At 64.7% G+C, this 56,915-nt stretch carries 55 protein-coding genes (1 of these 55 cut by a window edge); 22 read left to right on the forward strand and 33 right to left on the reverse strand.

Annotation, left to right across the window (positions count from 1 at the left end; all coding sequences use genetic code 11):
- From D9R08_RS17300 to D9R08_RS17310, 3 genes are all read right to left on the reverse strand, one after another.
- On the reverse strand, window positions 1-381 hold the beginning of the coding sequence (locus D9R08_RS17300; protein ID WP_121899323.1) for an aminotransferase class V-fold PLP-dependent enzyme. It extends 750 nt beyond the left edge of the window; only the first 381 of its 1,131 coding nucleotides appear in the window; the start codon lies at window positions 379-381; the stop codon falls past the left edge of the window.
- Between the two features lie 65 nt (window positions 382-446).
- Complete coding sequence (locus tag D9R08_RS17305; protein WP_121899324.1) at window positions 447-905, reverse strand: Lrp/AsnC family transcriptional regulator; 459 nt, start codon at window positions 903-905, stop codon at window positions 447-449.
- Window positions 902-1,357, reverse strand: coding sequence for an Lrp/AsnC family transcriptional regulator (locus D9R08_RS17310; RefSeq protein ID WP_121899325.1), 456 nt, complete (start codon window positions 1,355-1,357; stop codon window positions 902-904). The genes D9R08_RS17305 and D9R08_RS17310 overlap by 4 nt, the downstream gene beginning before the upstream one ends.
- Window positions 1,358-1,502: 145 nt before the next feature.
- On the opposite strand from D9R08_RS17310, the gene ilvC reads away from it, so the two are divergent.
- Window positions 1,503-2,525, forward strand: coding sequence for a ketol-acid reductoisomerase (gene ilvC / locus D9R08_RS17315; protein WP_121899326.1), 1,023 nt, complete (start codon window positions 1,503-1,505; stop codon window positions 2,523-2,525).
- Window positions 2,526-2,661: 136 nt separating this feature from the next.
- Here ilvC and D9R08_RS19310 read toward each other — a convergent pair whose 3' ends face one another.
- On the reverse strand, window positions 2,662-2,832 hold the full coding sequence (locus D9R08_RS19310) for a hypothetical protein (protein ID WP_199709424.1): 171 nt from the start codon (window positions 2,830-2,832) through the stop codon (window positions 2,662-2,664).
- A gap of 66 nt (window positions 2,833-2,898) precedes the next feature.
- Between D9R08_RS19310 and D9R08_RS17320 the strand changes: the two genes are divergently transcribed.
- Complete coding sequence (locus D9R08_RS17320) at window positions 2,899-3,816, forward strand: DMT family transporter (RefSeq protein ID WP_233557550.1); 918 nt, start codon at window positions 2,899-2,901, stop codon at window positions 3,814-3,816.
- Here the strand turns inward: D9R08_RS17320 and D9R08_RS17325 are convergent.
- The 3 genes from D9R08_RS17325 to D9R08_RS17335 all read right to left on the reverse strand — a co-directional run bounded on the left by D9R08_RS17325 (window position 3,813) and on the right by D9R08_RS17335 (window position 5,919).
- Window positions 3,813-4,280, reverse strand: coding sequence for a CAP domain-containing protein (locus tag D9R08_RS17325; RefSeq protein ID WP_121899327.1), 468 nt, complete (start codon window positions 4,278-4,280; stop codon window positions 3,813-3,815). The two genes, D9R08_RS17320 and D9R08_RS17325, sit on opposite strands and share 4 nt — an antisense overlap.
- A gap of 359 nt (window positions 4,281-4,639) precedes the next feature.
- Entirely contained in the window at window positions 4,640-5,452 is an 813-nt protein-coding gene (gene hisN, locus D9R08_RS17330; protein WP_121899328.1) for a histidinol-phosphatase, read from the reverse strand.
- A 95-nt stretch (window positions 5,453-5,547) separates the two neighbouring features.
- Window positions 5,548-5,919: a helix-turn-helix domain-containing protein gene (locus D9R08_RS17335; RefSeq protein WP_121899330.1), complete on the reverse strand. Its 372-nt coding sequence runs from the start codon at window positions 5,917-5,919 to the stop codon at window positions 5,548-5,550.
- A gap of 302 nt (window positions 5,920-6,221) precedes the next feature.
- Here D9R08_RS17335 and D9R08_RS17340 point away from each other — a divergent pair, with 302 nt between their 5' ends.
- Window positions 6,222-7,181, forward strand: coding sequence for an NADPH:quinone oxidoreductase family protein (locus D9R08_RS17340; protein WP_121899331.1), 960 nt, complete (start codon window positions 6,222-6,224; stop codon window positions 7,179-7,181).
- Between the two features lie 294 nt (window positions 7,182-7,475).
- Here the strand turns inward: D9R08_RS17340 and D9R08_RS17345 are convergent, their stop codons facing one another.
- From D9R08_RS17345 to D9R08_RS17375, 7 genes are all read right to left on the reverse strand, one after another.
- On the reverse strand, window positions 7,476-8,915 hold the full coding sequence (locus D9R08_RS17345; RefSeq protein ID WP_407690617.1) for a Do family serine endopeptidase: 1,440 nt from the start codon (window positions 8,913-8,915) through the stop codon (window positions 7,476-7,478).
- A gap of 279 nt (window positions 8,916-9,194) precedes the next feature.
- A complete protein-coding gene (locus D9R08_RS17350; protein WP_121899333.1) occupies window positions 9,195-9,392 on the reverse strand; it encodes a DUF2065 domain-containing protein in 198 nt (65 codons plus the stop codon).
- Between the two features lie 9 nt (window positions 9,393-9,401).
- On the reverse strand, window positions 9,402-10,298 hold the full coding sequence (hflC, locus tag D9R08_RS17355) for a protease modulator HflC (protein ID WP_121899335.1): 897 nt from the start codon (window positions 10,296-10,298) through the stop codon (window positions 9,402-9,404).
- Window positions 10,298-11,479 (reverse strand): FtsH protease activity modulator HflK, encoded by a 1,182-nt coding sequence (hflK, locus tag D9R08_RS17360; RefSeq protein ID WP_121899336.1) that lies wholly within the window; start codon window positions 11,477-11,479, stop codon window positions 10,298-10,300. The genes hflC and hflK overlap by 1 nt, the downstream gene beginning before the upstream one ends.
- A 96-nt stretch (window positions 11,480-11,575) precedes the next feature.
- Window positions 11,576-13,027 (reverse strand): FAD-dependent oxidoreductase, encoded by a 1,452-nt coding sequence (locus D9R08_RS17365; RefSeq protein ID WP_199709425.1) that lies wholly within the window; start codon window positions 13,025-13,027, stop codon window positions 11,576-11,578.
- A gap of 21 nt (window positions 13,028-13,048) precedes the next feature.
- Window positions 13,049-13,837 carry a ribose-5-phosphate isomerase RpiA gene (gene rpiA, locus D9R08_RS17370; RefSeq protein ID WP_121899339.1) on the reverse strand — a complete coding sequence of 263 codons (789 nt, stop codon included), beginning with the start codon at window positions 13,835-13,837 and terminating at the stop codon, window positions 13,049-13,051.
- Between the two features lie 69 nt (window positions 13,838-13,906).
- Entirely contained in the window at window positions 13,907-14,536 is a 630-nt protein-coding gene (locus tag D9R08_RS17375) for a thiamine diphosphokinase (protein ID WP_233557551.1), read from the reverse strand.
- 171 nt (window positions 14,537-14,707) lie between these two features.
- Here D9R08_RS17375 and D9R08_RS17380 point away from each other — a divergent pair, with 171 nt between their 5' ends.
- The gene (locus D9R08_RS17380) at window positions 14,708-17,479 is read left to right on the forward strand and encodes a midas domain-containing protein (RefSeq protein WP_121899340.1); all 2,772 of its coding nucleotides are present in this window, start codon (window positions 14,708-14,710) and stop codon (window positions 17,477-17,479) included.
- 102 nt (window positions 17,480-17,581) lie between these two features.
- Here the strand turns inward: D9R08_RS17380 and D9R08_RS17385 are convergent, their stop codons facing one another.
- Together D9R08_RS17385 and D9R08_RS17390 are read right to left on the reverse strand one after the other, a co-directional pair.
- On the reverse strand, window positions 17,582-17,815 hold the full coding sequence (locus D9R08_RS17385) for a DUF2842 domain-containing protein (protein WP_121899341.1): 234 nt from the start codon (window positions 17,813-17,815) through the stop codon (window positions 17,582-17,584).
- A gap of 16 nt (window positions 17,816-17,831) precedes the next feature.
- Window positions 17,832-19,124, reverse strand: coding sequence for an adenylosuccinate synthase (locus tag D9R08_RS17390; RefSeq protein WP_121899343.1), 1,293 nt, complete (start codon window positions 19,122-19,124; stop codon window positions 17,832-17,834).
- 227 nt (window positions 19,125-19,351) lie between these two features.
- Here D9R08_RS17390 and secG point away from each other — a divergent pair, with 227 nt between their 5' ends.
- From secG to D9R08_RS17470, 16 genes are all read left to right on the forward strand, one after another.
- Window positions 19,352-19,717: a preprotein translocase subunit SecG gene (gene secG, locus D9R08_RS17395; protein WP_121899344.1), complete on the forward strand. Its 366-nt coding sequence runs from the start codon at window positions 19,352-19,354 to the stop codon at window positions 19,715-19,717.
- A gap of 154 nt (window positions 19,718-19,871) precedes the next feature.
- Entirely contained in the window at window positions 19,872-21,515 is a 1,644-nt protein-coding gene (locus D9R08_RS17400) for a CTP synthase (RefSeq protein ID WP_121899428.1), read from the forward strand.
- Between the two features lie 325 nt (window positions 21,516-21,840).
- On the forward strand, window positions 21,841-22,419 hold the full coding sequence (locus tag D9R08_RS17405; RefSeq protein WP_158599040.1) for a porin family protein: 579 nt from the start codon (window positions 21,841-21,843) through the stop codon (window positions 22,417-22,419).
- Window positions 22,420-22,569: 150 nt separating this feature from the next.
- The gene (locus D9R08_RS17410) at window positions 22,570-23,457 is read left to right on the forward strand and encodes a PhzF family phenazine biosynthesis protein (protein ID WP_121899348.1); all 888 of its coding nucleotides are present in this window, start codon (window positions 22,570-22,572) and stop codon (window positions 23,455-23,457) included.
- Window positions 23,458-23,550: 93 nt separating this feature from the next.
- Complete coding sequence (locus D9R08_RS17415; protein WP_121899349.1) at window positions 23,551-23,994, forward strand: tellurite resistance TerB family protein; 444 nt, start codon at window positions 23,551-23,553, stop codon at window positions 23,992-23,994.
- Window positions 23,991-24,713, forward strand: a complete 723-nt coding sequence (locus D9R08_RS17420) for a phosphate/phosphite/phosphonate ABC transporter substrate-binding protein (protein WP_121899351.1) — start codon at window positions 23,991-23,993, stop codon at window positions 24,711-24,713. Before D9R08_RS17415 ends, D9R08_RS17420 begins: the two co-directional genes overlap by 4 nt.
- Before the next feature lie 120 nt (window positions 24,714-24,833).
- Window positions 24,834-25,613 carry an ABC transporter ATP-binding protein gene (locus tag D9R08_RS17425; protein ID WP_121899352.1) on the forward strand — a complete coding sequence of 260 codons (780 nt, stop codon included), beginning with the start codon at window positions 24,834-24,836 and terminating at the stop codon, window positions 25,611-25,613.
- 26 nt (window positions 25,614-25,639) lie between these two features.
- Window positions 25,640-26,368, forward strand: coding sequence for a transporter substrate-binding domain-containing protein (locus D9R08_RS17430; RefSeq protein WP_121899353.1), 729 nt, complete (start codon window positions 25,640-25,642; stop codon window positions 26,366-26,368).
- Window positions 26,369-26,491: 123 nt separating this feature from the next.
- A complete protein-coding gene (locus D9R08_RS17435; protein ID WP_121899355.1) occupies window positions 26,492-27,373 on the forward strand; it encodes an ABC transporter permease in 882 nt (293 codons plus the stop codon).
- 94 nt (window positions 27,374-27,467) lie between these two features.
- Window positions 27,468-28,307 (forward strand): ABC transporter permease, encoded by an 840-nt coding sequence (locus D9R08_RS17440; protein ID WP_121899357.1) that lies wholly within the window; start codon window positions 27,468-27,470, stop codon window positions 28,305-28,307.
- A complete protein-coding gene (locus D9R08_RS17445; protein ID WP_121899359.1) occupies window positions 28,304-29,638 on the forward strand; it encodes a glutamine synthetase family protein in 1,335 nt (444 codons plus the stop codon). The genes D9R08_RS17440 and D9R08_RS17445 overlap by 4 nt, the downstream gene beginning before the upstream one ends.
- 64 nt (window positions 29,639-29,702) lie before the next feature.
- Entirely contained in the window at window positions 29,703-30,389 is a 687-nt protein-coding gene (locus tag D9R08_RS17450) for a type 1 glutamine amidotransferase (RefSeq protein WP_121899360.1), read from the forward strand.
- Window positions 30,382-31,737: a glutamine synthetase family protein gene (locus D9R08_RS17455; RefSeq protein WP_121899362.1), complete on the forward strand. Its 1,356-nt coding sequence runs from the start codon at window positions 30,382-30,384 to the stop codon at window positions 31,735-31,737. Before D9R08_RS17450 ends, D9R08_RS17455 begins: the two co-directional genes overlap by 8 nt.
- A 5-nt stretch (window positions 31,738-31,742) precedes the next feature.
- Complete coding sequence (locus D9R08_RS17460; RefSeq protein WP_121899363.1) at window positions 31,743-33,032, forward strand: NAD(P)/FAD-dependent oxidoreductase; 1,290 nt, start codon at window positions 31,743-31,745, stop codon at window positions 33,030-33,032.
- Window positions 33,033-33,128: 96 nt separating this feature from the next.
- The gene (locus D9R08_RS17465; protein WP_121899430.1) at window positions 33,129-34,325 is read left to right on the forward strand and encodes a DegT/DnrJ/EryC1/StrS family aminotransferase; all 1,197 of its coding nucleotides are present in this window, start codon (window positions 33,129-33,131) and stop codon (window positions 34,323-34,325) included.
- Window positions 34,326-34,431: 106 nt separating this feature from the next.
- On the forward strand, window positions 34,432-35,799 hold the full coding sequence (locus D9R08_RS17470) for an aminotransferase (RefSeq protein WP_121899364.1): 1,368 nt from the start codon (window positions 34,432-34,434) through the stop codon (window positions 35,797-35,799).
- A 72-nt stretch (window positions 35,800-35,871) separates the two neighbouring features.
- Here D9R08_RS17470 and phaR read toward each other — a convergent pair whose 3' ends face one another.
- The 3 genes from phaR to phaC form a co-directional block, all read right to left on the reverse strand.
- Window positions 35,872-36,429, reverse strand: coding sequence for a polyhydroxyalkanoate synthesis repressor PhaR (gene phaR, locus D9R08_RS17475; protein ID WP_121899366.1), 558 nt, complete (start codon window positions 36,427-36,429; stop codon window positions 35,872-35,874).
- A gap of 171 nt (window positions 36,430-36,600) precedes the next feature.
- A complete protein-coding gene (locus D9R08_RS17480) occupies window positions 36,601-37,044 on the reverse strand; it encodes a phasin family protein (RefSeq protein WP_121899368.1) in 444 nt (147 codons plus the stop codon).
- Between the two features lie 138 nt (window positions 37,045-37,182).
- Entirely contained in the window at window positions 37,183-38,976 is a 1,794-nt protein-coding gene (gene phaC / locus D9R08_RS17485) for a class I poly(R)-hydroxyalkanoic acid synthase (RefSeq protein ID WP_407690618.1), read from the reverse strand.
- Between the two features lie 129 nt (window positions 38,977-39,105).
- Here phaC and phaZ point away from each other — a divergent pair, with 129 nt between their 5' ends.
- Window positions 39,106-40,374: a polyhydroxyalkanoate depolymerase gene (phaZ, locus tag D9R08_RS17490; RefSeq protein ID WP_121899371.1), complete on the forward strand. Its 1,269-nt coding sequence runs from the start codon at window positions 39,106-39,108 to the stop codon at window positions 40,372-40,374.
- A 12-nt stretch (window positions 40,375-40,386) separates the two neighbouring features.
- Window positions 40,387-40,953, forward strand: coding sequence for a DUF6151 family protein (locus D9R08_RS17495; RefSeq protein ID WP_121899372.1), 567 nt, complete (start codon window positions 40,387-40,389; stop codon window positions 40,951-40,953).
- 11 nt (window positions 40,954-40,964) lie between these two features.
- Here D9R08_RS17495 and D9R08_RS17500 read toward each other — a convergent pair whose 3' ends face one another.
- From D9R08_RS17500 to D9R08_RS17565, 14 genes are all read right to left on the reverse strand, one after another.
- Entirely contained in the window at window positions 40,965-41,672 is a 708-nt protein-coding gene (locus D9R08_RS17500) for an alpha/beta fold hydrolase (RefSeq protein WP_199709427.1), read from the reverse strand.
- Window positions 41,673-41,726: 54 nt separating this feature from the next.
- Window positions 41,727-42,863, reverse strand: coding sequence for a cobalamin-independent methionine synthase II family protein (locus D9R08_RS17505; RefSeq protein ID WP_121899374.1), 1,137 nt, complete (start codon window positions 42,861-42,863; stop codon window positions 41,727-41,729).
- A gap of 158 nt (window positions 42,864-43,021) precedes the next feature.
- The gene (locus D9R08_RS17510; RefSeq protein WP_121899375.1) at window positions 43,022-43,987 is read right to left on the reverse strand and encodes a cupin domain-containing protein; all 966 of its coding nucleotides are present in this window, start codon (window positions 43,985-43,987) and stop codon (window positions 43,022-43,024) included.
- A 106-nt stretch (window positions 43,988-44,093) separates the two neighbouring features.
- Window positions 44,094-45,065 (reverse strand): nuclear transport factor 2 family protein, encoded by a 972-nt coding sequence (locus D9R08_RS17515; RefSeq protein ID WP_121899377.1) that lies wholly within the window; start codon window positions 45,063-45,065, stop codon window positions 44,094-44,096.
- A complete protein-coding gene (locus tag D9R08_RS17520) occupies window positions 45,052-46,083 on the reverse strand; it encodes a LacI family DNA-binding transcriptional regulator (protein ID WP_121899378.1) in 1,032 nt (343 codons plus the stop codon). The genes D9R08_RS17515 and D9R08_RS17520 overlap by 14 nt, the downstream gene beginning before the upstream one ends.
- Window positions 46,084-46,092: 9 nt before the next feature.
- A complete protein-coding gene (locus tag D9R08_RS17525) occupies window positions 46,093-46,854 on the reverse strand; it encodes an SDR family NAD(P)-dependent oxidoreductase (protein WP_121899380.1) in 762 nt (253 codons plus the stop codon).
- A gap of 187 nt (window positions 46,855-47,041) precedes the next feature.
- Window positions 47,042-47,995 (reverse strand): ester cyclase, encoded by a 954-nt coding sequence (locus D9R08_RS17530; RefSeq protein WP_121899381.1) that lies wholly within the window; start codon window positions 47,993-47,995, stop codon window positions 47,042-47,044.
- A 15-nt stretch (window positions 47,996-48,010) separates the two neighbouring features.
- Entirely contained in the window at window positions 48,011-49,336 is a 1,326-nt protein-coding gene (hisD, locus tag D9R08_RS17535; RefSeq protein WP_121899383.1) for a histidinol dehydrogenase, read from the reverse strand.
- Window positions 49,337-49,448: 112 nt separating this feature from the next.
- Window positions 49,449-50,498: an ABC transporter ATP-binding protein gene (locus D9R08_RS17540; RefSeq protein WP_121899384.1), complete on the reverse strand. Its 1,050-nt coding sequence runs from the start codon at window positions 50,496-50,498 to the stop codon at window positions 49,449-49,451.
- A 3-nt stretch (window positions 50,499-50,501) separates the two neighbouring features.
- Complete coding sequence (locus tag D9R08_RS17545) at window positions 50,502-51,791, reverse strand: MGH1-like glycoside hydrolase domain-containing protein (protein ID WP_325048904.1); 1,290 nt, start codon at window positions 51,789-51,791, stop codon at window positions 50,502-50,504.
- Complete coding sequence (locus D9R08_RS17550) at window positions 51,788-53,002, reverse strand: carbohydrate ABC transporter permease (protein WP_121899386.1); 1,215 nt, start codon at window positions 53,000-53,002, stop codon at window positions 51,788-51,790. Before D9R08_RS17550 ends, D9R08_RS17545 begins: the two co-directional genes overlap by 4 nt.
- A 100-nt stretch (window positions 53,003-53,102) precedes the next feature.
- On the reverse strand, window positions 53,103-54,338 hold the full coding sequence (locus tag D9R08_RS17555; protein ID WP_121899387.1) for a carbohydrate ABC transporter permease: 1,236 nt from the start codon (window positions 54,336-54,338) through the stop codon (window positions 53,103-53,105).
- 84 nt (window positions 54,339-54,422) lie between these two features.
- Window positions 54,423-55,769 carry an ABC transporter substrate-binding protein gene (locus D9R08_RS17560; RefSeq protein WP_121899436.1) on the reverse strand — a complete coding sequence of 449 codons (1,347 nt, stop codon included), beginning with the start codon at window positions 55,767-55,769 and terminating at the stop codon, window positions 54,423-54,425.
- A gap of 34 nt (window positions 55,770-55,803) precedes the next feature.
- Window positions 55,804-56,892, reverse strand: a complete 1,089-nt coding sequence (locus D9R08_RS17565; RefSeq protein ID WP_233557553.1) for a LacI family DNA-binding transcriptional regulator — start codon at window positions 56,890-56,892, stop codon at window positions 55,804-55,806.
- Window positions 56,893-56,915: the final 23 nt, after the last annotated feature.

The following is a 56,915-nucleotide window of genomic DNA, read 5'->3' on the forward strand; positions in this document are numbered from 1 at the left end:
TGCGGTGACCTCTTCGATCGGGGCGGGCGCGAACGGCGCGAGCGGGGCGTTGCCCGAAGCCCGCGCCTTCATCACGGTCACCTCACCCGCAAAGCCGCCGGCATCGAGAATCTGCGACCAGCGGTAGGAGAACCAGCCGTTGCGGACGACCAGCACGCTGGCATCCCGCGCGAACTGGCGCGCGACCGCCTCCATCGCGTAGGTGCCGCCACCGGGGACAAGCGCCACCGCGTCGGCGTTGTAGACCTCCTTCAGCAGGGCGCTGATATCGGTCATCACCGTGCGAAAGGTCTGGCTCATGTGATTGAGCGAGCGGTCGGTGAAGACGACGGAGTATTCCAGAAGCCCCTCCGGGTCTACGTGATCGAGAAGTGCGGCCATGTCAGGTGCTCCCATTGCATGGGGCATGGGTAGCGGCAGGCCGCCGGCGACGCAATGTCGGGACGTCATCCCAAGGGCCCCGGTCGCCGCTCCTCGGACAGAAGGACATTGGCCTCCACATTTCCGACGCCGGGCAGCGTCATGATGCGGCGGCGCAGGACCCGTTCGAAATCGGGCAGGTCACGGGCGACAACCCGCAACCGGTAATCGTAAAGGCCAAGCACATGTTCGACGGTCTGCACCTCGGGGATCGCCGCGACAGCGCGCTCGAAATCCTCCAGGCTCACGCGTCCCTTGGTGGCCAGTTTCACGCCCAGAAAGACCGTGACGCCGAAGCCGATTTTCTCGGGATCGATCCGCAACCGTTGCGGATGCAGGATACCGGCCTTCCGCAGATCGACGATCCGCCGCCATGTGGCCGGTTGCGACAGGCCGATCCGGCGCCCGATCTCGCTGGCGGTGAGGGTGCCATCCCGCTGCAACTCGCGCAGGATCTGCCAGTCGGTGGCGTCGGGATCGCTCATAGCGGATAGACCTCCTCCGCCTTGATCCGGGCGACATGCATCAACGCCTCGATATCGGCGATATGCGGCAGCGTGAGGATGCGGTCGCGGTAGACCTCCTGATAATGCGGCATGTTGCGCGCGATCAGGTTCAGCCGCGCGTCCACGCGGCCCAGAAAGGTCTGGATCTCGATCACCTCCGGCACCTCGCGGGCGGCGGCCAGAAATTCATCGAAGGCCCGCGGCACGGTCTTGTCGAGCGTGATCCGCAATGAGACCTCCACCGCGTAGCCAAGCGCAGGCCAGTTGATCTGCGCCTCGATGGACTTCACCACGCCGCGTTGCCGCAGCGTCTTCATGCGCCTTGCCACCTGCGCTGCCGACAGCCCGACCTTTTCCCCGATTTCACCCGGGGTCAGGCTCGGCTCGTCCTGCCAGTAACGGAGTATGCGGCGCTCGTGATCGGTCAGCATGATTTTTCCGCAAAATCTTAAAATGGAGAATGACTACATCAGTATAATGGTCATTTTTTGTATGTATCATAGGTGTCAGCGCCATGAAAACGCCATAAGGTCGCGCCGAACCGTATATGCAGACGACCCCTGAAAGGAAAATGACATGCGCGTTTACTATGATCGCGATTGCGATGTGAACCTGATCAAGGACAAGAAAGTGGCCATTCTGGGCTATGGCTCCCAAGGCCATGCCCATGCGCTGAACCTGCGGGATTCGGGCGCGAAGAATGTCGTCGTCGCGCTCCGCGAAGGCTCCGCATCCGCGGCCAAGGCGCAAGGCGAGGGCCTTGAGGTGATGGGTATCGCGGAAGCCGCGGCCTGGTGCGATCTGATCATGTTCACCATGCCCGACGAACTTCAGGCCGAAACCTACAAGAAATACGTTCATGACAATTTGCGCGAGGGAGCGGCGATTGCCTTCGCCCACGGGCTCAACGTGCATTTCGGTCTGATCGAACCGAAAGCCGGCGTCGATGTCATCATGATGGCGCCCAAGGGGCCCGGCCACACCGTGCGCGGTGAATACACCAAGGGCGGCGGCGTGCCGTGCCTTGTCGCGGTGCATAACGACGCCTCCGGCAAGGCGCTGGAACTGGGGCTCAGCTATTGCTCGGCCATCGGCGGCGGCCGGTCGGGCATCATCGAGACCAACTTCCGCGAGGAATGCGAAACCGACCTGTTCGGCGAACAGGCCGTTCTGTGCGGCGGCCTGGTGGAGCTGATCCGGATGGGCTTCGAGACGCTGGTGGAGGCGGGCTATGAGCCCGAGATGGCCTATTTCGAATGCCTGCACGAGGTGAAGCTGATCGTCGACCTGATCTATGAGGGCGGCATCGCCAACATGAACTACTCGATCTCCAACACGGCCGAGTATGGCGAATACGTCTCCGGCCCGCGCATTCTGCCCTATGACGAGACCAAGGCGCGGATGAAAGCGGTTCTGACCGACATCCAGACCGGGAAATTCGTGCGCGATTTCATGCAGGAAAACGCCGTCGGCCAGCCTTCCTTCAAGGCGACCCGCCGGCTGAATGACGAACATCAGATCGAAAAGGTGGGCGAAACCCTGCGTGGCATGATGCCGTGGATTTCCGCCGGCAAGATGGTGGACAGAGCCAAGAACTGATGGCGCAGCGGGCGGTATGCATGCGCCCGTGGCCCAAGACACAGCCGCCCCGATGGCAGATCGGGGCGGTCATCGCATCGCCAAACCCCGCCTCGCGGGCGCCTGGAGCGTGTATCTAATGCGCCGGGACCGGGACTCAGGGCTTTGTATTCGGGTTCGGCCCGGGGCCATCCTTGGCCAATGTCGATTTCGGGGCGTCGTCATCCTTCATCCGCTCTTCGGTTTTCACCTTCGAGCGCAGCGCAAGGACGATAACGGCACCAAAGGTGATAACGATAAGGGTAATCACAAGGGTTGAGGTATCCATGGTCAATCTCCAGACTGATTGCGGGGGGTCTCGCGGAAAGAACGCAAAGCCCCCTGTCAGAGTTCCTTGATACAGACCGCCACGCCTGAGAGGCCGGGCGCGCTCAACTGGGCGCTTGTCCTTGGGCTGGGCGTCATCTGGGGCACCGCGTTCATGGGCGTTTCCGCCGCGCTGGAAGGGTTCGGCGTCTGGACGGTGACCGCGGGGCGCACGGTGATGGGCGCGGTGGCGTTGATCCTTGCCGGGCCGCTGATCGGTCAGAGCCTGGCGCAGGTCAAGGGCGCGCGGGCCTGGGCATACAGCGCCGTGATCGGCGTCGTTTCGGTTGCGATACCCTTTTCGCTCCTGAGCTGGGGCTTGAGCCATGTCCCTTCGGCCTTCGCGGGCGTGGCAATGGGGGCGGTGCCGTTGCTGGTTCTGCCGCTGGTCGCGGTCTTTTCACCCGAGGAAGGGATCGGCCCGCGCCGGATCGCGGGCGTGACACTCGGCTTTGTCGGGCTGGTTCTGCTTGTCGGCGACGGGGCCTTCGACCGAACCGGCCGCGATGCGGAATGGCTGGGCCGGCTGGCCTGTATCGGTGCCGCGGCCTGTTATGCGGCGGGTTCGGTCATGACACGGCGCGCGCCACCGATGCCGCCCCTGGCCTTCGCGACCGCCACATTGGTGGTGGCCGCAGCCGTGATCGTGCCCGTCGCCTTGCTGGTGGAGGGCGTTCCGCGCGACTTTCCGCTCTGGCCGACGACTGCGCTGATCTATGTCGCCCTGCTGCCGACGGGACTCGCCGCGATCATCCGCGTTCGGGTGATCACCACCGCGGGCTCCATATTCATGAGCCTTGTCAGCTATATGGTGCCGGTCTGGGCGGTCATTTTCGGGATCACACTGATGGGCGAGGCCCTGCCCCCCACGCTTTTCTGGGCGCTCGGGCTGATCCTCGCCGGTATCCTGCTCAGCCAGTGGCGCAGCCTTTTCGGCCCCCGCTAGCAGGGACGCGCCAGCACCAGCACCCAGACATCGCCTGCATTCGCGAAACCGAACTGCGTGGCGTTGGGGTTGACCATATTCGCCTGATGCCCGGCCGAGCCCGACCAGCTGGCGATCGCGCTGCGGGTATCGGGCTGGCCACGGGCAACGTTTTCGGCGGCAAAACAGGCGGTATAGCCGCTACGGCGGATCCTGTCGGACAGGGTGGAGCCATCGCTGCCGACATGGCCCAGACCGCCGGTGATTTGCAGATCATCGGCATGGGCCTGCGCCGCGCCCTGCAACGCCGCGCTGTGGACCAGGGGGCGCAGGATGCCCGCGCTCGCGCGCTGGACCGAGATCAGCGTGTTGGCCTGCGCGATCATCCCGGTGGAGGCAAGCGGCACCCGCTCGGTTCCGGGCGCGGGCGCGCAAGCGGCAAGGGAAAGGGACAGAAGGAGAAACAGGGCGGAACTGCGGATCATCAGGGGCCTCGTCGGTTCTTGGATGCTTCTTTGGGCAGCGTTGAGGCGAAGGATGCGGGATCGGCGGGATTTAGGCAAGAAAACGATATTCCGGCGCCGCACGGGGGCGAAGCTCCGCCTCTTTTGCACAAGGGGATGGATCAATCTGTGGATGGCATGTGGATCGCTCGGGCCTTGGCAAGCACGGGCCGCAATGGGAGCCGGACGGGCGGCTTCAAGGTGGCACAAATCCAAGGGCAAAACGGGCGCGGATGTGTGTAACCCTGTGGAAAATGCCTTGGGCCAGGGTTCCCGGATTGCCCGCCTCCGCCGCCCGGACCACCGCAAGGTCGGACCTCGAATGACGCCAGTTCCGCGCCTTACGGAGCCGTTTTCAGCAACTCCAGCGCGGCGGCATGCAGCGTGGCATTGCCCGCGGCCAGTATCCGGCCGCCTGTATGGGCCGGGCCGCCCTGCCAGTTTGTGACCACGCCACCCGCCGCCTCGATCACCGCGATCGGGGCCGCGATGTCGTAGCAATGCAGCCCCGCCTCGATCACCAGATCGACCTGACCGGCGGCAAGAAGCGCATAGGCGTAGCAATCCATGCCATACCGGGTCAGCCGCACACGGTCGCGAACAGCCTCGAACCCGGTACGCTCCGCCGCGGTTCCGACCTCCGGGAATGTGGTGAAGAGGATAGCGTCGGCCAAGAGGGTCGTGCCCCGGGTTCGCAGCGGCGCGATGCCCTGCGGCCCGACAACCCGCGCCCGGCCGAATCCGCCTTCGAACCGCTCGCCGATATAGGGCTGGTCGATGATCCCGAAAACCGGACCCGCGCCCGCCTGCAGCCCGATCAGCACGCCCCAGGTGGGTGTGCCCGCGATGAAGCCCCGGGTGCCGTCGATCGGGTCCAGCACCCATGTCAGGCCCGAACGGGACGGGATGTCGGCCTCCTCCTCGCCCATGATACCGTCATCGGGGCGCAGATCCGCCAGAACCCGGCGCATCGCGGCCTCGGCGTCGCGGTCGGCGCGGGTGACCGGATCAAAACCACCCGCCTGCTTGTTTTCGGTCGGCAGATCGGGCGCGCGGAAATAAGGCAGTGTGGCCGCCCGCGCCGCATCGGCAAGCTTGTGGGCCACCGCCCGCAATTCATCAATCGGCAGCTCGGATCGGTCTGTGGTCGGCATCGGGTTCGGGCACCTCGGGCACTGGCAGGTCATTGCGCACGCGCGCCGAGGTCGCACGGGGCGGGCCCCGTGGTCAACCCGATCTAAACCCGATCTCAGGCAGCGGTATCCGACAGGACGCGCGCCAGCTCGAACAGACGCCGGCGTTGGTTTTCCGGGATCGCGTAATAGGAGCGCACAAGCTCCAACGCTTCCTTGTCCGCCAGAATGTCGCCCGGCACAACGCCCTGGGCCATCAGGCCCTCCTGGCCGCCAAGCCCTTCGAAGAAATAGTTGATCGGCACACTCAATGCCTCGGCGATATCCCAAAGCCGGGAGGCGCTGACACGGTTCATGCCGGTCTCGTATTTCTGGATCTGCTGGAATTTGATACCCACTTTCTCAGCCAGCTGCTGCTGTGTCATGCCCAGCATCCAACGGCGGTGCCGAACACGTTTGCCGACATGGACATCAACGGGGTGTTTCACGAAATTATCCTTCCTTTGTCTAACCTGATCTGGCTCACCGCCGGGCGTGTCCCGACCGGCACGTGCCACGTTTCCGGCCGGCGCAGACGCAAGCTGATGGCGCGACAGGCGCGGCCTTTCAGATAACCGCCGATTTCGTCACGATTTGAGCGGCACATGAAAAGGCTACTCTACTTATGCGTGTCCGGCAATGATCTGGATCAACTGTGCTGTCTGCTTCCTGTGCGGTCGGGTTTGGCACTGGTACAGGCGCTTCAGGCGCAGTAGCTTTGGCGCCGATCCCGGCCAGAAGGAGCCACAAGATGCGCGCTTTTCGCGTCACCGCCCATGACACCCCGCCCTCCCTGACACGGATGGATCCGCCGCAACCCGGACCAGGGGAGGTGCTGGTGGAAATCGCGGCCTGCGGGCTGAATTTCGCGGATTTGCTCATGATCCGGGGGCAGTATCAGGACACGCCCGCCCTGCCCTTCACACTGGGCATGGAAATCGCCGGAACCGTGCGCGGCCATGGCAACGGGGTGACGGGCCCCGCCATCGGCACCCGGGTCGCGGTGTTTGCCGGTCAGGGCGGGCTTGCCGAGTTCGGGGTCTTCCCCGCATCCCGCGCCATCGCCATTCCCGAGGAGATGCCGTTCGAGGATGCGGCGGGGTTCCTGATCGCCTATGGCACGTCCCATCTGGCGCTGGCGCATCGGGCGCATCTGCAGGCGGGGGAGCGGCTGCTGGTGCTGGGTGCCGCGGGCGGTGTCGGGCTGACAGCGGTCGAAATCGGGGCCCGCATGGGTGCCGAAGTGATCGCCTGCGCGCGCGGGGCCGACAAGCTGGCCGTGGCCCGCGCCGCCGGGGCGGCCCATGCGATCGACAGTGAAACCGGCGACATCCGCGCCGAGGTCAAGGCGTTGGGCGGGGCCGATGTGGTCTATGACGCCGTGGGCGGCGCGCAATTCACCGCCGCGATGCGGTGTACCAACCCCGAAGGCCGCATTCTGGTCATCGGTTTCGCCAGCGGAGAGATCCCCGACATTCCGGCCAACCACCTGCTGGTCAAGAACATCTCCGTGATCGGCCATTACTGGGGCGGCTACATGCAATTCGCGCCCCAAACCCTGACGGACAGTCTCGCGACCCTGTTCGGCTGGTACCGCGAGGGCGGGCTCAGACCGCATATCGGGGCCACCTACTCACTGGATCAGGCCGCCGATGCGCTGGCGCTGCTGAAGGGGCGGAAATCGACGGGCAAGGTTGTCGTGACACCGTAAGCGCGCCGGAGCGGGCGGCCGGGTCGCCGCGACAGCGCGCGCGGCGATGGCCGGGACGACCGGTCGGTTATATGAGACGGGGCAGGTTTCAGCACTGAACCGGAACCCGACGTTTTCTAGAAGGGGAGCAAGGGCAGGATCTGTTTCATCCCCGATCTGGGGGCAGCCCACATACTGAGCGAAGCCGGCTTTGCGACGCCCGCCCACCGGTCCGGCCCCGTAGCCACGCCAGAAAAAAGCCCCTCGCGCATAGAGGCACGAGAGGCTTTTACTGTGTTCGCGTGGCCCTGGAGGTTACGCGTCCTCAAGGCTCAGCGCGACGAAACGCGGGTTCCCCGCGCGGCGGATCAGCAACAGAATACTCTTCTGTCCGGCATCCCGGGCCTCGGTCACGCGGGTCTCGAACTCCGCAACGTCGCTGACCGGGCGCTGGCCCACCTCGGTAATGATGTCGCCGGGCATGAGGCCCTTGGCGGCAGCGTCGCTTTCGACGTCCACCGCTTCGATCACCAGCCCGCCCTGAACGCCCTGGGCGCCCAGTTCCTCACGGCGCGCATCCGTCAGCGGCGTCAGCGTCATGCCCATCACATCGGCGCTGGAGGGTGTCTGCGGCGTGGCACCCGGCCCTGCGGCCCCTTCGGCGGTTTCCCGTCGACCAAGCGTCACCCGCAGGGTCTGCGTGGCGCCGTCGCGGAACACGACCATGCGCACGGTCTCCCCCACCGGTGCGTTGCCCACGTTGCGGACCAGTTCGCGGGTGTCGTCCACATCCGTTCCGTCGAAGGACAGGATCACATCCCCCACCTCGACACCGGCCTCCATCGCCGGGCCTTCCGGCACGTCCGTCACAAGTGCGCCCCGCGCCTCCTCAAGGCCCAGACCTTCGGCGATATCGTCGGTCACGTCCTGAATGCGCACGCCCAGCCAGCCGCGGCGGGTCTCGCCGAACTCCTGCAACTGGTCGACCACACGGGTCACCACGGCCGACGACATGGCAAACCCGATCCCGATCGAGCCGCCATTGGGCGACAGGATCGCGGTGTTCACGCCAACCACCTCGCCGTCGAGGTTGAAAAGCGGGCCGCCGGAATTGCCCCGGTTGATCGCGGCGTCGGTCTGGATGAAGTCGTCATAGCTGCCGGACAACGCGCGCTCCCGCGCCGACACGATGCCGACCGAGACCGAAAAGCCCTGACCCAGCGGGTTGCCCATGGCCATGACCCAATCGCCCACGCGCATCACGTCGCTGTCGCCGAAGGGAACGAAGGGCAGCGGTTCATCGGGCTCCACCTTCAAAAGCGCGATATCGGTGCTGGGGTCGGTCCCGATCACCTCGGCATCAAGCACGAACCCGCCGCGAAACTCGATCAGGATCTCGTCAGCCCCTTCGATCACATGGTTGTTCGTCACGATATAGCCGTCCTCGGAGATCACGAAGCCCGAACCCAGCGCCTGGCTGCGTCGCGGCGCTTCCTGCCCGCGATTGTTGCGGTTCATGAAGTCGTTGAAGAAATCCTCCAGCGGGGAGCCTTCGGGCACGATCGGCTGCGGGCCCGTGCGGGCGGCCACCACCGATGAAGTCGTGATGTTGACCACGGCATCGCCCACCTGATCGACCAGATCGGCAAATGTCGCGGGTCGCGCCGTCTGGGCGCTTGCCGGCGAAAAGCTGGCCAGAACGGCCAGAATCGCCATCGCCAGGATCATTGCCATAATCGACACGCGATAGACCATGCTGCGCTCCTGACTGGCGCTCAGGGCATAGGCACGCGCCCCTTGTCGCTGATGGGTCCTTTGGATGTTCACGGATCGTCCTCCTGTCACGCCGTAGGCGGATGTCACCCGCCCTTCGATCCATAATATTTGACCGAAGGCGGATATAATCAACCGCAGCAGGGTGGCTCAGGGATCAGATAACCGCCAGTTCGGTGTCACATAGACGTGAAGCAGTCTCGCATCCGGGCGGCCAGCCGGCAATGAGTCTCTTGCCCCGGCCCCGGTCCGCACCGTTTTTCAGCCCAGGAGACTTGTCGCCCAGGATACGAGGACGGCCCCCATCACGACTGCGAAAAAGCCGATGAGCCGGCGGGTCTCCACCGGGATCTGGGTCAGCAGGCGCATCAGGTCTTCCATCCGCGATGGGGCCAGTGCGAACACCAGCCCCTCGATCACCAGAACCATGCCGATCCCCAGAAGGATCGTCGCAAGCATCGGACAGACCTATTCCTGCGCGGGCGGCAGAAGTGTGCCCCGGGATCCGCCCAGATACTCGAAGAACTCGCCGTCCGGGCTGATCACCATGGTGGAGTTCTGCTGCCGCAGGGCGCGCTCATAGGCCGTCATCGACCGGTAGAACTCGAAGAATTCCGGGTCCTGACCGAAGGCCTCAGCGAAAATCCGGTTGCGTTCGGCATCTGCCTCACCTCGGATGATCTCCGCCTCGCGATTGGCTTCCGACACAAGCTCGACCACCGTCCGGTCCGCCTGCGCGCGCACCCTGAGCGCGGCCTCTTCACCCCGGGCGCGTTCGTCCGTCGCCTCCCGTTCGCGTTCCGCCCGCATCCGCGAGAAGGTCGCATCTAGGTTCTGGGTCGGCAGGTTGGTCTGTTTCAGACGCACATCAAGCACTTCCAGCCCAAGCGACAGCGCACGCGCGCGGGCCTGCGTGGTGATCCGCGCCATGAGCTGGGCCCGATCGGCCGAGAGGATCGTGTTGGATGTCACCCCTTCGGAACCGAGCACCGCCCGGATCTGCGGGTTCAGAATACCCTCCAGCCGCTCCTCGGCCAGGCGCATCCCGCCGACGCCCACGGCACGGCGGAACTGCTCCACATCGTTGATCCGGTAGCGTGCGAAAGCATCCACGACCAGACGCCGGTCATCGGACGGGGTCACCTCGATCGCGGCGGTGTCGAGCGACAGGATCCGGTCATCGTAGTAGACCACTTGCTGAACGATCGGGATCTTGAAGTTCAGTCCTGGCTCTTCGATGACCTGACGGATCTGACCGAACTGCAGAACCAGCGCGCGCTGCCGCTCGTCCACGATGAAGATCGAACTGAGCAGTCCGATCACCGCGACGATCAACACGGGAATGATATAAACCATACGTTTCATCAGTTGCTGCTCCCCGTGGTGGTGGTTGCTCCGGCGCCGCTGTTACGGCGCAGTTCGTTCAGCGGCAGATAAGGCACGACACCGTTCGTGCCGCCCTCGCCATTGCTGTCGAGGATGACCAGATCGACATCGCTGAAAACCCGCTCCATGGTTTCGAGATAAAGGCGTCGCCGTGTCACTTCCGGCGCTTGCTCATACTCGCCCAGCACCGCAAGGAACCGGCTCGCTTCACCCTCGGCCTCGTTCACCACCTGGGCGCGATACCCTTCGGCCTGTTCGAGAAGCTGGGCCGCCTCACCCCGCGCGCCTGCCAGAACCTGGTTGGCATAGGCATCCGCACGGCGTTCAAGCTGGTCGCGCTCCTGTTCGGCGGCCTGCACGTCGCGGAACGCGTCGATCACTTCCGATGGCGGATCGGCGCGGTCGAGGTTCAGACGAACGATATTGATACCGCTTTCATAGCTGTCGAGCGTGGACTGGATCAGTTCGCGCACCGTATCGGCGATGGCTTCCCGGTCCCGGTTCAGGATCGGCGCCAGTTGGGAGGCCGCGATGATCTCACGCATGGCCGATTCCGACACCGCGCGGACGGTCGCTTCCGGGTCGCGCAGATTGAACAGGAACTTGCTCGGATCGTTGATGTTCCAGATCACCTCGAAATCGATGTCCACGATGTTCTCGTCAGTAGTCAGCATCAGGCCTGTATCGGAGGCGCCGGACCGGTTGGTCCCGATGCTTTCCGTCCGTTCCGAGGTCACCGCGATGACTTCTGCGGTGACCACCGGCCATGGCGCAAAGTTCAGGCCCGGCTCGCCCACCTGGGAAAACGATCCCAGCAGCAATTCCACCGACTGTTCTTCGGGCCGTACCGTGTAGACCGATGTGAAGAGCCAAAGACCCAGAAGTGCGAGACCGCCGAAGATCCAGCCACGGCGCCCGATCTCAGGGAACTGACCGCCCCCGTCGCCGGAACCTCGGTTGCCGCCGCCGCGCCCGCCCATGAGCACGCGCAGCTGCTCCTGACCCTTGCGGACGATTTCGTCAATCTCGGGGATCTGCTGGCCGCCATCGCCGCCGCCGGGCCTGCGCCCGCCGCCTCGGTTATCATCACCGCCGCGATTGCCACCGCCGCTTCCGGAGCCGCCTCCGCCGCCCCATGGACCGCCGTTATTGCCAGCCATTGATGTCTATTCCCCTCATCATCACGTCTGTTGTGTGTCTATATGGGGCCTAATGGCCCCAGTTGCACGGGCAACCTGTGCGTTTTCTGCGTGAAATCAAGCCACCCGCATGGGTGCCTTCATGGTCACCAGTTCTTCGGACATCGTCGGGTGCACCGCGACCGTCCTGTCGAACTCTTCCTTGGTTGCGCCCATTTTGACCGCAATCCCAGCAAGTTGGATCATCTCGCCGGCCCCTGGCGCGACGATATGACAGCCCAGAACGGTGCGGTTTTCCTTCGAAACGACCAGTTTCATCAGCACCCGGTCGGGCCGCCCCGCAAAGGCCGATTGCATGGGGCGAAACGAGGTACAGTATATTTCCACCGGCTCCCGTTCGCGGGCCTCTTCCTCGGTCAGACCGACCGTGCCCAGTTCGGGCTGCGTGAACACCGCCGAGGGGATCAGGTCGTGATCGACCGGCGTCGGATTGCCGTTGAACACCGTCTCGACAAAGGCCATGCCCTCGCGGATTGCAACAGGGGTCAGCTGCACCCTGTTGGTCACATCGCCGATCGCATAGATCGACGGGACGGCCGTCTGACTGTAGTCATCCACCACGATCTCCCCGCGGCGGCCGATTTCCACGCCAATCTCCTCCAGCCCCATGTCCTCGGTATTGGGGTCCCGCCCGGTCGCGAACAACACCGCGTCATAGACCGCTTCGGTGCCGTTGGTCGCCTTAACCCAAACCGGCCCCGAGCCCCGAGCCGCATCCTCGCCCACCCGTTCGCCCGCGGGCGCGCCCATCGCCGCATCGCTCTCCGTGCCGGTCCAGCTCGCCGTGTGGTCTTCGCTGGCGCGGGCCATTTCCACGATATTGGTGCCCAGATGCAGGTTAACCCCTTTTTCGCGCATCATTTCGGCCACCAGCCCGCGCGCCTCGTCGTCAAAGCCGCGCAGGATCTGCGCGCCGCGATAGAATTGCGTCACCTCCACGCCCAGCCCGTTCATGATGCCCGCGAACTCGCAGGCGATGTAGCCGCCGCCGATGATCAGCAGACGTTTCGGCAGTTCGGGCAGATGGAAGATGTCGTCCGACACGATCCCCAGATGCGCATTCGCCATGTCCGGGCGTACCGGCCGCCCGCCGGTCGCCACCAGAATATGCTTCGCCGTTTTCTTCGCCCCGTCGGCCAGTTCCACCGTATGGGCATCGGCCAGACGCGCCCGGGTATCGTAGATCTCCACATCCGAGCCCTTAAGGAGGTTGCGATACACCCCTTCCAGCCGGTCGAGCTCCGAGTTCAGATGTTGGGAGAATCGCGGCCAGTCGAAGGCACCGTCCTCCAGATCCCAGCCATAGCTGCGCGCGTCGTCGAACATCTCGCGATAACCCGACGCGAAGACCATCAGCTTTTTCGGCACGCAGCCGCGGATCACGCAGGTGCCGCCCATCCGGCTGCTTTCCGCAATCGCCACCCGCGCCCCGCCCGCAGCCGCAACCCGCGCCGCGCGCACACCGCCGGACCCGCCGCCGATGACGAAAAGGTCGTAATCAAATGCCATCAGCCGGTCCTTCCCGCGCCCTTAGTCGGCGACATCGACGAACAGGTTGTCGGTGTCGACGATCTCGATCCGTTCATGTTCCACGGTGCCGTTGTTGATGTCGCGCACCTCGACCGTGCCATCGGAGTTGCCGATCACGACGATGTCGCAGATATCCAGGAACAGCCCGTTTTCCACCACACCGGGGATCTGGTTCAGAACCAGGCTCAACTGCTGCGGATTGCCGATACGGCGCAGGTGAAGGTCCAGAATATAGTTGCCTTCGTCGGTGCGAAACGGCTCGTCCATATTCAGCCGAAGCGACGCATTCCGACCCAGAACATCGATATTCGACAGCATTTCCTCGATCAGCGCCTTGGTCGTCTGCCAGCCGAACGGGATCACCTCCACCGGCAGTGGGAACGCACCCAGCGTGTCCACCTGCTTGGACGGATCGGCGATCACGATCATCTGGTCCGACGCGGTGGCGACGATCTTTTCCTGCAACAGCGCCCCGCCGCCACCCTTGATGAGGTTCAGGTTGCTGTCATATTCATCCGCCCCGTCGATCGTCAGATCCAGCCATTTGACCTCGTCCAGCGTTCTGATCGGCACACCGACCTGCCGGGCCAGATCGGCCGTCCGCGAAGAGGTGGCCACGCCCGTGACCCGGATGCCCTCCTCCCGGACGATCTCTCCCAGACAGCGCACCATCCACGCGGCGGTGGAGCCGGTGCCAAGGCCCACGCGCATCCCGTCCTCAACATAATCGACTGCCCGCTTGGCAGCCACGAATTTCGCTCGGTCGATGGGCGAAAGCTCCGCCGTCATGTTGGTATCCGTCCGTTGTTTCGGGGCCTGTTTACAGAAGCCGGTGCGGGCATGCGAGAGGAAATGACCTCAGATCAGCGCCTCCAGCGCGGCATCGAGCATCTCGCGCGGCAGGATGATCAGCATGCCGGGCCCGTCAAAGGCCATTTCGACCCGCGGCGCCACCGCCTCGTTCGAGGTGCCGATCTGCCCCCAGGGCCGGAAGTCGACCGGGCCGATCGGCCAGCGCAAACCGGTGGACCGGCCCCGGACCGGCGCCAGCGGAAACAGCGACACCCGCGTGCCCGGCGGCAGCGTCAGGGCGATCTCGGGCGGGGCATGAAAGGCGATGTCAACGCTTCCCAGCACCACGCAGGTCTTCTCGGGCCGCATCACCAGTGTGTTGTAGACCGACAGTTCATGATCGATCCGCCGGCCGGTAAAGCCAACGGCAATCACCCCCGGCGCCGCGATGTTCCGCAGGGCCTTGTCGAAATCGGTGCTGATTTGTTCATCAATATGGTGAATACTGCGCGGGTCCAGGGCGGCCCGTGCCGCCGATCCAAGCGAGTCCATGTCGCCGATCACGGCCCTGGGTCGATGACCGCTGGCCAGCGCCCGATCGGCCCCGCCATCGGCGGCCACAAGAACCGGTGCGCGGCGCAGGGCATCGGCAAGATCGGCGGGTTCATGCTGCCCCCCGCCCAATAATGTCACCAATGTGTCAGCGCGAACAATCACAGAAGGATTTGGCAAATTGTCGCCTTTTTTGAGGTTAAAGATCACCGAATGGCCCAAATACCGTCCCGTTTCCTAGGAATCAGTTTGTTACACCAAATGGCGAGATGGTAAATTCCGGCCTCGTCCGGACGAGCAGAGTGAAGTTGAGCGATGTCTGACGCAAACAAGATCTTGACCGTATCCTACGGCACATTTTCCTGCACTCTGGAGGGCTTCGAAGACCCGTTCAGTGCGATGAAAGGCATTGCCGAGTATTTCCGCGACCTTGCCGCGGAGGACCGGTATTTCGGCGCCGAGCCTCCCACGCCCGATACCGAGATGCTGCAACGCATCACCGAAGAGGCGATCAACCGCCGGGTCGAGGCGCGGATGTCCGAAACCGGGCTGATCATGCGCCCGCAGATCGAAGATGCGGTCGAAACGCCGGCCGCCGATGAGGTTGCCGTAGCAGATCGAGCGCCCATCGCGCCCGCGCCGGAGACAGCTACGGAAGACAATATAGTCGCCGAACCCGATGCGGAGGCAGACGCGCCCGAGGCCGAACCGGAAGCCTCCGACACGGAGCCTCTCGCCACCGCCACGCCGCAGCCGGACGAGCCCGAAGATGCCGCCCCTGAGGATGCCGTCCGGGGCGGCGCCGATGACGAAGATACGGAACAGCCGGCCGCGGAAGACGCGCGTCCGGTCGAAATCGTCGCAGAGACCGAGGACACGCCGGACACGGGCGACGAAACGGTCGCAGTCACACAGGAGCCGGAAGCCGAGGCCGAAGAACCCGGCGAGGCATCCGATGACATCGCCGCCATCGCCCATGATGAGACTGCGGAGGAGGAGGCGTCCGGGACGGACGCTGCCGACATAGAGACCGTCGAGAGCGAGGCCCCGGTTGAAGCCGCCGAGATTGACCAAGAGCCCGAGGATGACGGGACAGAGGATGATGGGGCCGAAGCCGAAGATGCGATGCTGGCCAGTATCGCTGCCGCCGCCGCTTCCGACGATCGGGTGGATGATCAGGCGCCGGATGCAGATATCTCCGCCGGCGGGAGCGGTAACGAGGAGGCCTTCGCCGAAACCTCCGAAGCCGGTTCATCCGAGGATATCGACTTCGCCGCCTTCTTTGCCGAGGGCGAGGGGGATGAACCCGAACTGGCCGAAGATGACGGGTTCTTCGCCGCCCAGCCCGCTGATGGTGCCGAAAGCGTCGCCGCCAAGCTGGCGCGGCTCCGTCAGGTCGTCGCCGAGGAAGACGACGGAGAGGCGCCGACCGACTGGTTCATCGAGGATCAGGACAGCGATACCGCCGATGACGCCCCCGAGGCCGAGGCCTTTGCCGAAGCGTCACAGGACATGGCCGACGACCTGCCCGAAGCGGAAACCGCAGAGGATGCAGAGGACGAGGCGCAGGCAGCGGCCGCATCTGACGAGGGCGCGTCGGAGACCGGTGCCGAAAGCACCGACACCGAGGCGCAGGCCGACACCGCGCCCGAAGATGCGATCCGGGCGGAGATCACCGTCCTGCGCGCCAACCGGGACGATACCGCCGCCGCAGCGGACGCCACCGAAGACATACCGGTCGAAGGCATGCCCGCCGAAGATCATGCGGAGGCCGCGCTCAGCGCCGAGGCGGAAGCGGAGTTGCAGGCCGAACTGGCCGCGATCGAACGCGAACGTCAGGCGCAGGAAGAACAGCGCGCCTCCCGGCGGCGCCAGTTTGCCGATCCCGACGAGCGCGAAGAGGCGGATGCCGAGGTCAGCCGTCTGTTCGAGGCCACCGCCAGCCGTCTGGAAACCGAGGAAACCAACCGCCGCCGCGCCAATATCGAACATCTCAAGGCCGCCGTCGCCGCGCGGAGCGCGGAGGACAAACTCGGCGGCAGTGACAGCACCCATTCCGATCATACCGCGGACTACCGCGACGATCTGGCCCGCGTCATGCGCCCGCGCAGGGTGCGCGTGGATGGTACCCGCCGCCCCCGGGCCGAAAATCGGCCCGCGCCGCTCGTGCTTGTCTCCGAACAGCGGATCGATAGCGCGCGCGACACCGGCGGCGACGCGCCTGCCGCTCCCGCGCGGCCGCGCCGCGTGACCTCCGGCAGCCTTGCGCTGGCCGATCACGACGACGAGGCACGGATGCAGGGCCCGCTCCGCCTGAACGAGGAGAACCGGGCCGAGACCCAGACGCTCGCGGAACCGACCCCGGAGTTTGCCGAGACCGACCGCGCCGACACCGCACCGCGGCACCGCGACGACCGGCACGCACCGCGCAAGATCGCGTCAAGTCTTGCCGATCTGGCGGCCCGCGCCGGCCAGATCATCGGCGCGGCCAGTTCCCGCAGGCGCGCGGAGTTCATCGAAGAGGACGCGACAGCCGCGGAGACAGGGTATCTCGCGGAGCCGGAGCGGGAGCGGGACATGGCCCCGCATCAGACCCACCGCGCCGATGCCGCAACCGACGAGATCGCGCCGGTCGACAGACCCCGGCAGGACACGCCCCTCCCGGCGGAGCCCGAGAGCGATTACGACGATCTGGCAGATGATCTGTCCGACACCGGCGCATGGGCCGAGGATCAGACGGATGCGTCTGCCCGGCCCGCGGCGGACACCACCAACACGCCGGACACCGAGGAGACGGACCCAGCCGCGCAGCCAGCGACCGGTTTCCCCGCCTATCTGGCCAAACACGATGCCAGCACCGTGCAGGACAAGATGGAACTGGCCGCCGCCTATATCACTCATGAAGAGGGGCGTACCGTTTTCGGCCGCCCCGATCTCGTGCGGCATCTGTCAGCCACGGGCGACGACCCGGCCGACCGGGAAGAGGGGCTGCGCGCCTTCGGCATCCTGCTGCGCGACCGTCTGATCAAGAAGGTCGGCCGTGGCGAATACAGGCTGACCCGCCGGTCCCGCTACTTCCGTCCCTGAGCAAACCTGCCAGGCACCGGAACGACCCCATGCCTCTCCCTCGGGGCATGGGGTTGCTTGTCTCTTTGCTTTGAATTCTGAAGCGTATCCGCGCCGCGAGGCCTACCGGTCTTCGGGCGATGCGGCATCCGGGTCCGCCTGACCGACGCCCCTGAACACCGCCTTGAAGGGCAGCGCCCAGAGAATTCCCAGGACCACATAGATCGCGAGTTCGACCAGCACCGGGGGCCGCTCGATCAGGCTGACCACGAACCATGCCGCCGCGATATAAAGCGGCAGCCCAAGCAGCAGGATCAGCAGCGACAGCCGCCGTCTGGTCTTGTAGCTCAAGGCCATGGGTCGCCCTCCTTCTTCAATCGGCAAACGGATCGGTCACAAGGATCGTGTCCTCGCGCTCCGGCGAGGTTGACAGTAGGGCGACCGGGCACTGGATCAACTCCTCGATCCGGCGGACATATTTCACCGCCTCGCCCGGAAGATCGGCCCAGGAGCGGGCGCCCGCGGTGCTGTCGGACCAGCCTTTCATCGTCTCATAGATCGGGGTCACGCGTGCCTGCTGCTCGGATGCGATCGGCAGATAATCCAGTCGTTCCCCGTCCAGCTCGTAGCCGACACAGATTTTCAGCTCCTCGAACCCGTCCAGAACATCCAGCTTCGTCAGTGAGATACCGTTCACGCCCGAGGTTGCGCAGGTCTGGCGCACCAGCACCGCGTCGAACCAGCCGCAGCGACGCTTGCGCCCGGTGGTGGTGCCGAACTCGTGGCCCTGTTCGCCAAGGCGCTGGCCATCCCCGTCGAACAGTTCGGTCGGGAACGGGCCCTCGCCCACACGGGTCGTGTAGGCCTTGACGATGCCCAGCACGAAATCGATCGAACCCGGGCCGACGCCCACGCCGGTGGCGGCCTGCCCGGCGATGACGTTGGAGGAGGTCACGAACGGGTAGGTTCCGAAATCGATATCCAGAAGCGCGCCCTGCGCCCCCTCGAAGAGAATGCGCTTGCCCGCGCGGCGCGCCTCGTTCAGCACCTTCCAGACCGGTTTCGCATAAGGCAGGACCAGCGGCGCCACCGCGCGGAGCGATGCCAGCAGCGCGTCGCGGTCCACCGGGTCCAGCCCCAGCCCCCGGCGCAGCGCGTCGTGATGGACCAGCGCGCGATCCACGCGCAGTTCCAGCGTTGCGTCATCCGCCAGGTCGGCGACGCGCACCGACCGGCGCCCCACCTTGTCTTCATAGGCCGGGCCGATCCCGCGCCCGGTGGTGCCGATCTTGGCCACGCTGTTCTGGCTTTCCCGCGCCCGGTCAAGCTCTCCGTGGATGGGCAGGATCAGCGGCGTGTTCTCGGCCACCATCAGGGTTTCGGGTGTGATCTCGACGCCCTGGCCGCGGATCCCCTCGATTTCCTCCATCAGATGCCACGGATCCAGCACCACGCCGTTGCCGATGACCGACAGCTTGCCGCCGCGCACCACGCCCGAGGGCAGCGCGTGCAGCTTGTAGACCTCGCCGTCGATCACCAGTGTGTGGCCTGCATTGTGCCCGCCCTGAAACCGCGCGATCACATCGGCGCGTTCGCTGAGCCAGTCGACGATCTTGCCCTTGCCCTCGTCGCCCCATTGCGCGCCGACAACCACCACATTGGCCATGTTCCGAAACCCCGTAGTCGTGAAACCGGTGCCGGTATAGCCGTGTGCGCCCGGGGGCGAAACCTGTTTGTTTCGCGCCACGCAAGCTGCCGCCCAAAGAGCGCCGCGCGCAGAAAATGATTGCGCAATCAGCGGCTTTTCATCCTATGGTTGCGCTATCCGCCCTTGCGGCGGCCTGTCGCATCTCATAAGTAGGCACCGACCAAAATCAGGCAGAAGACCCGCCCATGGAAAACATCATCCTCGTCATTCACCTGATCCTCGCCATCTGCCTGATCGGCGTTGTGCTTTTGCAGCGCTCCGAAGGGGGCGGTCTGGGGATCGGCGGGGGTGGCGGTGTGATGACCGGGCGGCAGGCGGCAACTGCACTCGGCAAGCTGACCTGGGCCTTCGCCATCGCGTTTCTGGCGACCTCGATCACGCTGACGATCATCGCAACGCAGAACTCTGCCTCCGACTCCGTGCTCGACCAGTTGGGAATTGAAGCGCCCGCCGATGACGATGCCGGCGATGCACTGCTGCCGCCCGCCTCGCCCCTGTTGCCGCCCAGTTCTGGCGAAGCACCGGCCCTTCCACCCCGCGCAGATGAATAAATCTGGGGTTTCCGCCCCGTCAGTTTACATCATGTAGCGTTTTTCTTGTCCTTTCTGGGCGAATCCTGTTATTCTTAAATCCCGTGATAGACGGATTCGGATGGGCGCCGGACGGCAGGGTTTGGTCCATCCTCACGGGGAGTTTCAAGATCAGATGGCGCGTTTTATCTTCATCACCGGCGGTGTTGTGTCGTCGCTTGGCAAGGGCCTTGCCTCGGCAGCGCTCGGTGCCTTGCTTCAGGCGCGGGGCTACACGGTGCGGCTGCGCAAGCTCGATCCCTATCTGAACGTCGACCCCGGCACGATGAGCCCGTTCGAACATGGCGAGGTGTTCGTCACCGATGACGGCGCTGAAACCGATCTCGATCTGGGCCATTACGAACGCTTCACCGGCGTGGCCGCGCGCAATACCGACAGCGTCAGTTCCGGGCGGATCTATTCCAACGTTCTGGAGAAGGAACGTCGCGGCGACTATCTCGGCAAGACCATTCAGGTGATTCCCCACGTCACGAACGAGATCAAGGATTTCATCTCCATCGGTGAGGATGAGGTCGATTTCATGCTCTGCGAAATCGGCGGCACCGTCGGTGATATCGAAGGGCTGCCGTTTTTCGAAGCGATCCGGCAGTTCGGCCAGGACAAGCCGCGCGGCCAATGCGTTTTCATGCATCTCACGCTGCTGCCCTATATCAAGGCCTCGGGCGAGCTGAAGACCAAACCTACCCAGCACAGCGTCAAGGAAATGCGCTCCATCGGTCTGGCCCCGGATATACTGGTCTGCCGTTCCGAAGGGCCGATCCCGGAAAAGGAGCGCGAGAAACTCGCGCTGTTCTGCAATGTGCGGCCCGATGCGGTCATTGCCGCGCAGGATCTGAAATCCATCTACGAGGCGCCGCTCGCCTATCATCGGGAGGGCATGGATCAGGCTGTGCTGGATGCGTTCGGCATCGCGCCGGCCCCGAAGCCCAATCTGGACGTCTGGGAAGACGTGGCCGACCGCATCCACAATCCCGAGGGCGAGGTGCGCGTCGCCATCGTGGGCAAATATACCCAGCTTGAAGACGCATATAAGTCGATTGCCGAGGCGCTGACCCATGGCGGCATGGCCAACCGCGTCCGCGTGGTGGCCGAATGGATAGACGCGGAGATCTTCGAGCGTGAAGACCCCGCCCCCTGGCTTGAAGGCTTTCACGCCATTCTGGTGCCCGGCGGCTTCGGCGAACGCGGGACCGAAGGCAAGATCAAGGCTGCGGAGTTCGCCCGCACCCGCAAGATCCCCTATCTCGGCATCTGTCTGGGCATGCAGATGGCAGTGATCGAAGCCGCCCGCAATCTGGCCGATCTGGGCGATGCCGGATCGGAGGAGTTCGACCATGAGGCCGGAAAGAAGCGTTTCACGCCGGTGGTTTATCACCTGAAGGAATGGGTGCAGGGCAATCACAAGGTCAAGCGAAAGCCCGGCGACGACAAGGGCGGCACCATGCGCCTTGGCGCCTATGACGCCGTTCTGACCGAAGGCACCAAGGTGGCCGAAGTCTACGGTAACACCGCGATCGAGGAACGCCACCGCCACCGCTATGAGGTGGATATCCGCTATCGCGATGCGCTTGAAAAGCAGGGGCTCATCTTCTCCGGCATGTCGCCGGACGGTCGCCTGCCCGAGATTGTCGAGGTCAAGGATCACCCGTGGTTCATCGGCGTTCAGTTCCACCCCGAACTGAAATCGAAACCCTTCGCGCCGCATCCGCTGTTTCGGGATTTCGTGCGCGCCGCCAAGGACAATTCGCGACTGGTCTAGCGCGCCCCCAGCACCCCCCGGCGCGTCGCCGCACCGGCCGAGGCGTCCCTCCCTCACCAGACGCCCGCGTCCAGTCCGGCACCGCGCCGCCGCCCCCGCGATTGGATCTTGCCGAAAATCGTTCTGCCCGTGCCCGGCCCCTGCCCTCTGCCTCTCTGGCGGCATGACCGGCTGCCCCTTGCCCGACTGCCGGCCTGTTGCGGAAATGCAACCAATTTGGACCCGGACACGCGCAGGCGACATCGCTTTGAACCTTCACATCCCCCCGCCCGTCCCAAGACAGAGCTGTCGCAGTTTCGCCCAGCTCGAAATGGAGACTTGGTTAATGCAAAAAATTCTCAAAACACTTGGCTTGGCGACAGCCTGTTCCCTGACCCTGGCCACCGCATCCTTGGCGCAGGACGCCCTGCAGTGGCAGGGGTTTTACGGCGGTTTGCAGGCAAACTCGATCAGCCCCGAAATCGATGGACTTTTCATCCCGCTCGGCAGCGGTCAGAGCGTCGGCGTCTTCGGCGGATACAACCACGCGGTGGGGGATCACTTCGTCATCGGCGGCGAGCTGAACTACAACTCGGATACCAGCATCGAGATCACCCCCGCCATGGATCTGACGCTTGAAGGGCTGCTCACCATTCGTGCGCGCGCGGGCTATGCCATTGGCAACGCCCTGTTTTACGGCTCTCTCGGCTATGCGCAGACGGATGTGTCGATCACCGGCGCACCCTTCACGCTGGAGGCGGACGGCGCCATTTTCGGGCTGGGCGTGGAGGCGATGCTGACAAGCAACATCTCGGCCCGGATCGAATACATCCGCTCGGATATGGATCTGAGCGGCGGACCGATCCCGCCGGGCACGAATGTGAATGCCGACAGCGTGACCATGGGCATCGCCTACCATTTCTGATGCCTTCGGCACCCTTGGAAACGGGGCGCGGCGGTCGCGCGCCCCGTTTCCCGCGCTTGCGCCACGCGGGCGGCATCGAACGGGCCTTGCCAATCTCTCCCCGCCGGATCAATCCTGCATATACGAGGCCCCGACCGGATCAGACGCATAATGCTGCACTACGCCACCTATGACGTCTTCACGGACACCGCATTCGCCGGAAACCCGCTCGCAATCGTGGAGCAGGCCGATGCGCTCGGCACCGCGCAGATGCAGGCTCTGGCGCGCGAGTTCAATCTCAGCGAAACCATCTTCGTGCAGACCCCGGACGACCCCGCCCACACCGCCAAGGTCCGCATCTTCTTTCCCACCGCCGAAATCCCCTTCGCCGGGCATCCCACCATTGGCTGCGCGATCCACCTGGCCAGCACCGCACAGCCCGCCGGCGACTTCGAGACGCTGATCACCTTGGAAGAGGTTGTGGGCCTTGTCCCGGTCACCGTCACCCGCCGGGGGCAAAGCATTACCGCCGAACTGACCGCGCCGAAAATCCCCGTCCCCCATCCCGGCACCGCCGATCCGGCCCTGATCGCCGCCGCTCTGGGTCTGCCCCGGGCCGCGATCGGCCCGCACAACCCCGGCATTTGGCAGGGTGGGCCGGCCTTTCTCTATGCGCCCGTCGCCGATCTTGGCGCGCTTGCCCGCGCCCGCCCGGTTGAGCCGCAGTGGTCCGAGCTGATGGAGGCCGCGGATGTGGACAGCGCCTATCTCTACACCGCCAACGGCACCGGCTATCGCGCGCGCATGTTCTCCCCCACCGCCGGCATCCAAGAAGACCCCGCCACCGGATCTGCAAGCGCGATCCTCGCGGGCCAGCTTCTGGCCAATGGCGCGCTGACGGACGGCACCACCGTCACCGATCTGCGTCAGGGGGTCGAAATGGGCCGCCCCAGCGCCATCCGGCTGACGACGGAGATCGCCGGCGCACGGATCGTTGCGATCCGCATCGCAGGCGGGGCCGTTCCGATCTCTCACGGGCAGATCCGCGCGCCGGGGTGAGCCTTGCACCTCCTGACCGTTCCGGCAGGGGGCATTAGGTCCGATGATTAAAGCGCGCTTTACGAATGCAGGCCAAGACCCATATGAAGGCCCATGTTTGGTGATTTTCTGCGCCGATTGACGGCCCCCGACCCTGAACCGATGTCGCAACCCGACGCCAGCCTGGCGCTGGCAGCACTTCTGGTGCGCATCGCGCGCACCGATGGCGATTACGCCCAAGCCGAGATCGACCGGATCGACAGGCTCCTGGCCAGCCGTTACGGGCTGTCGCCATTCGAAGCCAGCAAGCTGAGAACCGAGGCGGAAACCCTGGAGTCCGAAGCCCCGGACACGGTCCGCTTCACCCGGGCGATCAAGGATGCCGTTCCCTATGAAAACCGCAAGGAAGTGGTCGAGACCTTGTGGGAAATCGTTCTGGCCGACGGTGTGCGCGACGATGACGAAGACGCGCTGATGCGGCTGGTGGCCCCGATGCTTGGCGTCAATGACATGGACAGCAATCTGGCCCGCCAAAGGGTGGATGCGCGGCGGGAATGATCGCGGCCCTGCCCATGTACGACCGGGTGGAAATCCGGGACGCGACAGACAGGCTCTGGGCGCTGATCCGCGATGCGCTGCGCAGGCTCGGTCTCGATGCGCCGGCCGCGCTGACCCGCGGCACGGACCCCTGGGAGATCTGGCAAAGCCCCGATCTGATCCTTGCGCAGACCTGCGGACTGCCCTATCGCGCCCGTCTCGCGCCCCATGTCACACTGGTGACCACCCCCGACTACGCGCTGCCCGGCTGTCCGCCCGGCCATTACAACAGCGTCATCGTGGCCCGCAGCGCCGAGCCCGGGCCGAGGCCCGCGGTGAACGACGCGCTCAGCCAGTCGGGCTGGGCCGCGCTCAGCACATGGGCCGCGGCGACCGGGCACCGTCTTGACGCACCGCTGATGACCGGCGCGCATGAGGCCTCCGCCCGCGCAGTGGCCGAAGCCCGGGCCGATCTGGCCGCGATCGACGCGCAGACATGGCGGCTGCTGACCCGCCACGCCCCCTTCACAGCCGATCTGGTCGAGGTGGCGCGCACCGCGCCGACGCCCGGCCTGCCGCTCATCACCGCCAGATCGCAAAGCGCCGCCCCGATCCGCGCCGCGCTGGACAGCGCATTGGCCGCCCTCGGCCCCACGGACCGGGCGGCGCTCGGCCTCCGGGGCTTTTCCGATATCCCCGAATCGGCCTACCTGGCGCAACCCATTCCGCCCAAACCCTAGGCGTCTGCCCTGTTTTTCCGCAGAATCGGCCACCTCCCCCAAGGTCATCGGCCACGAATCCGTTGCAATCACCCTGATTCTCATGACAACTCTCCAAAACAACAGGGATCCTGCGCAAACGTGACCTCTGCCACACCCCCGGTGATCGAAATCACTGGTCTGCACAAAAGTTTCGGCGCCCTTGAGGTGCTGCGAGGTGTCGACTTATGCGCCTCGGCGGGCGATGTCGTGTCCCTGATCGGCTCCTCGGGATCCGGGAAATCCACGCTGCTGCGCTGTGCGAACCTGCTTGAGGACAGCCAGGAGGGCGAGATCCGCTTCGAGGGGGAGGCAGTGGAATGGCGCGGCACCGGTCACCAGCGCCGCCCCGCCAATCCGGCGCAGGTCACCCGGATCCGGACCAATCTGTCGATGGTGTTCCAGCAGTTCAACCTCTGGGCGCATATGTCGATCCTGCAAAATGTGATGGAGGCCCCGGTCACCGTGCTGGGCGAGGACAGGGCCGAGGTCGAAGCCCGCGCCCGCGCGCTGCTGGACAAGGTCGGGATTGGCGCGAAATGCGAGGCATGGCCGGCCCAGCTTTCGGGCGGCCAGCAGCAACGCGCCGCGATTGCACGGGCACTCTGCATGCAGCCGCGTGCACTTCTGTTCGATGAGCCGACCTCGGCCCTCGACCCGGAGCTTGAGCAGGAAGTTGTCAAGGTTATCAAGGATCTGGCAAACGAAGGCAGGACGATGATACTGGTCACCCATGACATGCGGCTGGCCCGCGATGTCAGCGATCACGTCATTTTCCTGCATCAGGGCCGCATCGAAGAAGAAGGCCCCCCCGAGCAGCTTTTCGGCGCGCCCAGATCGACGCGCCTTCAGCAATTCCTCAGTCACGGCCAGGCCGCCTGAGACAATATCAACCAGGGAGTACCAAAATGAAAAATATCATTCTGTCCGCCACACTTCTGGCAATGTCCGCGGGCGCCGCGCTCGCCGATGCCCATTCGGTCGTCCGCATGGGCACCGAAGGCGCCTACCCCCCCTACAACTTCATCAACGACGATGGCGAAGTGGACGGGTTCGAGCGGGTTTTGGGCGATGAGCTTTGCGCCCGCGCCGAACTGACCTGCGAGTGGGTCCTGAACGACTGGGATTCGATCATCCCCAACCTGACCTCGGGCAATTACGACACCATCATCGCCGGCATGAGCATCACCGATGAACGGGACGAGGTGATCGATTTCACCCAGAACTACATCCCGCCCGCCTCGTCTCTCTTCGTGGCGCTCAGCGAAGACGCCGATCTCGAAGGCGGCGTGATCGCGGCGCAGACCAACACGATCCAGGCTGGCTACATCGCCGAAACCGGCGCGACGCTTCTTGAATTCGCGACCCCTGACGAAACCGTGGCCGCCGTGCGCAACGGCGAGGCCGACGCGGTTTTCGCCGATGGCGATTTCCTTCTGCCGATCGCGAATGAAGACGCCGATCTGATGGTCGTCGGCGACCCGGTGCAACTGGGCGGCGGCGTCGGTATGGGTCTCCGCGAAACCGATACCGAACTGCGCGAGGCGTTCAACGCCGCCATCCAGTCGATGAAGGATGACGGCACGCTGAACGCGCTGATCATCGAGTGGTTCGGCGAGGAAGCGGCAACCTTCTGATCAAGGGCGGGACGGGGGCGCCGGGGCTGATTTGATCGCCCGGGCGCCCTTGTCCGGATACCGTCCGCACCGCCATCCGCCCCGGCCCGCCCGCAGGGCCCGCACCAAGGAAGCTGAGGCGCAATGTTCGAATTCTGCGAAGATCCCAGCGCTTTGGAAACCGCCAGATGGTTCGCCTGCTACCTGACCAACGGGGTGCATTTCCGGTTCTATCAGAGCTTTCTGACGGTTCTGCTCCTGCTGGCCATCACCGCGCCCGTGGCGCTTGTCTTCGGTTTTGCCGGGGCGATGGCGTCGCGTTCCCATGTCGCGCCACTGCGCTGGATCGGCAAGACCTACACCGCGATGGTGCGCGGTGTGCCCGATATCGCGTTCTTCCTGTTCTTCGTCATCGCGCTCGATCAGGCGCTGGAATGGCTGGCCCATCAGGCCGCCTGCCCCGACTGGACCGATCCGATCAGGCAGGGCGCGAATTTCATCGTCTGCGACGCGGCCAAGATCCCGCAAAGCAATGCGCCCCAGTGGGTTCATGAGGCGTATAACTTCAGTATCGCGGTGTTCACCTTCGCCATCGTCTTCGGTGCCTTCGCGGCCAATGTGCTTTTCGGCGCCATGCGCGCCGTGCCGCGCGCGCAGCTTGAAACCGGCGAGGCCTATGGCATGACCCGGCGGCAGACATTCTGGCGCATCCTCGTCCCGCAGATGTGGATCTACGCGCTGCCCGGGCTCTCCAATCTCTGGATGATCCTGATCAAGGCGACCCCGCTTCTGTTCCTGCTGGGGGTAGAGGATATCGTCTACTGGGCCCGCGAACTTGGCGGCTCCAGAACCTCGCAATACCAGTATCCGCATCCCGACTGGCGTCTGTGGTATTTTCTGGGCCTGCTCGTCTTCTATCTCGGGATGACGCGGATTTCGGAAATCCTGCTTGGCCGTCTGACCCGCAGACTGTCGCGCGGGCAGGCCACGATGGCCGGCGAAGACCAGCGCAAGGCGGTCGCATGACCGGGCCGGGCCGGGCATCAGAGGCGCGCGGGCCCGTCGCCGCGGCGGGAGCGGCGCGGCGCGTTGGCCCTGGCGCTGCCGGAGAGGTCCGCCGATGAGCTGCCTTCAAACCATACAGGATTACGGCCTCCGCTCGCTCGGCTATGGGGAACGTCTGCTGCCGCGCGGTGATATCACGCTGTGCGAGCAGTTCACCCTGATCGGCTCGGGGATGATCTGGAACGTCTATTTCGGCGCGCTGGCCCTGATGTCTGGGTTCTTTTTCGCGGTCGCGCTTGCCGTGGCCAAGAACAGCCGCCCCTGGATCACGCGCAAACCGGCGGAATGGTTCATCTTCATCTTCCGCGGCTCGCCGCTCTTCATCCAGTTCTTTCTGGCCTACGAGACCTTCGTGCTGCTGCCGCGGGTCGGCATCGACATCAATCTCGGCTTTGCGGAGATCACCGCCGAAACGCGCTGGTTCGCGCGGGCGTGGCTGGGGGCGCTGATCGTGCTCTTTCTCAACACCTCCGCCTATGCGGCGGAGATCTTCTATGGCGCGCTCCGCTCCGTGCCCAAGGGCGATCTGGAGGCCGCCGACGCCTATGGCCTGACCGGATGGACGCGCTTCCGCCGCGTGGTGTTCCCCACAACCATGCGTCTGGCATGGCCCTCCTACACGAATGAGGCGATTTTCCTCTTCCACGCCACGACGCTGGTCTACTTCTCCGGCTTTCCGGCCTTCCAGCAAAAGGGTGACGCGCTCTATTACGCGCAGTATTTCGCAGACAGGACCTTCAACCCCTTCATCCCCTACCCCATCGTGGCGGGCTATTTCGTGATCCTGACATTGTGCATCATCATGCTGTTCGGCATGATCAATGCCCGTCTCAACCGCCACCTGCCCTCCGAAACCCGCAGCAAGCTGCGCTATCGCCCGAACCTGATCCGATGAGCGACTATCTGGCCGACCATCCCGAGGTGAAATCGATCCGCGTCGCCGCCGCCGATCTGAATGGTCAGGCCCGCGGCAAGCGCATCGCCCGGCGCTTTGCGGGCAAGGTGGCCGAAGAGGGTACGCGCTTTCCCTATTCGGTGATGAATCTCGACATCTGGGGCGAGGATATCGACGACAGCCCCCTTGTCTTCGAGGCCGGCGACCCCGATGGCGTCCTGCGGCCGACCGAGCGCGGGTTCCTGCCCATGCCGTGGCTCTCCGCGCCCTCGGCGCTGCTGCCGATCTGGATGTTCCACGAGGATGGCCGCCCCTATGACGGGGATCCGCGTCAGGCGCTGGCCCATGTGCTGGCCCGCTACACCGCGCGGGGCCTGACGCCCGTGGTCGCGACCGAACTGGAATTCTACATCATCGACGACCGCGGCCCGGATCTCAGGGTGCCGAAATCGCCCGTTTCGGGCAAACGCCGCCATCAGGCAGAAACGCTGGCCATGCGGCAGCTCGATGCGTTCGATATCTTCTTCACCGATCTCTACGACGCCTGCGAGGCGATGGATATCCCCGCCGACACCGCCATTTCCGAGGCCGGCCCGGGCCAGTTCGAGATTAACCTGATGCACCAGCCCGACGCGATGAAGGCCGCCGACGATGCCTGGCTCTTCAAGGTGATGGTGCGCGGGCTGGCGCGCAAGCACGGGTTCGCTGCCAGTTTCATGGCCAAACCCTATGCGGATTACTCCGGCAACGGCCTGCACAGCCATTTCTCCGTCCTCGACGCCGATGGCCGCAACATCTTCGATGACGGCGGCCCGGAGGGATCGGCCGCATTGCGCCATGCGGTTGCCGGATGCCTCGCCGCGATGCCGGGCTCGATGCTGATCTTCGCGCCCCATGCCTCCAGCTACGATCGCTTCGTGGCCGGGGCGCACGCGCCCACCGGCATCGCCTGGGGCTACGAAAACCGCACAACCGCACTGCGTATTCCGGCGGGCGCGCCCGCCGCACGACGGATCGAACACCGCGTCGCCGGCGGCGATATCAATCCCTATCTCTTCATCGCGGCGATCCTCGGCGCGGCGCTGAACGGGATCGAGGATGCCGCGATGCCCCCGGCCGCGGTGACCGGCAACGCCTATGGCCAGAGCCTCGCGCAATTGCCGACCTCATGGGGTGCCGCGATCGACAGCTTTGCCGCCTGCCCCCAGATCCCGCGGATCTTCCGGCCCGAACTGGTCACCAATCTGCTGGCCACCAAACGGCAGGAACGCCACTACATGGCCGAACTCAGCCCCGAGGAGCAGACGCAGCTCTATCTCGATACGGTCTGACGCCTCTTGCCGCCGCCCCGGCGCAGGCATAGCTTCACGTCACAATATCGAACGGGCACCCCCAATGATCCTCGGCATCCTGCAAACCGGCCACGCCTCTGACGAGATCCGGCAAACCCACGGCGATTTCGACAGCATGTTCCGGCGGCTTCTCGACGGGCACGGCTTTGACTTCCGCGTCTTCAACGTGGTCGATATGGAGTTTCCCGACGGCCCCGCCGCCGCCGACGCGTGGCTCGTGACCGGCTCCAAACACGGCGCTTACGAGGATCATCCGTGGATCCCGCCGCTGGAAGAGTTGATCCGCGCCATCCGCGCGGCGGAACGGCCCATGGTCGGCATCTGTTTCGGCCATCAGGTCATCGCACAGGCCCTTGGCGGCCGGGTGGAGAAATTCGCCGGCGGCTGGTCCGTCGGACGGCAAAGCTACCGCATCGGCGGGAAAACCTTCCATCTCAACGCCTGGCATCAGGATCAGGTCGTCGACCTGCCAGCGGGGGCGGAAGTGCTGGGCCAGTCGGATTTCTGCGCCAATGCGGTGCTGGCCTATGGCCCGCGGATCCTGACGGTGCAGCCCCATCCAGAATTCGACGCCGCGATCATGGCCGGTCTCATCACCCATCGCGGGCCCGGTATCGTACCGGAGGACCAACTCACGCAGGCCGCCGCCGATCTGCCGCAACCCAACGACGCCGCCGATATTGCCCTGATGCTGGCCGAGGTGCTCAAGAAGGCCCGGGTCGATGCATGAGTTTCTCGACAAGCTGCCCGAGACCGCACAGGCCTATCTGAAAGGCCGGACGCTGGACGAGGTCGAATGCATCGTCTCCGATCTGGCCGGGATTGCCCGTGGCAAGGCGATGCCGGGCGCCAAATTCGCCAAGCAAAGCCATTTCTATCTGCCCAATTCGATCTTCTTCCAGACGATCACCGGGGATTGGGCGGATGCCGCACCCGATGGCTTCACCGAACCCGATATGATCCTCACACCGGATTTCGACACCGCCACCCCGGCCCCCTGGACCGCGGACTGGACCCTTCAGGTGATCCACAATATCGACGATCAGCAGGGCCGGCCCGTACCCTACGCTCCCCGGAACGTCCTGAAACGGGTGGAGGCGCTCTACAACGCCAAGGGATGGCAGCCGATCGTGGCGCCCGAAATGGAGTTTTTCCTCGTCGCGCCCAATACCGATCCCGGGCAGGCGATCAAACCGCCCATGGGCCGCTCGGGCCGGCCCGCCGCCGCCCGGCAGGCCTATTCGATGTCCGCGGTGGATGAATACGGCCCCGTGATCGACGATATCTACGATTTCGCCGAGGCGCAGGGGCTGGAAATCGACGGCATCCTGCAGGAAGGCGGTGCCGGCCAGATCGAACTGAACCTGCGCCATGGCGACCCGGTGCGGCTGGCCGACGAGATCTTTTTCTACAAACGCCTGATCCGCGAGGCGGCCCACCGCCATGGCTGCTATGCCACCTTCATGGCCAAGCCGATCGAGGGCGAACCCGGCAGCGCGATGCATATTCACCATTCGGTGGTGGATGCCGAAACCGGGGCCAATATCTTCTCCGCCGCGGACGGGGCCGAAACCCCCGCCTTCGGCCATTTCATCAGCGGCATGCAGCGTCACCTGCCCTCGGTCATCGCGCTTCTGGCGCCCTACGTGAACAGCTACCGCCGCTACGTCCCCGATTTCGCCGCGCCCATCAACCTTGAATGGGGCCGTGACAACCGCACGACCGGCATCCGCATCCCGATTTCCGATCCGGGCGCGCGACGCGTCGAAAACCGGCTTCCGGGGATGGACTGCAACCCCTATCTCGGCATCGCCGCCTCGCTCGCCTGCGGCTATCTCGGCCTGACGGAAAGGCTGGATACCGGTCCCGAATACACCGGCGATGCCTATGATGCCGACGATGCGATCCCGCGCGGGCTTGACGCCGCGCTGGAACTGTTCACTGCGAACACCGCGATGGCCGAGGTGCTGCACCCCGATTTCGCCCGCGTGTATGCAGCCGTCAAGGCCTTGGAATACAAGGAGTTCCTGCAAGTGATCAGCCCGTGGGAGCGGGAGCATCTTCTGCTTAACGTCTGAGCGCGATGGATCTGCTTTTCGCCAATGACCGGCAGGGCGCCCTCCCGCCAAGCTGGTATGCGGAGGTCACCCCGCCGCTTGCGCCCTTCCCCGCGCTCCGGGGCGAGACGCGCGCCGATATCTGCATCGTCGGCGCGGGTTTCACCGGTCTGTCGGCCGCGCTGCATCTGGCTCGCGCGGGCCGTTCCGTGGTTGTGCTCGACGCCCATCGCGTGGGCTTCGGCGCATCGGGGCGCAATGGCGGGCAGGTTCTGGGCGGCCAGCGTCTGGACCAGATCGCACTGGAGCGGATGGTGGGCCGGGACGACGCCCGGAAGCTCTGGCAGATCGGGCTCGACAGCGTCCGCATCGTCCGGGATCTTATAGAGGAAGGTGAGATCTCCTGCGACCTGCAATCCGGCGCGCTGCATGCGGAATGGCAGGCAAAGGGCGTCACCGAAAGCCATGACTATGTCGCGTATCTGGCGCGGCATTACGATTATACGCAGGCCGAGCCTCTGGATGCCGCGGGCCTGCGCGGCTACGTCAACACGAATGTCTATGCCGGCGGCGTCATCGACCATGTCTCCGCCCATCTGAACCCGCTGGCCTATGTGTCGGGGCTGGCCCGCATGGCCTCTGCCGCGGGCGTCACGATCCACGAGAAAAGCCACGTCCGGCAGGTCGCTCCGGGCCATGTGACAACCGAAGCCGGTACCGTGCGCGCCGGTCAGGTGGTTCTGGCCTGTAACGGCTATCTGGGCGGCCTGCACCCCCAGACCGCGGCCCGCGTCATGCCGATCAACAACTTCATCGTCGCCACCGCGCCGTTGCCCCGGGGTGCGGCCCTGCACAGCCGCATCTGCGCCGCCGACAGCAACTTCGTGGTCAATTACTATCGCACCACAGCCGACAACCGGCTGCTTTTCGGGGGCGGCGAAAGCTACGGCTACCGGTTCCCGCGCGACATCGCCGCGCTGGTCCGCAGGCCGCTGGCGCGGACCTTCCCCCATCTGGCAGATGTGGAGATCACCCATGCCTGGGGCGGCACGCTGGCCATCACCATGAACCGGATGCCGCATTTCGCTCAAACCCGTCCGGGCCTCTGGTCGGCCTCGGGCTATTCCGGCCACGGGGTCGCGATGGCCACGCTGGCGGGCCGGATGATCGCCGAGGCCATTCAGGGCCAGACCGACCGGTTCGATGTCATGGCCCGCGTGCCATCGCCCCGTTTTCCCGGCGGCGCGGCACTCAGATGGCCCCTGCTCGTCTCCGCCATGACCTGGTACGGGTTGCGCGACAAATTGGGCATCTGATCGCGGAAAAACGCGCCAGGGGCGCTGCCCCGCTGGATTTCCCCGCGCTTTGCATGTAAAGAAAACTGAAATAGGAGTTTTCGAAAAGGTGAAATGATGGCCCTCGCCCCCAATGTCTACGACGCCGAACCGATCCCCGAGGCCGCCCGCGCCGAGATCGACCGGCTCCTGCAATCCGGCGATCTCTTTCGCTACACCGCCCCCGAAGACGCGCCCGTGGCCCTGCTGGAGCAGGAATTCGCCGCACTCATGGGCTCCAGATACGCGCTTGCCGTCTCCTCCTGCTCGGCCGCGCTTTTCCTGTCGCTCTGCGCACTGGACCTGCCCAGGGACGCCCGTGTCCTGATCCCGGCCTTCACCTTCGCCGCCGTGCCCTCCGCCATCGTCCACGCCAATTGCCGGCCCGTCCTGGTCGAAGTCGGCCGGAACTATCGCATCGACATGGATGATTTCGCCGCGAAACTGCCCGGGGCCGGTGCGGTCATCATCTCTCACATGCGTGGCCACACATCGGACATGGACGCGATCATGGCGCTCTGCGATGAAGCCGGCATCCCCGTGATCGAGGACGCCGCGCATTCGCTCGGCACGCTCTGGAACGGGCGCAAGGTCGGCACCATCGGGCGGGTCGGCTGCTTCAGTTTCCAGTCCTACAAGCTGGTCAACGCGGGCGAAGGCGGCATTCTGATCACCGATGATGCCGATCTGGTTGCCCGTGCGGTCATCATGTCGGGCGCATACGAGCATAACTGGAAGAAACATGCCGTCCTTCACGAGGCCTTCGCCCGCTGGCAGAACCGGCTGCCGCTCTACAATATGCGGATGCAGAATCTCAGCGCCGCAGTGATCCGCCCGCAATTGCCGGAGGTGGCCCGCCGGGTACGCGATGGCCGGGCCAACCACGATTACGTGGCTGCCGCGCTGAACTCCTCGCCATGGCTGAACGTGCCTGACGCCTTGCCGCCGGAAGAGCGCGCACCCGATTCGATCCAGTTCAACCTGCAAGGCTTCGACCATGATGCGGATGCCCGCGCCTTCGCCGATGCCGCCGCCGCGCGCGGCGTGAAAGTGCAGGTATTCGGGCTCAGCACCGACAATGCGCGCGCCTTCTGGAACTGGCACTTCATCCCCGGCGATACGCCCGAACTGCCGCAGACCCGCGCGATGCTGATGCGCGCCTGCGACGTCCGGCTGCCCGCCCGGCTGCAAAGGGCCGAGCTTGACTTCATCATCGGTGCCCTGATCGCCGCGGCGGAGGATATCATGGGCGAAAGCCGCGCCTACGGCACCTGAGGGCAAGGAACGTCGCGGCCCGGCGGGGTTCCCGGTCACAAGGGTGATTGCGGGCCGCGCCGGGCAGGTCTAGCGTGGCGCAAACGCCAATTCGGGAGCCCCTCCGATGAACGACCACGCGCCCAACTCCTGGGAAGCCCGGGCCGCGCAATACGCGCTTTACGGCTTTACCGATCTGCCCTCGGTCCGCGATCGCGGCACGGTCGTCGTGACCCATGGCGAGGGGCCCTACATCTTCGACACCAACGGCAAGAAGTATCTCGACAGCAATTCGGGCCTCTGGAACATGGTCGCCGGGTTCGACCACAAGGGCCTGGCCGAAGCCGCGAAGGCCCAGTATGACCGTTTCCCCGGCTATCACGCCTTTTTCGGGCGCATGTCCGACCAGACGGTCGCGCTGTCGGAGACGCTGGTCAATGTCTCGCCCTTCCCGCGTGGCAAGGTGTTTTACACCAACTCCGGGTCCGAGGCGAATGACACGCTGGTCAAGATGCTGTGGTTCCTCAACCGCGCCGAAGGCCGGCCGCAAGCCACCAAGATCCTGACCCGGAAAAACGGCTATCACGGCGTTACGGCCGTCTCCGCCTCGATGACGGGCAAACCCTATAACGAAGTGTTCGGCCTGCCCCTTGACGGGTTTCTTCACCTGACCTGCCCGCATTACTGGCGCGAGGGGCGCGACGGCGAAAGCGAGGCGGAGTTCACCGCCCGTCTGGCCGCCGAACTGGACGGGGTGATCGACCGCGAAGGCGCCGACACGATCGCGGGCTTCGTGGCCGAGCCGGTCATGGGCGCAGGCGGCGTCATTCCCCCGCCCGAAGGGTATTTTCAGGCGGTCCAGGCGGTCCTGCGGCGCCACGGCATCCCGCTGATCTCGGACGAGGTGATTTGCGGATTCGGCCGGACGGGAGAGATCTGGGGCGCGCTCACCTATGATTTCATGCCCGATGCGATCATCAGTTCCAAGAACCTGACCGCAGGATACTTCCCGATGGGCGCGGTGATCCTCGGGCCCGATCTCAGCGACCGGATGCAGGCCGCCATAGACGAGATCGAGGAGTTCCCCCATGGCTTCACCGCCTCCGGCCACCCGGTCGGCTGCGCGGTGGCGCTGAAAGCCATCGACGTGATCCTGAACGAGGGCCTGATGGACCGGGTGCGCGAAGGCGCGCCGCGCATGCAGGCCGGGCTGAGCGAGATCGCCGGACATCCCAATATCGGCGAACTGCGCGGCATCGGCTACATGTGGGCGCTGGAAGCGGTACGGGACCGCGACACCAAGACACCGTTCGAGGCGGCCTTGTCGGTCTCCGAGCGCATCGCAAATACCTGCACTGATCACGGGCTGATCTGCCGGCCGCTCGGCCAATCCGTCGTACTTTGCCCGCCCTTCATCCTCACCGATGCGCAGATGGATGAGATGTTCGGGAAACTGGATGCCGCGTTGAAGCAGGTTTTTTCGGAGGTCGCCTAAGGGCGGGGCACCTGCATCCGCCCTCAGGCAGATGCCGCGCCGCCCGGATCAAGCCGCCGGAACAGGGTGGCCCTACATCTTCGACAGCTTGCTTTGCAACTCGGCCAGTTGCTTCTTGATCTCGTCGAGCTCTTCCGAGGGTGCGGTGTCGGCTTCGTCCTCCTCTTCCGGTGCCGGGCCGCTCCACTGGTTGCCCAGACCGCCGGTCATCGCCTTGAAGAACGCCTCTTGCTGCGCGCGCATCGTATCGAATCCCGGCATGTTCACCATCGGATTTATCGCGGCCATGTTCTCGACCATCTTCGATTGCCCGTCTTTCAGCATCTCGAATGACATGGCCAGAAAATCGGGCACCACGCTGCGCGCCTGGGTCTGATAGCTGCGGACCAGATCGGTCAGCACCGCAAGCGGCAGAACATTCTCCCCGCGGCTTTCATGTTCGGCAATGATCTGAAGGAGATACTGGCGGGTCAGGTCGTCGCCGGATTTCAGATCGACGATCTTGACCTCGCGGCCTTCGCGGATGAAGCCGGCGATATCCTCCAGCGTCACGTAGTCCGAGGTTTCGGTATTATAGAGCCGTCTGCTGGCATAGCGCTTGATGAGAAGCGGTTCTGCGGTTTTTGCCATGACACAAGTCCCTTCCCTGCAGTGCAGCATAGATCAGCCTACGCAGTTGCAGAAGAAAAGCAATCACCGGATTTCTTATACAAGAAAAGGGCGGGCCCGTTTCGGAGCCCACCCTTCCAGATCACACCGATGGGGAGGACATCGGCGTGTCGCGTTGCCGCGTCTGATCGCTTACTTCGCGGTCGCTTTTTTGGCGGCCGTGGTCACGTCTGCGGTGGCTTTCTTCACGGCTGCGGTGGCTTCTTCCGAAGCTTCCTTGCCCGCGGCCATCATCAGCTCGACGGTTTCCATCTGCACTTTTTTCGCGACTTCGGCGAAAGCGGCCATGTTCTCGGCGGCCATCTCTGCCTGTGCCGATGCGAAATCGGTCAGGGATTTGGTGTAGTCGGTCGGCTCGTCCTTGACGGCGGCGACGTCACCCATCTTGGCGATGGTGTCTTTGGTCCATTTCGAGGAAATCTCGGTGGATTTCTCGGCGGCTTCCAGAGCCACTTTGGACATACGCTCGCCGAGTGCGGCGGAGGTTTTGAACGCGTCGTTCATTGCGGACATGTCCATCGGGTAGGCGGACATCATTTCGCTGACGTATTTGGTGAAATCGTTGGTCTTTGCCATTGGTCTAGTCTCCTGTCATCCCCTGTGGCGGGGCGCTTTGCTGCGGATGAACATGATATAGATGCTGCAGTGCGGCATTGCAAGCATTTTCTGCACTGCAGCATAGACTTTCGCTGGACCCGGTTTCCTTAAGGGAAATCAGCTATTTGTCTTGGCCAGAACATAGGTTCCCGGGGCGGGCGCCAGAACATCATACCCCGACTCACCCGGAATACGCGCCTTTATCTGCGTGCCCGACCGCTTTTTCAGCCAGGTTTCCCAGCGCGGCCACCACGACCCTTCGTGATAGCTTGCGGCCTCCAGCCAGGCTTCGGGCGCGCCGCTCACCTCCGGGTTCATGTAATGACCGTATTTCTTCTTGGAGGGCGGGTTCACGATCCCCGCGATATGGCCCGATTCCGACAGGATGAAGGTCTTGTCCTTCGATCCCATCTGCACCACGCCGCGGAAACTGTCCTTCCATGCGGCGATATGGTCCGTCTCGCAGGCAATCGCGCAGACGGGCACCGTCACCTCCGACAGATGCACCGTTTCGCCCAGAACCTCGAAGCCCTCGCCCGCCAGCCCGTTGCCCTGACACAGGCCGCGCAGATACTGCATCGCCATCTTGCCCGGCAGGTTGGTGCTGTCGCCATTCCAGTAAAGCAGATCGAAGGCCGGAGGCGCCTCTCCCATCATGTAGCTGCGCACCGCGGGGCCATAAACCAGATCGTTGGCCCGAAGGAAACTGAAGGTCTTGGACATGTAATAGCTGTCCAGTATCCCCTCGTCGGCCACCTGCCGTTCGATCGCGTCGACGAAATCGTCCTCCAGAAAGACGCTGAATTCGCCCTGATTCGAGAAATCGGTCAGCGTGGTGAAGAATGTCGCCGATTTCACCGACCTGTCGCCCTTCTTCTTCAGATAGGCCAGTGTCAGGCTCAGCGTCGTGCCCGCGATGCAGTAGCCGATCGCATTGACCTGTTTTTCACCGGTGATCTCGCGCGCAACGCGGATCGCCTCCAGATACCCCTCCTCGACATAGGTCTCCATCGCGACATCTGCGTAAGTTTCGTCGGGGTTCTTCCAGCTTACCACGAACAGCGTATAGCCCTGATCGACGATCCAGCGGATCAGGCTGTTCTGCGCCTTGAGATCGAGAATGTAGAATTTGTTGATCCATGGCGGGAAGATGACAAGCGGGGTCTTGTGCACCTTTTCCGTGGTCGGCGCATACTGGATCAGCTCCATCATCCGGTTGCGGAACACCACGGCGCCCTCCGCGGTGCCGATGTTTTCGCCCACCTTGAAGGCGTTCGGATCCGCCAGCGTGGGCAGCACTTCGCCATGGTGGCTCTCGATATCGCGCACCAAATTTTCCAGCCCCTGAACGAGGCTCATGCCATCGGTTTCCACCGCGCGTTCCAGCGCGTCGGGATTGGTGGCCAGATAATTGGTGGGCGAGAACAGGTCGATGATCTGCTTGGAGAAGAACTCCACCCGCTTCTTGTCCTTGTCATCCAGGGTATCGAGCTCCGAAACCGCCTTTTCGATCGCGGCCGAGGAGATCAGATATTGCTGCTTGATGAAGTTGAAATAGGGGTGCGTCTTCCACATCGGGTTGGCGAAACGGCGGTCGTCGGGGGTGTGATCCTCGGGCGCCGCCAGATGCCCCTTGGCCAGTTCCTGCTGCGCTTCCATGAAATGCGTCAGCGTCTGGCCCCAATACTGCACCTGCTGTTCCATAAGCTTGGCGGGGTTGGTCATCATTTCGCGCATATATGCGGTCCCGGCCTTCAGATACAGATCCTGCCCCGGACCCTGCAGCCCTGCATCCGCCGGCTCCCGCGCGGAGATCGCGGCGACCATGCGTTTGCTCAACTCTTCCATTTTTGCGAGGTTCTCATTCAACCGATCCAGGTTCTCGCCCATCTCGTTTTCCTCCCCGTTCATCCCGGACATTGCTTGCTTTTACCCCTCAAATGCTGCATGTGCATTCATAGCGATGCCGCGGTGAGGGGGCAAAGCGACGAATAGACCCGAACCCGTCGCGTTCCGGGCGCATCTTGGCTGGAGAGCAGTATGAAGTACCTTCTCACCTATGATTTCATGGAATCCATGCGTGTCACCAACCAGTGGCTGGGCTCCACCGCGCGGGCCATGTGTTCCTATCCGCAACTCGGGCTCATCGCGAATCCCGCGATCCAGATGACCGCCGCCTGGGGCGAGGTGATGGAGCGCAGCTTTGCCCGCATGGTCGTCAAGCCCGACTGGAACATCCATTCCATCGCCGGCGATGACGGGCGCGACCATTCGGTCATCGTCGAAACCGTGGTCACGCGCCCCTTCGGCGACCTGATCCGCTTCAAGGTACAGGGACGCGCCCCCACCGGCCGCAAGGTCCTGCTTGTGGCGCCAATGTCCGGTCACTATGCCACCCTCCTCCGTTCCACTGTCATAAGCCTGCTGCCCGATTGTGACGTCTATATCACGGATTGGCACAATGCGCGCGACATTCCTGTCAGCGCCGGCAAATTCGACATCGAGGATTACACACTTTATCTGGTTGATTTTCTGCGCGAAATGGGGCCCGACAGCCACGTGATCGCGGTCTGCCAGCCGGCGCCGCTCGCCCTCGCCGCCACTGCCTATCTGGCCGAGGAAGACCCCGCGGCGCAACCCCGCAGCCTGACGCTGATCGGCGGCCCGGTGGACCCGGACGCGGCGGCGACAGATGTCACCGATTTCGGCAACCGCATCACCATGGGACAGTTGGAGCGCCACATGCTGCAACGGGTCGGCTTCAAATATGCCGGCGCCGGCCGCATGGTCTATCCCGGCCTGCAACAGCTCTCCAGCTTCATGGCGATGAATGCCGACAAGCACAGCAAGGCCTTCACCGACCAGATCCTGCGCGTGGCCAAGGGCGACGCCTCTGACCATGACAAGCACAACAAGTTCTACGACGAATATCTCGCGGTGATGGATATGACGGCGGAGTTCTATCTTTCCACCGTCGAGCGGATCTTCAAGGAACTGGAGATCGCGCAGAACCGCTTCACCGTCGCGGGCAAGCTGGTCGATATCGGCAAGATCACCACGGTTGCGGTGAAAACCGTCGAAGGCGGCAAGGACGATATCTCCGCACCCGGTCAATGCGTGGCCGCCCTTGATCTCTGCACCGGGCTGCCGGCCAGCAAGAAGGCCAGCTATATCGAGCCCGAGGCTGGCCATTACGGGATCTTCGCAGGCAAGAGCTGGCGCAACAACATCCGCCCGCTTGTCCTTGATTTCATCGATGCGAATTGCGATGTGCCGAAGACGCCGATCAAGGACATGGCGGCAGAATAAGGAACCAAACCGATGTCGGATCTTCGGTTCTCCTGCACCTGCGGGGCTCTGACGGGCCACCTCATGGATGCCAGCCCGCGCGCCGGGGCGCATGCCATATGCCATTGCGAAGACTGTCGGCGCACGCTGGCATATTACAATATCCCGCTGGCCGCGGATGAGGGCGTGGGGCTGTTCCAGACCAATCCCGACAATATCCGCATCGACACCGGGCGCAGATATCTCGGCCTCATGCGCCTGTCGCCGCGCGGCCTGTTCCGCTGGTATGCGTCTTGCTGCAACACCCCGCTTTTCAACTCCTCCACAAGACCGCGCTTTCCCTTCAGCAGCGTGCTGACCCGCAACATGATCGACACCGACCCGCTCGGGCCGGTCGTGGGGCAGGTGTTCAAGCGCGGCCCCAACGGCAAGACACGCCACGAGGGCATGGGCCGTCTGGTTGCGGGGATGATGCTGCGCACCGGTTCGGCGCTCGTCACCGGCAAATGGCGCCAGACCCCGTTTTTCAACGTCGAAACCGGGGAGCCCGTGGCGACGCCGGTGATTGCCCCCAGGGATGCGGGCCGCGCGGGCTCCTGACCCTGATCGGCTCAGGCCCCCTCGGCCAGCCATATCCGCAACGCCGCCGTGGTGGCCTTTGGCTGTTCCAGCGTCGGCAGGTGGCCCGCGCCTGCGATAATCTCCAGCCGGGCCCGCGGGATCAGATCGGCCATGAATTCATGCCGCCGCACCGGGCATAGCGCGTCATATTCGCCGCACAGCACCAGCGCGGGCACCGAAATGCGCCGCAGCACCGCCTGCTGGTCGGATCGCCGCTGCAACGCGCGCGATTGCGCCACGAACACGTCAGGGCCCAGAGTGCGGGCCATCTCCACCACCAGATCCAGCACATCCTGCCGCACCGGCCCGGGGGCCAGATAGCCGGGCGCCACCTCGTCGCGCATCACCTGTTCCAGCCGGCCGGACTTGGCCGCCACGATATGCGGCTCGCGCGCGGCGGCCACCGGCGGCGTTTCCGCCAGCGGGTTCGTATCAAGAAGCGCGATCCGGCACACCCGCTCCGGCGCGCGACGATAGATTTCCATCGCCACGATCCCACCCATGGACAGCCCCGCCAGCGCAAACCGGTCCGGCGCAGTGTCAAGAACCTGCGCGGCCAGCCTCTCGATATGCTCGGCGCCGGTGATCGGGGCCATATGCACCGCGCGGTCTGCGGAAAACGCCACCATCTGCGGCCACCACAGCCGCGCGTCGCACATCATCCCCGGCAGCAAGACCAGCGGTTCGGTCACCGACATTCCCTTCCTCTGGCCTGAAAGCCCCCGGTCCGGGGGCTCCGGCGGGGTTCGGCCTCACGCGGCCCCGATCCGCGCCCCGGCCAGGGCCGCACCGGCGCTCAACGCCGCCAATTTGGCATAGGCAATCTCCGGGTCAACCGCTCCGAAGCCCGCAAACGTACCGAAACCGCAATCGCTGCCCGCAATCACCCGCTCCGCCCCCACGATCTGCACAAATCGCCCGATCCGCTCGGCCACCAGTTCCGGGTGTTCCACGAAATTCGTCGTCGTATCCACCACCCCGGGCACGAGGATCTTGTCGTCCGGTATCTCCGCCGCCCGGTCCCGGAAGACGGCCCATTCATGGGCATGGCGCGGGTTCGAGGTTTCGAACAGCAACTGGCTTGCCGCCACCCTCATGAAGGTGGAGAATACCGTGTCCATCGGAATGTCGCAGATATGCGGCCCCTCGTAATTGCCCCAGCAGATATGCACACGCACCCGCGCCGGGTCGATGCCCGTCAGCGCATGGTTCAACGCCTCCACATGGCCCTCGGCAATCTTCACGAACTCCGCATCGGTCAGATCGGCGAACAGCATGTGCCGCGACAGGGCCAGATCCGGGCAATCCAGTTGCAACATCAGCCCGGCATCGACGATCGTCCGGTATTCGTCGCGCATCGCATCGGCAAGGGCGGCCAGATACGCCTCCCGCGTCGGGTAGAAGTCGTTTTGCAGGAACAGCGAAATCACCCCGGGCGAGGCCGCGTTCATGAACCCTTCGCGTGCCCCGTGTTCGGCCATTCCCGCCTTGAGATTGGCGATGTCCTTCTCCAGCTCCCCCTGTCCTTTCGAACGCACCTCTCCCACGCACATGGGCCGGGCATAGCTGGGTGTGCCGCCGTCCCGCTTCAGGCGTTCCAGAAAGCCAGGGAACAGTTTCAGATCGGCCGGCGCGTTGCGCGGACTGTCGCCGTCGAACCCGGTATAGCGATCCTTCACATAGGTCGCGTAGGAGATCTTGGAGGTCTCCCCGTCACTCACCAGATCGATCCCCGCCGCCACCTGCCGGCGCACGGTTTCCGAACAGGCCGCCGCCATCGCCGCGTCGAACGCCGCCCGATCGTACTCCTCACCCCTCTCGCGGGCGAAAATGAAATCCACCACATTCTGCGTCCGTGGCAAGCTGCCCACATGGGTCGTCCTGATCATCCATCATCTCCTTCGGTCCGGGCTGTCCACGTCCCGGGTTTCGCGCCCCCGCCCCGCGCGCGGGGTCTCATGCCCGCCCTACCGGTCGGTCACAGGCCTGGTCCGTGGCGCCGGAATTGATATACCATTGTTATACCTTCGGGCCGCGCGCATGGCTGCTACCGGGTCCATGTCTTACCTGCCGGATCATCCGTGCCGACCACGTGATAGAGGCTTGCCTCTCCGGTCATCGCGGGCACTGCCGCATGGTCGAGGTTCTCCGGCACGCTCATCGTGTCGCCCGGCGCGAGCGTCACGCTGCCGCCTTCCCATGTCACGCGCCAGTGGCCCCGCACCGGCATCAGAACGCTTGGTCTGTCATGGGAATGCATCGTCGCGCCGGCCGATGCGCGGGTGATGAAATCCACCTCGAATCCCGGCCTGTCCCGCAACCGGCCATGCTCGCCGATCACCTTCGCGGGTGCCTTGTCCGCCAGCGCGGTCAGATCCCAGTATCGCGCGACGCATACGGGCACGACCTCGTCGGCTTCGGGTTCGGGGAACGCCGCGAGCTCCGCCTCGCTCAAGACCGGCATCGGTGCCACACCATCGGGCAGATCCTGCCCCAGCTTGGTGTCATAAAGCCTGCCGTTTTCACCCAGCACCAGCCCATGTTCTCTTGCATCTTCAATGACCTGCGGCGCCCAGATCACACCGCCGCCGGCATCGTCGCCACCCAGGATCGCCATGACCATCCCGTAATCCGTGCCGATGTTTTCAAATCCGCGAAAGATGCCCGTGGGGATGTTGAAAATGTCGCCCTCTTCCAGCACCACCCCGCCCGCATCGCCCCGCCGGCCCCAGAAGAACCTCCAGCGGCCTTTCAGGACGAAAAACACCTCCGCCGTGCGGTGGGAATGCAGGGAGTTCCGGCAGTTCGGCGGCTGACCCGCGGCACCGATATTGAACCCGTGCGGGATCTGGATATGCACATGCTGGTCGGGGCTTTCGCTGACACCGCCGCCGATGATCGTGAAATTCTCCTTCTGGTCGCTGCCCGGCGTGTGGGCGTCGATGAAGGCGGTCCTGCAGGGTCTCAGCTCACCATAGCGCACAATGCGCGAGGCCATGTCTCGGGGGGTCATATGCTCACCTGCTCATGGATCCGGCCGCGGGGGAAAATCACGGGCTGGCTTTGGAGATAAGGGGAAGACGCGACGTCTGCGGGGATGCAAAGGGCCAGCAGACATCTCATCCCATCTCCGCCAGCAGGATCTGCTTCCAGATCGCGGTTTCATCCAGCATCACATACTCCCGCCGAAGGCCCCATGGCCCGAACTCGGCGTGGCTGATACCCAGCACATAGACCTCCGCGCCGGTGGGCTTGCCGAAGCTGCCCCAGCCGGAATGCGTGCCATGCAGGCTCCAGCGGATCGCCGCGCGGGGCGGCATCAGCGGATCGTCGCGGCCGATCCGGTGGTGGATGGTGAAGGCGGCATCGGGGAAGGCCGCACGCAGGCCCATCCAGAAGCGGTCGGCATCGCCATGGCTGTGGCCGGTAACGCCGCCGGGATGCTCCAGTTGGCATGCCCGGTCGTAAGCCTCTGGAATAACGGCCATATCCGCGCCCATGATACGGGTCAGGATATCGCCATAGCGCTGGCCCCATTCATTATCGTTGCCGTGGCTCCGATAGGGGCCGGGCCGGTCGGTGGCTGGCGTCAGCGGCCTCACGCAGGCTTCCGGCCCGCCCTCCCGCGCGATCTGGTCCCGCACGAAATCAACCGGGTTCCAGCCCATCTGGCGGACGATGGCACCCTGGTCGCGGATCAGCCATTCATCGTTGATCCGGTTGTCGATCGCATGGCAATTGGCGATGATCCGATAGGTCAGCTTGCGCCCCGTCGCCGCGCCATAGGCGCCGTCGCCCGCATGGGTCGCCTGGCTCAGGATGCGGTGCGACGAGAGCATCCCCTCCTCGGGCGTGCCGGACCAGATTACATCCTCGCCCAGAAGCGTCCGGTCGGGAAACTCGGACAGCGTCGCCATGGTGGCCGCGATCACACCCTCGTTCCCGACCACGACCGACGCAGGCGAGCGGACGACGATATCCTCGCTGTAATAGTCATGCAGCGTGGCGATCCGCCGGTCTTCCCAGATCTCCCTGGTGATCCCGAGGATATAGTCGGGGAAGTCCTTGAATTTCGGGTCAAACCCCTTCATTCGCCCATCCTTCCGGGATTCTGGCAGAGGCGCGAACGATCAGTGGCCCCTCGATTTCGGTCAGCACACCGGGCTGATCACCCGCCTCGATCTCGCCCAGAATCGTGTCGACCGTCGCATGGATCATGGCGCTTACAGATTGCCGCACCGTCGTCAGCCGATAGGAGGACCAAGAGGCCATCGCCACGTCGTCATATCCCACGATGGAGACATCCTCGGGCACCCGCAGGCCCAGATCGAACCGCAGCGTATCCATCACCGCCAGCGCCATATGGTCGTTGCCCACGAAAATCGCGTCCGGCGGATCGGCCGCCTCCATCATCCTGCGGGCCACGTCCGAGGCCGTGTCGCGGCGATACATCCCGTCATCCAGCGCATGCAGCGACCGGCCCGCCGCCGCCAGCGTCTCGCGAAACCCGCGCAGCCGGTCAACCCCGGTGGAGGATCCCTGCCAGCCGCTGATATGGGCGATCCGCCGGTGCCCGCCGGCAAGCAGGAACTCCGCCACCTCGGCCCCGCCAAGCCGGTTTTGCGACGTGACCGCCGAAAGGCCGGAGCCGTTGATGGAACGGTTGAACAGAACCACGGGGATGCCTTCCTGCGCACAGCGCCGGGTCAGCTCTCCGGACAGGTTGATCGACGCGGTGATGATGCCATCCACCTGATAATCCATCAGATCTTCGAGCACCTGATTCACATCCGCATCGGAATTTCCGGCCAGAAACACCAGCAGGTGATAGCCCCGCTTCTGCAGCGCTGCGGACAGTTTTTCGACCGCGTCGGAATAGAACGGGTTATCCAGATAGGCCACCACCAGCCCGATGATCCGCGATTTGCCCGTGATCAGCGACCGCGCCAGAACGTTCGGCCGATAGCCAAGCTGGGCTGCGGCGTCGCGTACCTTGTCGGCCATCTTTTTCGACACCGACGCCCCGGGCGTGAACACGCGGCTCACCGCCGACTGGCTGACACCGGCCAGCCGCGCCACATCCAGTGATGTTACCTTGCCCTGTGGCATCTTCTCCCCCTACCCCGCGGTCCAGCCGCCATCGACCCGTATGGACGCACCCGTTACCATGGCCGAGGCGTCACCGGCCAGAAACAGGACCGCTCCCATGATATCCTCCACCTCGGCCACGCGCGGCAGCTTGATCTTGCTCTCGATCCAGGCCCGCTTGTCCGGATCGTTGAAGGTCGGTTCGGTCAGGGGCGTGCGAATGAAGGTGGGACAGATCGTGTTGACCCGGATGTTCCGCGGCCCCCATTCGATCGCCATTGCCTTGGTCATCCCCTCAACCGCGTGTTTCGTAGCGCAATAGACGGCACGGTCGATACCGCCCACATGCCCCATCTGGCTTGAAATCTGGATGATCGAGCCGCCGCCACTCTCCTGCATCGAATGGGCCGCGCCCACGGCCAGAAAATAGGCCGCGCGCACATTCACATCCATCACCGCGTCATAATCCTCGGGCAGCGTCTTCAGCGCCGGGGAATGGCGGGCCAGACCGGCGGAATTGCACAGGATATCAAGCCGCCCGAGCCCTTTCAGCGCGTCACGCACCGCCGCCTGATCGGTCACGTCAAGAGTTATCCCCTCTGCCGCATACCCCGCGCCCGCGATGTCCGCCACCGCAGCCGTCACGGCCTCCGCGCCGCGCGCGGCGATCACCACATGGGCGCCCGCCTCGGCCAGCGCCATGGCGCAGCCCAGGCCGATCCCGCGCGAGCCGCCGGTGACAAGCGCGCGACGGCCTTCCAGCCGGAAGGACGGCGTCCGGGGCAAGCTCATGACGTGCCCTCGCCCGACAGGGAAGGATCGGCAAACTGTCCGGGACACAGCCCACGGGCGCGCGCCCGCCGCCCTCTACGATGCGGGTGGTCTCGCTCGCATTCTCTACGGCCGCGGGCCGCCTGCTCGGGCGGCATGGGGGCCCCCGGCAGCGCCGGCTCGGCGGAGGGGCGGATCGGCGCGGATATCATGACGCCAGTTCCCGCATGCGGCCCAGCACATCGACACCCAGTTGGTCATACACATCCAGCAGGTCGACCAGCACCCAGTTCTCCCGGATCTTGCCGGCCTCGACCCGCCAGAAATCCAGCGAGCGCATGGTGAGCCTCTGCCCCGTTCCGGGTATGCCCAGCCAGGTGCCGCCGCTCAGCGTCATGTGCATTCCGGGCCAGCCGGTGAAGCCCACATAATTGCCTTCGGCAAACAGATGTCCACCGGCCGGGTCGCCCACCCGGTCGGGCATCGCGCCCAGAAACGGTGCCTGATGATGGGCGCGAAACCCATCTATCCCGCGGGCGGTGCCGATGCCCGCAGGCCCATACCAGCTACAGGCATCGTGCCAATAGTCCGGCAGACGCATCGCCTCGACACCTTCGGCATTCCTGCCGAGCGCTCTCAGCATGTCGCCCACGATCCCGGCCGCTTTCGTACCGTCGCCGGAAATGCGCAGCCCGTCCTGCGTGGCCGGACCCGGCACCTGCCATTCCCGCCCGAGCGACGGTGACAGCGGCCAGACACCGGCCTGCATCATCAGTTCCGGGATATCCCAAAGCCCCTGAAACTCCACGATGTTCCCCGCTTCGATCCGGTAGAACTCGTGAAGCCGCATCGCCGCCATCCGCCCGGTCGGCGGAATGTCGAGAAACGGGTTCATGAAGGCACCGCAGTAGTAACCGCAGGCGCCCACCCATGTGGCGCCCGCATCGGTACGCCCTTCCAGAACGATGGTGTTGCGCCGTTCCAGATCGGGGAAGGCGTGGCCAAGCCTGCCAAGCGCATCCTCGAAAAACGCGCCGGGGCCGTCCATCGTGCCGAACGGGTGGGCCAGATGCACGATCGCCCCGTCCTCGAACACCGACTGAGCGGCGGTCCAGTCGGTCAGATCAAGCAAGGGGGCAAGGCCGCGTTTGAGATCCAGCATGGGGTTTTCGTCGGCCTACTCCGCCGCCTCCCGGTAAGGTGCGCCTTTGCCATAAGGCACGTTCAGCCCACCATAGCGACGCACGCGGATATTGCACTGCTCCGCATGACCCACGAACCCCTCCAGCATGCACAGCCGCGAGCCGTATTCGCCCACAAGGGTCGCGGCCTCGTCACTGACGATGCGCTGGTAGCTGTGCGTTTTCAGAAACTTGCCGACCCACAGACCGCCAGTGTAGCGCCCGGCCTTCTTCGTCGGCAGGGTGTGGTTGGTCCCGATCACCTTGTCGCCATTGGCCACATTTGTGCGCGGACCCAGAAAAAGCGCGCCGTAGCTGGTCATGTTGTCCAGAAACCAGTCGTCGCGATCGGTCATCACCTGGATGTGCTCCGATGCGATCTCCTCGGAAACCGCCAGCATCTCGTCATACCCGTCACAGAGGATGACCTCGCCGTAGTCGGCCCAGCTCACCCGCGCCGTCTCTGCCGTCGGCAGGATTTGCAGCAGTCTGTCGATCTCCGCCAGGGTCTCCTCCGCCAGTCTGCGGGAGTTGGTGATCAGCACCGCGGGGGAGTTGTAGCCGTGTTCCGCCTGCCCCAGCAGATCGGTGGCGCAGATCTCGCCATCCACGGTGTCATCTGCGATCACGCAGGTTTCCGTGGGGCCCGCGAACAGGTCGATGCCCACACGGCCGAACAACTGCCGCTTCGCTTCGGCCACGAAGGCATTGCCCGGGCCGACCAACATGTCGACGGGTCTGATGCTTTCCGTGCCAAGCGCCATCGCGCCCACCGCCTGAACGCCGCCCAGCACCAGGATCTCGTCGGCCCCACCTTCATGCATCGCCGCCACGATTGCCGGGTGGGGTTTGCCGTTCACCGGCGGCGCGCTCGCCACGATGCGTTTGACGCCTGCCACCTTGGCGGTCAGCACCGACATATGCGCCGACGCGACCATGGGGAACTTTCCGCCCGGCACATAACAGCCCACGGAATTCACCGGGATGTTCTTGTGCCCCAGGATCACACCCGGCATCGTCTCGATCTCGATATCCGTCATCGAGGCGCGCTGCGCCTCCGCAAAACGGCGGATCTGGGTCTGGGCGAAGCGGATATCCTCCATCTCGCGGGCCGAAACCTGGCTCATCGCGGCCTCGATCTCCGATGCGGTCAGCCGGAAGGCTCTCGGCTCGTACCCGTCGAATTTCGCGGATAGCTCCCGGACCGCCGCGTCGCCACGCGCCTCGATCCCGGCCAGCAATCCCTCAACCGTCTCGCGGGTCCTTGCGTCATCCTCCGCGCGCTCCGCTGCGGGCTTGCCGCGCTTGAGGTACTCGGCCATCTTGATCCTCCCTCAGATCATCGCCGACAAGGATACCGGGGCACCTCTCCGTGACAAGGGGAAACTGCATACGATTGCAAGTCCAATCGGCCGCATCGTCGATGCCTGTCGGCTAGCGCAGGGCGATCCCGTCCGCGTCGAAGAAATGCAGCTTGCGGTCCTCGAATGTCAGGCCGATGGGGTCACCCGGTCTCAGCGATGTTTCCCCGTCGGTGCGCACGGTCAGCTTGCCCGATGCGCCGCAATCGACGATCAGATAGGCATCCGCGCCCAGATATTCGGTCACATCGACCGTGCCATCCACATGGCCGCCGCCCGTGGCGCCGATCGCGATCGCTTCCGGCCGGATCCCCAGTTGCGTGGCCCCCGCGGCCCCGGTGGCCGGCCCGCCCCCGCCACCGGGTAAAGAGAATGCGTCCTCCGCCACGGTGCAGGGCAGGATGTTCATTTTCGGGCTGCCGATGAATTGCGCCACGAACAGATTGGCGGGATGTTCGTAAAGTTCCCGCGGGCTGCCGACCTGTTCGATCCGACCGGCGCTCAGCACCACGATCCGGTCTGCCAGGGTCATCGCCTCAACCTGATCATGGGTCACGTAGATCATCGTGGCATTCAGCGCCTGATGCAGCTTCGCGATTTCGTAGCGCATCTCGACGCGCAGCGAGGCATCCAGATTGGACAGCGGCTCATCGAAGAGAAACGCGGTCGGGTCGCGCACGATGGAGCGCCCGATCGCCACGCGCTGACGCTGCCCGCCGCTCAGATCCTTGGGGCGGCGGTCCAGATACTCCTCCAGCCGCAGGGCGCGGGCGGCCTCGGCCACCTTCTCCTCCTGCTCCGCCTTGGGCGCCCCCGCGGTTTTCAGGGAAAACCCCATATTGTCCCTGACCGACATGTGCGGATAAAGCGCGTAGGACTGGAACACCATCGCCAGGCCGCGCTTGCTCGGCGGTTCCGCCGTGGCGTCGCGCCCGTCGATGATGACCTGCCCGCGCGAGGTTTCCTCCAGCCCCGCGATCATCCGCAACAAGGTGGATTTTCCGCAGCCCGAGGGGCCGACGAAAATCACGAATTCGCTGTCGTCGATGGTCAGGTCGACGCCCTTGATCACCTGCGCCTCGCCATACCATTTCTCGACCGCTTTCAGCTCGATCTTGCCCATGTCCTAAACCTCCCCGGCGGATGGCGATGCCCAGGCCAACCAGATCGCCGCCGTCCATGTGAATGTCGCGCCCCCCGCAGGCGTGCCGTCTTCCGGGCTGAAATACTCCGCAAATCCGTTTTCCGTGATGAGCCCCGCGGTATCGGCACGGATGCGCGCCGCCTCCGCGCTCAGCCCCTGTTCGGCCAGCCCGATGGCGGCCATCATGTTCATCACGCCCCAGACCGGGCCGCGCCAGTAGCGCAGCGGGTCGAACCTGGGATGGGCCGGGTCGAAACTGGGCAAGGCGAACCGCGCCGTGTCCAGAATGCGCGCCAGCGTGGGAAGCGACCGGCGATCGGCCAGCCCGCCCCACCAGCACAGGAAGGACGCGTTTGAAACGGCGCCGGCCAGTTCCCCGCTGCGCAGGTCATAGCTGTCATAGGCGCCGGTCTCGGGGTTCCACAATCTCTCGGCCCCCGCCTCAAGTCGGGCGATCCAGCCGTCGATTTCCGCGCAATCCTCGCCCAGCACTCCCGCCGCAAGACGCAGATCGCGGCAAGCCCGCATCAGCGTGAAGGTCAGCGTCGGGTCGGCCACGCGAAACGGGCTTTCCGCAGCAATGGCCGCATCGTCCCAGCCCCGCTCGCGACCGAACTGGACCAGCCAGATATAGCGGTCGTAATCTTCCTTGGTCGGGCGCATCCGCGGGTTCACATGGCCCGTATCGCGGCGGGTATAGGGCGCCACGCCCTCGGGCGAGATCCGGGCCATCGCCGCATCCCAGTCCGGCGCGTTGTCGCGGCCCGCCTCCCAGGGATGTGTGATCGCCACGGCGCCGCTTTCGGCGCGGGCCGCCATGAACCAGCGGTGAAAAGCCATCAGGCCGGGAAACATCCGGCGCAACCGGTCGGCCCCGGTCTCGGGGTCGCGCTGATAGATGCGCCATGCAAAGCTCGCCGCGACCGGCGGCTGGCTGATCCCCGAAGAGGCCACGCGGCCCGCCCCCTTGCCCGCCGCGTCCTGCGTGCCCCAGATATCCGCACCGGGAAAATAGCCCGGATCCGGCCGGTGGAACAGGATATGGGGCACCATGCCGTTTTCCCACTGCCCGGACATCAGCGTTTCCAGCTCGTTCCAGGCCCGGTTCACGTCGAAACAGGCAAAGCCCAACCCGGCAAAGGCACTGTCCCAGTTCCACTGGTAGGGGTAGAGCCCCGCCGTCGGCACCGTATAGCAGCCCTTGTCGTTCAGCCGCAGTATGCGGCGCGCCTCGCCATCGAGGTGGGAAAGATCCGCCGTCATCATCGTCATCCCTTGACCGATCCCGCAGTCAGACCGCGCGTCATGAACTTCTCCAGCCCGAGGAACAGCGCCATCACCGGCACAGTCGCGATCACCGCGCCCGCCATCAGATGCTGGCGCGGGATCTCCGAGGAGTTGAGCGAGGCAATCCCCCGCGTCAGCGTGAATTTCGAGGGATCGTCCAGCAGCATGAAAGCGAGCAGGAACTCGTTCCAGGCGATCATGAAGACGTAAAGCGAAACGCTGGCCAGCGCAGGCAGGCTGAGCGGCAGGGTGATCTTCCAGATCACCTGCAACCGGCTCAGCCCGTCCATCAGGCCGGCCTCCTCCACCTCCGCCGGCAGCCCCCGGAAATAGCCCTGCAACATGTAAAGCGCCACCGGGATCGTGGTGACCGGATAGATCATCACGATGCCCGCAATGGAGTTTCTGAGCCCCGTCATCGAGAACGCGATATAGATCGGCAGGGCCAGAACGATCATCGGCACCATGTAGATCAGCAGGATCGAGCGGGAGAGCGCCTTTTGACCCTTGAACCGCAGCCGCGCCACCGCATAGGCGCCCGGGATCGAAAAGGCGAGCGTGATCAGCACCGTCAGGATCGAGATATAGAAGCTGGTCCACAGATAGCTGCCGAAGTTGAAATTCCGGAACAGCTCTTCGTAACTACGGAACAACTCCCACCCGCGGCTCAGATCGATGGTGAAATCCAGCGGATTGGCAATAAGCTCGCCCTGCGTTTTCAGGCTGGTCATCACCATCACGTAAAATGGAATCGCGACCGCGGCGGTAAAGAAGATGTACCCGAACCCGGTCAGAAAGCGGATCACCGCTTCCTCCCATTCGTGACGCGTCAGCGGGCCTCTCGGGCAACCATGCAGGATCACCGACATCGGCCAGCCAAGCGCGAGGGCGAACCCGATGCCCGCCATCAGATGCGCCCCGGGACCGGCGTCGCCCGAAACATGGATCGGGCTGATCCCTGTATAGCTGAGCGCGACCGCCAGCGCCGACAGACCGGCGACCAGCATCCAGCCCGCCCGGATCTCCAGCGCGGCAAGCCCGGCCAACGCGCCCAGTATCAGGCATCCGGTCAATCCGGGCCGAAACGCCGCCCCGGTGACGAAGGACAATAACACCGCCACGGCGGTCGCCACGATCAGGGCCCAGAACACGCCCAGAATCGGCCCGGTGATGAAACTGTTCCAGAATACCTTCATCTACCCGCCTCCGTCCTGGCGTCGCCCATAGGGCGGGCCGCTTCCGGAGCCGCGCGCCGCGCCGGATCGGCCGCCGTGCGCCGGGCAGGACAACGCCAGCTCACAGGCCCTCCTCCTTCGACATGAACCGGAAGAAAAACCATGAAAAACACAAAAGGCAGATCAGGATCACCACGGCCACGGCCGCGCCCGCCCCGATATTGCTCAGCGCAAAGGCCTGCTCATAGACGTTCACCGTCAGCGTCCGTGTGCCCGCATTGCCGCCGGTCAAAAGGAAGATGTCGTCGAACTTGTTGAAGGTCCAGATGAAGCGCAGCAAGAACAGGACGCTCAGGATGCCCATCAGCATCGGCAGGCTCAGATAGCGGAATTTCTGAAACGGCGACGCGCCATCCACATCCGCGGCCTCGTACATGTCCGTATCGATGGATTGCATCCGCGCGAGGATGAACAGGAAGGAGAGCGGGAAATAGCGCCAGATCTCGAAGACCGTGACCATGACCAGCGCCAGCGGGCGCTCTCCGAAGAAATTGATCGCGTCGTCGGTGACGCCCATCTGGATCAGCAGCGCGTTCACGCTGCCTGAGAACGGGTCGAAGAGGATGATCCAGGAAAACGCCACCGCGATCACCGGGGCCACATAGGGAAACAGATACAGCCCCCTGAGCACGCCCTGCCCGCGAAACTCCTTGTTCAGGAGCAGCGCCGCGAACAGCCCCACGATCAGGGCGCCGAACGTGCCGAAAACCGTGTAGAAAAGCGTGGCCCCGATCACCGTCCAGAATTCGCGCGCATCGAACAGCTCCGCGAAATTCTCCAGCGTGAACTCCCCGCTGGTCAGCACGTTTTCCGCCGCGCCGCTGATCGCGGGCTGATCGGTCTCTATCGCGATCTCGGCCGCTTCGATATCCCCCGGCACGGCCACGGGCAGTTCCAGCGTCAACCGCCCGCCGGGGTCCAGCAGATCGAAGCGGCAGGTCAGCGCCTGCGCCTCCAGTACGCAGCCTTCGGGCACCTCCAGCAGCTCCACGCCCTCGGGGATCGTATCGCTCAGCACGATGTCGGAAATCGGATCGGTCTGGCTGGAATTGCGGATCCGGTAGCGAATATAGGGCGCCGCTTCATCCGCATCGCGCAGGTCCTCCCGCACCATCGGCGCCGCCGCGCGCAGATCGGCAAGGTCCACCGGCTTGAAACTGATCCAGAAGATCGCCAGCAGGGGCAGGATCACCACCAGCATCACGCTGGCCAATGTGGGAAACAGCAGACCCCAGGCCAGACGCGCCTCGCGACGGGCCAGCGGGCCGGTTCCCTTGGGCGGGATCGCGGTTGTCATCGTCGACACTCCGACATCGGGGCGGGGTGCCCCGGGCGGGATGACCCGCCCGAAGCCTCGCAGGAAGGGTTCAGTGCGGGCCGGTCACTCGATCCGCGCCAGTTCCTCGTTCATCAGCGCTACGGTCGCCGCCGCATCGCGCACGCCGTCCATGTATTCGCGGACAAGCCGGTTGATGACCTGGCTGTTGACGATCCGGCTGGCCAGCGCCAGCTGCCCCTCGGCGACGCCCCACCGCTGCGCCACATCGAGGCCGCCGACGATCTCGTCGATCATCTCCTGGGCATAGAGGTCACCCAGAGGCGCGCGCCGGTCGACGCCCACATCAAGCTGCGCCCAGGCATCGGTGAAGGCGGTCGGATTGTCCGCCGTTCCGCGGCGGATCGGGAACTTGCCCTCGGGCGCGATGGCCAGCGTCTGGGTGTATCCCTCCGCCATGGAATATTCCACGAAGGCCATCGCCGCATCGGTGTTGGCATCCGCCGTGATCCCGAAATACCGGATATCGGCCCAGGCCGCGCCATCGGGGTTCGACGGGCCGGCGAAATTGGTCACGATCCCGGTGCGCGACGCCAGTTCGCCACTGGTCGGGTCGTCGGTGATGGTCGGTGGCGCGCTGTCCCGCAGCCCCGCCAGTTCATCCAGAATGAAGGGCGACCAGATGATCATCGCCGCCCGGCCCGCGAAATAGAGTTCCCGCGATTGCTGCCAGAACAGCTCCCCGTCGGGCGACGCCTCCACAATCGCGGCATAGAATTCCAGCACTTCGGTCGTGGCCGCCTCGTCCAGCGGCTGAACCCCGTCCGGCCCTACCGGGCTGACCCCGTTGGCAAGGAACACATGCTCCAGAACCTGGCTCATGAAGTTCTCGTCCACCTTGGTCGCCGCCACGAAGCCGAACATCTCGGGCGGGTTGTGCAGCGCCTCGATGGCGGCCAGCACATTGGCATAGGTTGTTGGCGGCTCCAGCCCGTTCTCCTCGAACAGATCGGCCCGGTAGACGATCATCTGCGTCCAGCCGTCCACCGGAACCGAGGCGAATCCGTCCTCCGTCGAGGCCATGTTCAGCGCGCCGGGGGCGAAGGTTTCGGCCCCCAGCTCCTCGATCACATCGGTTGCAGCGTCGATATCCAGAATGCCGGCCTCCGCCCAGGGCAGCGCATATTGCAGCGGGTGGTAGATCACGTCGGGCAGATCGCCCGCGGCAAAGGCCGCCGTCGCCCGCGTACCCAGATCGCTCTCGGTGACCGGGATCACCTCGACCGAGATACCGGAGGCCTCGGTGAACTCCGCCGCCATCGCCTCCTGCAGCGCCAGACGTTCGGGCTGTTCTTCCGTGGTCCAGAACCGGATCGTGTCCTGCGCCGCCGCCACCGAAGCGAGCGCCAGGCTCGATGCGGCGGCCAGCAGGGCCATACGGGTCCCTTTCATCATCATCGTCATGGTCTTTCCTCCCAGTGAGTGTTCAGATTCCTGCCCGGTCCGGCACGGCAGCCGGATCGGGGTGATACTCCGCAACGTCCGATCCGCGCGCGATCAGCTGCGCCGGCACTTCCTCGCGCAGACGTTCCGGGTCGACCCCGCGGATCCGCGCGAAAAGCAGCTTGGCCAGGCGCGCGCCAGCGGCGCGGCTGTCCACGGCATAGGTTGTCAGCGGCGGATGCGCCGTTGCCGCCTCCGGGATGCCGTCATAGCCGATCACCGCCAGATCCGCCCCGATCCGCAGACCGTGGCGTGCCGCCGCGCGGTAAAGGCCGAGCGCGGCGAGATCGAGCGCGCAGACAACCGCGGTGGGGCGCTCGGCCAGCGCAAGCAGTCGCTCGCCCTCCGCCTCGCCTTGCGCCATCGTGATCGCGCCGCTTGTCATCAGCTCGGGCCGGATCTCCAGACCGGCCTCCGTCAGCCCCGCCAGATAGCCCTCGCGCCGCAGATGCGCATAGGTGTAGTCCAGCGCCCCGTTTATGAACCCGATGCGGGTGTGGCCGCGGTGCGCAAGCCGCAGAACCGCGGCCCTCATCGCGCCCTCGCCGCTGATGTCGTGCCACGCGCAGCCCGCGGGCTCGGCGGTGCGCCCGAACAGAACGAACGGCACGTCGCGCGCCCTCAAAAGCTCGATGCGGGCGTCCCGAAGCCGGGTCCGCGGCAGAATGAACCCATCCACCTTCCGCTCGTCGATCAGCCGGGCGAGGGTCGCCACCTCATCGGCCTCGTCCTGCGCCGTGGCGACGGTCAGCGTCCAGCTTTCCTCGGAGGCCGCGCGCGAGATGCCATCCAGAAAATCGGTGAGAAACGGTTTATGCGCATCATCCCCGCCGGCATTGAGAACCAGCCCGAGCGCGCGCGCACGCCCCGTGCGGATCGCCTGCGCCTGCGCCAGCGGCCGATAGCCCATCCGCTCGGCGGCGCGCGTCACCCGGACGCGGGTCGCCTCGGCAATATCCGGATAGCCGTTCAGCGCCCGGCTGACCGTGCCCTTGGCCAGACCGAGCGACCGCGCCAGATCATTGATCGTGACCCGCGGGTTGCGCATCCGGGATGGCTTTGCGACTGACATTGATCTCTCTCCCCGACTCATAA

It is taken from the genome of Rhodophyticola porphyridii (genome assembly GCF_003688285.1).
In the GTDB taxonomy this organism is placed as follows: Bacteria; Pseudomonadota; Alphaproteobacteria; order Rhodobacterales; family Rhodobacteraceae; genus Rhodophyticola; species Rhodophyticola porphyridii.

Bases quoted from the DNA above. Each gene is read 5' to 3' on its own strand.
- D9R08_RS17455 (WP_121899362.1), top strand. From the start codon at position 30,382: ATGCATGAGTTTCTCGACAAGCTGCCCGAGACCGCACAGGCCTATCTG.
- D9R08_RS17460 (WP_121899363.1), top strand. From the start codon at position 31,743: ATGGATCTGCTTTTCGCCAATGACCGGCAGGGCGCCCTCCCGCCAAGC.
- D9R08_RS17560 (WP_121899436.1), bottom strand. From the start codon at position 55,769: ATGAAAGGGACCCGTATGGCCCTGCTGGCCGCCGCATCGAGCCTGGCG.
- D9R08_RS17340 (WP_121899331.1), top strand. From the start codon at position 6,222: ATGCGCGCTTTTCGCGTCACCGCCCATGACACCCCGCCCTCCCTGACA.
- D9R08_RS17400 (WP_121899428.1), top strand. From the start codon at position 19,872: ATGGCGCGTTTTATCTTCATCACCGGCGGTGTTGTGTCGTCGCTTGGC.
- D9R08_RS17505 (WP_121899374.1), bottom strand. From the start codon at position 42,863: ATGATCAGGACGACCCATGTGGGCAGCTTGCCACGGACGCAGAATGTG.
- hisN (WP_121899328.1), bottom strand. From the start codon at position 5,452: ATGCCGACCACAGACCGATCCGAGCTGCCGATTGATGAATTGCGGGCG.
- hflC (WP_121899335.1), bottom strand. From the start codon at position 10,298: ATGAAACGTATGGTTTATATCATTCCCGTGTTGATCGTCGCGGTGATC.
- D9R08_RS17555 (WP_121899387.1), bottom strand. From the start codon at position 54,338: ATGACAACCGCGATCCCGCCCAAGGGAACCGGCCCGCTGGCCCGTCGC.
- secG (WP_121899344.1), top strand. From the start codon at position 19,352: ATGGAAAACATCATCCTCGTCATTCACCTGATCCTCGCCATCTGCCTG.
- D9R08_RS17430 (WP_121899353.1), top strand. From the start codon at position 25,640: ATGAAAAATATCATTCTGTCCGCCACACTTCTGGCAATGTCCGCGGGC.
- D9R08_RS17495 (WP_121899372.1), top strand. From the start codon at position 40,387: ATGTCGGATCTTCGGTTCTCCTGCACCTGCGGGGCTCTGACGGGCCAC.
- D9R08_RS17385 (WP_121899341.1), bottom strand. From the start codon at position 17,815: ATGGCCTTGAGCTACAAGACCAGACGGCGGCTGTCGCTGCTGATCCTG.
- D9R08_RS17525 (WP_121899380.1), bottom strand. From the start codon at position 46,854: ATGAGCTTGCCCCGGACGCCGTCCTTCCGGCTGGAAGGCCGTCGCGCG.
- ilvC (WP_121899326.1), top strand. From the start codon at position 1,503: ATGCGCGTTTACTATGATCGCGATTGCGATGTGAACCTGATCAAGGAC.
- D9R08_RS17445 (WP_121899359.1), top strand. From the start codon at position 28,304: ATGAGCGACTATCTGGCCGACCATCCCGAGGTGAAATCGATCCGCGTC.
- D9R08_RS17500 (WP_199709427.1), bottom strand. From the start codon at position 41,672: ATGTCGGTGACCGAACCGCTGGTCTTGCTGCCGGGGATGATGTGCGAC.
- D9R08_RS17520 (WP_121899378.1), bottom strand. From the start codon at position 46,083: ATGCCACAGGGCAAGGTAACATCACTGGATGTGGCGCGGCTGGCCGGT.
- D9R08_RS17325 (WP_121899327.1), bottom strand. From the start codon at position 4,280: ATGATCCGCAGTTCCGCCCTGTTTCTCCTTCTGTCCCTTTCCCTTGCC.
- hisD (WP_121899383.1), bottom strand. From the start codon at position 49,336: ATGGCCGAGTACCTCAAGCGCGGCAAGCCCGCAGCGGAGCGCGCGGAG.
- D9R08_RS17415 (WP_121899349.1), top strand. From the start codon at position 23,551: ATGTTTGGTGATTTTCTGCGCCGATTGACGGCCCCCGACCCTGAACCG.
- phaZ (WP_121899371.1), top strand. From the start codon at position 39,106: ATGAAGTACCTTCTCACCTATGATTTCATGGAATCCATGCGTGTCACC.
- D9R08_RS17405 (WP_158599040.1), top strand. From the start codon at position 21,841: ATGCAAAAAATTCTCAAAACACTTGGCTTGGCGACAGCCTGTTCCCTG.
- D9R08_RS17380 (WP_121899340.1), top strand. From the start codon at position 14,708: ATGTCTGACGCAAACAAGATCTTGACCGTATCCTACGGCACATTTTCC.
- D9R08_RS17510 (WP_121899375.1), bottom strand. From the start codon at position 43,987: ATGACCCCCCGAGACATGGCCTCGCGCATTGTGCGCTATGGTGAGCTG.
- D9R08_RS17470 (WP_121899364.1), top strand. From the start codon at position 34,432: ATGAACGACCACGCGCCCAACTCCTGGGAAGCCCGGGCCGCGCAATAC.
- D9R08_RS17310 (WP_121899325.1), bottom strand. From the start codon at position 1,357: ATGCTGACCGATCACGAGCGCCGCATACTCCGTTACTGGCAGGACGAG.
- D9R08_RS17420 (WP_121899351.1), top strand. From the start codon at position 23,991: ATGATCGCGGCCCTGCCCATGTACGACCGGGTGGAAATCCGGGACGCG.
- D9R08_RS19310 (WP_199709424.1), bottom strand. From the start codon at position 2,832: ATGGATACCTCAACCCTTGTGATTACCCTTATCGTTATCACCTTTGGT.
- D9R08_RS17480 (WP_121899368.1), bottom strand. From the start codon at position 37,044: ATGGCAAAGACCAACGATTTCACCAAATACGTCAGCGAAATGATGTCC.
- D9R08_RS17530 (WP_121899381.1), bottom strand. From the start codon at position 47,995: ATGCTGGATCTCAAACGCGGCCTTGCCCCCTTGCTTGATCTGACCGAC.
- D9R08_RS17305 (WP_121899324.1), bottom strand. From the start codon at position 905: ATGAGCGATCCCGACGCCACCGACTGGCAGATCCTGCGCGAGTTGCAG.
- D9R08_RS17450 (WP_121899360.1), top strand. From the start codon at position 29,703: ATGATCCTCGGCATCCTGCAAACCGGCCACGCCTCTGACGAGATCCGG.
- phaC (WP_407690618.1), bottom strand. From the start codon at position 38,976: ATGAACGGGGAGGAAAACGAGATGGGCGAGAACCTGGATCGGTTGAAT.
- D9R08_RS17565 (WP_233557553.1), bottom strand. From the start codon at position 56,892: ATGTCAGTCGCAAAGCCATCCCGGATGCGCAACCCGCGGGTCACGATC.
- hflK (WP_121899336.1), bottom strand. From the start codon at position 11,479: ATGGCTGGCAATAACGGCGGTCCATGGGGCGGCGGAGGCGGCTCCGGA.
- D9R08_RS17390 (WP_121899343.1), bottom strand. From the start codon at position 19,124: ATGGCCAATGTGGTGGTTGTCGGCGCGCAATGGGGCGACGAGGGCAAG.
- D9R08_RS17540 (WP_121899384.1), bottom strand. From the start codon at position 50,498: ATGGGCAAGATCGAGCTGAAAGCGGTCGAGAAATGGTATGGCGAGGCG.
- rpiA (WP_121899339.1), bottom strand. From the start codon at position 13,837: ATGACGGCGGAGCTTTCGCCCATCGACCGAGCGAAATTCGTGGCTGCC.
- D9R08_RS17440 (WP_121899357.1), top strand. From the start codon at position 27,468: ATGAGCTGCCTTCAAACCATACAGGATTACGGCCTCCGCTCGCTCGGC.
- D9R08_RS17350 (WP_121899333.1), bottom strand. From the start codon at position 9,392: ATGCTTGCGACGATCCTTCTGGGGATCGGCATGGTTCTGGTGATCGAG.
- D9R08_RS17550 (WP_121899386.1), bottom strand. From the start codon at position 53,002: ATGAAGGTATTCTGGAACAGTTTCATCACCGGGCCGATTCTGGGCGTG.
- D9R08_RS17435 (WP_121899355.1), top strand. From the start codon at position 26,492: ATGTTCGAATTCTGCGAAGATCCCAGCGCTTTGGAAACCGCCAGATGG.
- D9R08_RS17545 (WP_325048904.1), bottom strand. From the start codon at position 51,791: ATGACGATGATGACGGCGGATCTTTCCCACCTCGATGGCGAGGCGCGC.
- D9R08_RS17345 (WP_407690617.1), bottom strand. From the start codon at position 8,915: ATGGTCTATCGCGTGTCGATTATGGCAATGATCCTGGCGATGGCGATT.
- D9R08_RS17465 (WP_121899430.1), top strand. From the start codon at position 33,129: ATGGCCCTCGCCCCCAATGTCTACGACGCCGAACCGATCCCCGAGGCC.
- D9R08_RS17410 (WP_121899348.1), top strand. From the start codon at position 22,570: ATGCTGCACTACGCCACCTATGACGTCTTCACGGACACCGCATTCGCC.
- D9R08_RS17365 (WP_199709425.1), bottom strand. From the start codon at position 13,027: ATGGCATTTGATTACGACCTTTTCGTCATCGGCGGCGGGTCCGGCGGT.
- D9R08_RS17515 (WP_121899377.1), bottom strand. From the start codon at position 45,065: ATGAAGGGGTTTGACCCGAAATTCAAGGACTTCCCCGACTATATCCTC.
- phaR (WP_121899366.1), bottom strand. From the start codon at position 36,429: ATGGCAAAAACCGCAGAACCGCTTCTCATCAAGCGCTATGCCAGCAGA.